Genomic DNA, 56,376 nt, shown 5'->3' with positions numbered 1-56,376 from the left:
CGGGCGCATATTCCGCCAGAAAGGTGGTGGCACCAGAGCTTTCGCCCCCGGCGGCGAAGCCCTGCACCAGACGGGTGATCACCAGCAGCACAGTGGCGGTAATACCAATCTGATGATAAGTGGGCAGTAACCCCATCACAAAGGTGGCGCCCGAGGTGAGCAAAATCACCGTGGCGAGGATTTTTTGTCTGCCGACGCGATCGCCCAGCGAACCGAAATAGAGCCCGCCCAGCGGACGCATAATGAATCCCGCGCCGAATACCGCAAAAGAAGAAAGCAGCGCCACGGCGGGATCGCCGGCCTGGAAAAACTGCAAACCGATGATCGCCGCGAGCGTCCCGTACAGCCCAAAATCGAACCACTCGACAAAATGGCCCACGCCGGTGGCAAGTAAGACTTTGCGTAATTTTCGTGCCGCCACGCTGGTTTCCCCGGCTGGTGCACGGTCAAGCGACTGCTGAACAGGCTGAGTCATACTCTCTCCTAATCACAGTGTTTCTATAATAGATATACTATCTATACGCTGTGCCGGAGTTTCGCCCACTACAGCCGTTTTAAAATGTGATGCATAACGAACAAAAACGGTGAAAAACCCGTCAGGATCACATTTATTACCGTACTGAATATATAAAGCCCCGCCAGTGCGGGGCCTGTCGTTGCCGGATCAGCGGCGTTTTTTTGGTAACATACGCAGCAGCGTATTATCTTTCCAGAGGTAGTGATGCATCAGCGCCGCCGCGGCGTGCAGGCCAATGACGTAATAGCCGAGAGTCGCCAGGGTGACGTGATAGTCCTTGAGCATATCCACCAGATCGAAATCCGCTTCGGCGGCGTGTGGCATCACCATGCCGAAAGCGATCCAGTTGTTGCCGCGGAACCACATCATCAACAGGCCGATGACCGGCAGCGCGATAAACAGCAGGTAGATCACCAGATGTCCCAGATGCGCCATGCCGGTCAGCATCGCTCTGGGCTTTGGCACAATAGCCGGTGACGGCGTTTTCAGGCGCAGCAGCAAACGCGTCACCATCAGCACCAGAATCGAGATGCCACAGGAAACATGGACGATATTAAAGTAAGGTCGGTAACTGCGCGGCGCGAAGCCGCGAAATTCCATGGCGCAATACGCAGTGACGACCAATAAAAAAACCAGCCAGTGAATGGCAATCTGCCATCCTGAATAGGTGCTGCGCATAAGACTTTCCTGAAATAAAACAGTAAGAAGGCAAACATACCGGGCTTTTTGCAAAAATTCATTAATTTTTCGGTTCTGAATCTGACGTGTAAACCATAAAGGAGACTGGCTTGAAAACCCTCAGTAATGCGTACCTGTTACAACTTATGGAAGAGGCGTCAAGCCGCGCCACGACCTTTTCCGTCTGGCCGCAGGGTGAAGCCCCCGGCGCACAGCAAAGCCCGGTGGCGTTTCGCACCGAAGAGCAGCATACCGGGCCGTCGGCTTTTGACCGTTCCGTTACCGGCGTGCGTGCGCCGACCATTACCGTCTATGCCCCGGATAACCCTAACGGCATCGGTATTCTGGTGACGCCGGGCGGCTCCTATCGCCGCGTGGTGCTGGATAAGGAAGGCAGCGCGCTGGCCCCGTTCTTTAATGCGCGCGGATACACGCTGTTTGTGATGACCTATCGTCTGCCGGGGGACGGCCACGCAGAAGGCGCGAATGCGCCGCTGGCAGACGTGCAACGGGCGATGCGCCTGCTGCGCGCCCGTGCGGCAGAGTGGCATCTGGATGCGGATAAACTCGGCGTGATGGGCTTTTCAGCGGGCGGACATGCCGCCGCCAGCCTTGGCACCCGCTATGACGAAGCGGTGTACGCGCCGGTGGATGACGTCGATGCGTTAAACGCCCGCCCGGCCTTTATGGCGCTGGTCTATCCGGTGATCACCATGCATGCGGATATCGATCATCCCGGCTCGCGTTTTGAGCTGATCGGCGATGCGCCGACGGAGGCGCAAATTACGCACTACTCCCCGGAAGATCGCGTCGGTGTGAATACGCCGCCGACGTTTTTGCTGCATGCGGTGGACGATCCGGCGGTAAAAGTGGAAAACAGCGTGGTGATGTTCAGCGCCCTGCGGCGGCTGGGGATCCCGGTGGAGATGCATCTGTTTGAACAGGGCCAGCACGGCTTTGGCATACGCGATGCGCAGGGACTGCCGGTTGCCGTGTGGCCGGAATTAATGATGGCGTGGATCGCGTCGAAATTCCCCTCATCTGCCGGATGAGGGGCAGCGATCAGCTCTGCAGATACACCATCTGGGTTTGCAGATATTCATTCAGACCGTGGCGTCCGTCGGCGCCGCCAATGCCCGATTTACGCCAGCCCGCGTGGAAACCCTGCATCGCCTCGAAGTTTTCGCGGTTGATGTAGGTTTCGCCAAACTTCAGGCCGCGCACCGCTTTCATTGCCACGTTCAGGTTGGCGGTATAGATCGAAGACGTCAGCCCGTATTCGCTGTCATTGGCCATCGCCAGCGCCTCGTCGAGGGTATCAAAGGACACCACCGGCAACACCGGGCCGAAGGTCTCTTCGTGCATAATGCTCATTTCCTGACGCACGTCCACCAACAGCGTCGGCGGGTAAAAATAGCCGTTGCCCTCCACCGCTTTGCCGCCGAGCACGACGGTGGCGCCCTGCTCAACCGCGCGCGCGACTTTTTCTTCTACGCGGGTCAGCGCCGCGGCGTTGATTAATGGCCCCATTGCGATATCGTTACGCTGCGCCGGATCGCCAAACTGCACCGCTTTCATCGCCTCGCCCAGTCGGCTGACAAAGCGGTCGTAAATGCCTTTTTGCACATAGACGCGCTCGGCGCAGTTACATACCTGCCCGGCGTTGATGATGCGTGAATCGACAATGGCTTTCACCGCCAGCTCCAGATCCGCATCGTCCATCACTATCGCCGGGGCCTTGCCGCCCAGCTCCAGGCACACTTTGGTGATGTTTTTCGCCGCTGCCGCCATGATCTTCTCGCCCGCGCCGACGCTGCCGGTCATGCTGACCATCGCCACTTTCGGGTTGCCCGCCAGCTCCTGTCCCACAGTTTCTCCGCGCCCGAGCACCAGGTTAAAGACGCCGCGCGGCAGACCGATCTCATCGACGATTTTTGCAAAGGCGATGGCGTTGTTTGGCGTGAATTCGCTGGGTTTAATCACAATGGTGTTGCCGGTGATCAGCGCCGGGGCCAGTTTGCGGGCGATAAGGAAGAACGGGAAGTTCCACGGCAGAATACCGGTGGTGACGCCCAGCGCGCGTTTAAAGACGAAAATGTTCTCGCCCGGACGGTCGCTTTGCAGGATCTCCCCTTCGTAGCGCCGCGCCCACTCCGCCATGTAATCAATGTAATCCGCGGTAAAGGCCACTTCGACGTCCGCCAGCTGCTGAATTTTGCCGCCTTCTGCGACGATAAGCTGACTGATTTCGCTGGCGCGCTCGCGGATCCCGGCGGAAATTTTGCGTAACCAGCCCGCACGTTCAATAGCTGGCAGCGCTTCCCAGGCGGGCTGCGCGCGTTCTGCGGCATCAATCGCCTTGCGGGCGTCCTCCGCCGTACCGTCCGGGATGCGCGATAACAGCGCTTCTGTGGACGGGTTGACCACGTCAATCCACGCGTCCCCCTGCCAGGTGACAAACTGTCCATCGATATACATAGGGTGTTGTACGGGTGCTGTCATGACCTGCTCCTGTAATAACATTGTTTTTAACAAGTAAATTCGTTGTTAAAAATCTACAAGTGCAGCGGGCTATTCCCATCTTAATAGGCTGATTTTGTGAGATAACTCATAAAAGCACGGCGGATATGCAACAAATGTATTACATCAACGAGGAGACGAATGCCCGTTTGCGCTGTGAATATCGCAAACGGGCAGCACGTTATCGTAATGCCCGATCGCGCAGGGCGGCGTTCAGGGTGTCATCCGTCTGTAAGGTACGCCAGGCGGTTTCGACGCTGGCGGGAAAATCGACGTGGGCAATAAAGTTGCGCCCCCGCGGGCCGTACCCCTGCTCGTCATCCCGCAGACGCGGAACCTCGCCGAGGATCAGCGACAGATAACGATCTGCCGCCCACAGGCCGTCTTCGCGCGGCGTAAAGCTCAGCCCGCGCTGTCCGTTACGCAACTGCGGCGTCACGCCCGGCCAGCTCAGGAAACGAATGTCCGGCGACTGCTCTGCGCTGACGCGGGCGAAGGTCGCCATGGTGCGCCGCTGCATGGTCGGATCCTGCACCACCAGCACCCTGCGCGCCGTCGGTAGCTTTGCGCGCAGCAATTCGCAGGACAGTCGCGCGTTTTCACCGCAGTTTGTGGACTTATCTTCCGCAAGAATACGTTCAGCGGGAATGCGCCAGAACTGCCGGGCAATATCGCCAATGATGGCCGCCTCTGAACGTCCGGTGGTGCGGATGACGTTATAACGCGGATGGCGGGCGATAGCGGCGTACAAAAACGGCGTGGAATGACCAATACCGCCGCTGATCAACAAGGGCGCTCTGGCGCGGGCGGCGAGCTGGCAGGCCGCGTCTATGGTCGGGATCACGGCGTTCCCTGCCAGAATAATAGCGTCGGCCTGCACCGGATGCGGCTTGCCGGCAAAATCATTTTGCGCCAGCCACTGCCCGAGCGTATTGACCGCCGCCAGCGTGGTTTCCGGCAAAGTGGGAAAGCGGGTAATGATCATGCAAATCTCCTTTTACGTACCATCCTGTAGAGTACGATCGCTCACAGATTTAAATAGCGGATCTCTCCTAATCCTTAGGTAACTTACCGAATTTTATCGCAATATTTTCATCAGATGTTTATACCTTTAACGGTTTCAAATTCTGTCATGCTGTTGCCAGTTGTATGTGACAACGTCACGTAAAATATTCACTATAAATATTGAATTACCTTAATTAATTGACTTGAATTATCATTCGCGGGCACTATAAAATCCTTAGCCGCCTAATTATTCATTGTCGTTATCTGGAATCCCAATGCGTTTGCCCAAAAGCGATCCGTACCAGCCAAGAGAGTGGGCACCGCATGAAAAGCCCATGCTTTTAGGGTCGCCATCGACCCCCTTTCACAGCACGCCCAGGCGCATCGCCTATGGCATTGTCGGGCTACTGGTGTGCCTGACCGGCGCGCTTGGCAACGCCATGGTTACCGCCAACCTGCAAAATTTGCAGGGCTCGTTTGCCGCCTGGTCTAACGAAATCGCCTGGCTGCCCACAGTTTATGTGATGACCAACGTCTCCATTAACCTGCTGCTGGTTAAATTCCGTCAGCAGTTCGGCCTGCGCGCTTTTACCGAGGGTTGTCTGGTGCTGTACGTGCTGGTGACCTTTTTTCACCTGTTCGTCAACGATCTCAACTCTGCCCTGATGGTGCGCGCCGCGCACGGTATGGTGGCGGCGGCCTTGAGTTCGTTGGGCATTTATTATCAGATTCAGGCCTGGCCCGCGAAACATCGGTTAAAAGCGCTCACTATCGGCATTACCGGTTCGTCGCTGGCGATCCCCATTGCCCGCCTGTTCTCCACTGAACTTTTGCAAATCGACGAATGGCGCGGCCTTTACCTGTTTGAACTGGGGCTGGCGCTGATATCCCTCGCGGCGGTGATCCTCCTTAAGCTGCCGCCCGGCGATCGCAAAAAGGTGTTTGAGAAAAAAGATTTCATCACCTTTATGCTGTTTGCCCCCGGTATGGCGCTGCTGTGCGCGGTGCTGTCGCTGGGGAGAATTGACTGGTGGTTTGAAGCGCCGTGGATCGGCTGGGCGCTGGCCGGCTCGCTGGTGCTGATCGTCAGCGCCATTGTCTTTGAGCACAACCGCAGCAACCCGCTGCTGAATACCCGCTGGTTATCCAGCGGCAGTATTGTGCGCCTCGGGCTGATTATGGTGCTCATTCGTATTGTGCTGGCGGAACAGAACACCGGCGCGATCGGCTGGCTGCAATATGTCGGGTTGCAAAATGAACAAATGACGCACCTGGCGTGGTCTATTCTTGCCGGGATTGTCTGCGGCATCGTCACCAGTTGCCTGACCATCAAACCGCAACGGCTGGCCTGGCCGATTGTCACCTCGCTGGTGTTGATGATCATCGCTGCTCTGCTCGACAGTCAGTCAAACAGCCTGACACGCCCGGACCAGTTACTGGTCAGCCAGTTTCTGCTCGGCTTTGGCAGCGCCTTTTTCCTCGCCCCTGCCATGCTTGCCGCCATCGGCGGCGTGGTGGCGGAACCGCGCAACCTGGTGAGTTTTTCCGTACTCTTCGGGATCAGCCAGAACCTCGGCGGCCTGCTCGGTTCGGCGATCCTCGGCACCTTTCAGGTGTGGCGGGAAAAATATCACTCCAGTGTGCTCGCCGAACAGCTCACCACGCTTAATCCGCTGGTGAACGATCGGATCCAGCTCTACAGTCAGATGTACCGCAGCCAGATTGGCGACAGCACCCTGCTGAACGTGCAGGCGATCAATCAGTTGCAGACCGCCAGCGCGTTACAGGCGAACATCCTGGCCTATAACGATACCTATCTGCTCACGGCGACCATCGCGGTCTGCACCCTGCTGTGGATCCTGTGGCGATTACTGCGACTGCGCATTACGGCTCATCTGGCCCTGAAGCGGGCCATGCAGCAAAAAGTATAAGAATAGCGGAACAACGAAATGAAACAGAAATTACGACAGGAGTGGTTATGAGTCAGCAGGACGCCGCCAAAGAGCAGGCGAATACGCGCAGCAATTTGCGCGTGGTTTCCATTTTTGCCGCTGCGGCGATTGGTATCGTGGGCGCGCTGGTGATCCTCTACGCCTGGCAACTGCCCCCTTTCACCCGTCACACCCAGTTTACGGATAACGCCTACGTGCGCGGCCAGACCACCTTTATCAGCCCTCAGGTCAACGGCTATATCACGGATGTCAAAGTCCAGGATTTCGCCATGGTGAAACGTGGCGATCTGCTGATGCAGATCGATGACCGCATCTATACCCAGCGCGTACACCAGGCGCAGGCGCAACTGGCGATGAAAATCGCCGCGCTGAACAATAATCTGCAACAGCGTAAAAGCGCCGAAGCGGTGATCAAACGTAACGAGGCCGCGCTGCAAAACGCCCGCGCCCAAAGCCTGAAAAGCCAGGCGGATCTGAAGCGCGTGAAAGAACTGGCATCCGACGGTTCGCTGTCGGTGCGTGAGCGTGATGCCGCCCTTGCCAGCGCCGCGCAGGGCAGCGCCGATATCGATCAGGCCCGCGCCACCCTTGAGATGTCGCGTCAGGATCTGCAAACGGTGATCGTCAATCGCGCCTCGCTGGAAGCGGATGTGGAAAACGCCCGCGCCGCGCTTGAGCTGGCACAAATCGACCTGCAAAACACACGCATTGTCGCACCGCGCGACGGACAGCTGGGACAAATCGCAGTGCGTCTGGGGGCCTACGTCACTGCCGGGACGCACCTCACCTCGCTGGTGCCGCCGCAACACTGGATTATCGCCAACGTGAAAGAGACGCAGTTGGCGACGATCCGTCTCGGCCAGCCGGTGCATATCACCGTTGACGCCCTTAACGACGAGGCCTTCAGCGGGCGGGTGCAGAGCATTTCCCCGGCTACCGGCGTTGAATTCAGCGCCGTCACCCCGGATAACGCCACTGGCAACTTTGTGAAGATCGCCCAGCGTATTCCGGTGCGCATCGAGATCGACGGTAAACCTGAACAGTTACAGCGCCTGCGTCCGGGGATGTCGGTGCAGGTGAATATTGATACCCGGGAGGCAGAATAATGACCTTCCGTCCTGTCTGGCTGGCGCTGACCTTAGCGCTGGCGGGCTGTCAGTCTGTTGACGTCGCTCCTGCCCGTCCTTCATTAACCATTCCCGCGGAATGGCGCACCGCCGTGGGACCGCAAAGTCCGGTGGAAGGCGTCTGGTGGCGTAATTTCCATGACAGTCAAATGAACCGTTATGTGGAACAGGCGCTGCGCCAGAACAACGATATTCTGATCGCCCGCGAGCGGATCAATGAATATCAGGCGCGCATTTATGCCGCAGAAGGCGATCTGTTCCCGACGCTGGATGCTAACCTTGGCGGCACGCGGGCGCGCTCCCAGTCTGCCGCCACCGGGCAGCCGGTGCACAGTACGCTGTATAAAGGCGGACTGACGGCGAATTACGACGTGGATCTGTGGGGGGCGAACCGCAGCGCCACGCAAGCGGCGCGGGCGTCGCTGGCGGCGCAGAAAGCCGCGGCGGCGGCGGCCGATCTGACCGTCGCGTCGCAGGTGGCCTCCGGCTATATCACGCTGCTGTCGCTGGATGAACAGCTGCGCGTGACGCAGTCGACGCTGGCGGCGCGGGAAGAAGCTTATAACCTCGCTAAACGGCAGTTTGAAACGGGCTACAGCTCGCGGCTGGAGCTGATGCAGTCGGATTCAGAACGACGCGCCACCCGTGCGCAGATCCCGCAGTTGCAGCACCAGATCAGTGAGCAGGAAAACGCCCTCAGCCTGCTGGCTGGCGGCAATCCCGGCCCGGTGCCGCGCGGAGCCTTTGACCGGTTAACGCCGTTGCCGGTGCCTGCGCAGTTGCCCTCCACGCTGTTAAATCGTCGCCCGGATATTGTGCAGGCGCAGCAGGCGCTGATCGCCGCGGATGCTTCGCTGGCGGCGTCACAGGCCCGGCTGTTGCCGTCGATCAGTCTGACGGCGGGCGGCACCTGGCAGGCGGATACCCTGCCGGGATTGCTGGATAATCCGCTGCGCTTGTGGAGCGTCGGCGGCAGTATTCTTGCGCCGCTGCTTAACCGTCAGGCGCTGAATGCGCAGGTGGATGTGTCGATGTCCCAGCGCAATCAGGCGCTGTACAGCTATGAAAATACGGTGCGCAATGCGTTCAAAGAGGTGAACGACAGCCTGGATGCTATTGCGCGCTTGCAGGAACAGTTAGACGAGTTGCAGGAGCAGGCGACGGTGGCGGAAGAGGCGCTGCGGATCGCCCATAACCGTTACCGTAATGGCTATGCTTCCTATCTGGATGAGCTGGATGCGCAACGCACGCTGTACTCGGCGCAGACCAGCGTGGTGCAGGTGAAGAATAATTTGCTGCTGGCGCAGGTGGATTTGTACCGGGCGCTTGGCGGCGGGTGGACCGGAGTGCAGTGAGGGTTTTGCCCTGGGTAGCGTGAACTGCCCGGTGGCGCTGCGCTTACCGGGCCTACAATGATATGAATGCGGCTTTTGTAGGCCGGGCAAGACGCAGACGCCGCCCGGCGAGGCATTACGGCTGGATCTGCTCCATCGCCTGCAAAATACGCTTATCGGAAATCGGGTACGGCGTGCCGAGCTGCTGGGCGAAATAACTGACGCGCAGTTCTTCGATCATCCAGCGGATCTCTTTCACATCGTCATCCTCACGGCGGGCGGGCGGCAGCTTGTTCAGCCACTGCTGCCAGGCCTGCTGTACGCTCTCCACTTTCAGCATCTGCGCGCGATCCCGGTGCGGATCGACCGCCAGCTTCTCCAGCCGTTTTTCAATGGCATTCAGATAACGCAGCGTGTCCCCCAGACGTTTAAAACCGTTGCTGGTGACAAAACCGCGATACACCAGATTGTTCATCTGCGCTTTGATGTCCGACAGCCCCAGCGCCATGGTCATATCCACCCGCCCTTTCAGGCGCTTGTTGATATTGAACACGGCGGTCAGGATCTGTTCCACCTGCTTCGCAATCTCCACCACGGTGTCGTTAAGTTCAGCGCGCACTTTTTCGTGCAGCTGCGCATAACCCTCTTCCGTCCACACCGGGCCGCCCGCCTCATGGATCAGCTTATCGACGCCGCAGGAAATACAGTCATCAATCAGATCCAGCACTTTGCCGTACGGGTTAAAGTACAGGCCCAGCTTGGCTTTGTTGGGCAGCTTCTCATGCAGATATTTGATCGGCGACGGAATATTGAGCAGTAACAGACGGCGCAGACCGCGCCACATCTGCTGTTGCTGCTCCAGCGGATTATCGAACAGTTTGATCGCCACGCTGTCGCGCTCATCCACCAGCGCAGGCCACGCCTTCACTTTGTAGTTGCCGCGTTTTTGCTCGTAGCTTTCCGGCAGCTGACCAAAACTCCAGATATGCAGCCCGCTCTGCTCGATACCGTCGTCGGCCACCGCCGACAGGGTTTCCTGTACTTTGCCCTTCAGCGCCTCTTTCAGCGCCGTCAGGTTGCGGCCTTCCTGGAGTTTCTTATTTTTATCATCCACCACGCGGAAGCTGATCTTCAGGTGATCCGGCACCTGATCCCACTGCCAGGCGTCGCGATCAACGGTCACGCCGGTCATGCGGCGCAGCTCGCGCTCCAGCGCATCCAGCAGCGGCAGCTCCAGCGGCGTCACACGCCCCAAAAAGGCTTCGGCATAGTTCGGCGCAGGCACAAAGTTGCGGCGTACCGGCTTCGGCAGGGATTTGATCAGCGCGATAATCAGCTCGCGGCGCAGTCCCGGGATCTGCCACTCAAAACCGCTGTCTTCCACCTGGTTTAACAGCGGCAGCGGAATGTGCACCGTCACGCCATCGGCATCAGCGCCTGGCTCAAACTGATAGCTCAGGCGCAGTTTCAGGTTGCCCTGATGCCAGAAGTTTGGATAGTCGAGCTTACTGACTTTTTCCGCGCCCTCTTTGATCAGCATGTTCTTTTCAAAGTTCAGCAGATCCGGCGTTTCGCGGCTGGCTTTCTTCCACCAGCTGTCAAAATGGCGTGCGGAGATCACCTCATGGCTGATGCGCTGATCGTAAAACTCAAACAGGGTTTCATCATCCACCAGAATGTCGCGGCGGCGCGATTTATGCTCCAGCTCTTCGATTTCCGCGCGCAGCTTCAGATTGTCGCGGAAAAACGCGTGGCGCGTCTGCCAGTCGCCTTCCACCAGCGCATGACGGATAAACAGCTCGCGGCTCAACGCCGGGTCAATCTGGCTGTAGTTCACCTTGCGCGCGCTGACGATGGGCAGCCCATAAAGCGTGACTTTTTCCGTCGCCATTACCGCGCCCTGCGCCCGCTCCCAGTGCGGTTCGCTGTAGGAGCGTTTGATCAGATGCTGCGCCACCGGTTCGACCCATTCCGGATCGATACGCGCGGCGATGCGTCCCCACAGGCGGCTGGTTTCCACCAGTTCCGCCACCATCGTCCACTTCGGCGGCTTTTTGAATAAACCGGAACCGGGGAAGATGGCGAAACGGGCGTTACGTGCGCCGGTAAATTCCTGCTTATCGGCGTCTTTCATGCCGATATGCGATAACAACCCGGTCAGCATGGCGATATGAATTTCGCGGTATTCCGCCGGTTCGCTGTTCACCGGAATGCCCAGCTCTTTCACCACCTGGCGCAGCTGGGTGTAAATATCCTGCCATTCCCGTACCCGCAGATAGTTAAGGAACTCGGTGCGGCACAGGCGGCGGAAACTGTTCGAGGACAGCGCTTTTTGCTGCTCGCCGAGGTAGTTCCACAGATTCACAAAGGCGAGGAAATCGGACTCTTTGTCGTGGAAACGGCGGTGTTTTTCATCCGACGCCTGCTGCCTGTCCATCGGACGTTCGCGCGGATCCTGAATCGACAGGGCCGAGGTGATGATCATCGCTTCCCGCACGCAGCCGAGCTTTTGCGCTTCCAGCACCATGCGCGCCAGACGCGGATCCACCGGCAGCTGCGAAAGCTGGCGGCCCTGCGGCGTCAGCTTATACGCCGTTTGCTGCTCATCGGTGGTGATCGCCCCCAGCTCTTCCAGCAGGCGCACACCGTCCTGAATGTTGCGTTTGTCCGGCGCTTCCACAAACGGGAACGCAGCGATGTCCCCCAGCCCCAGCGCGGTCATTTGCAGGATGACTGACGCGAGGTTGGTACGCAAAATTTCGGGATCGGTAAATTCCGGGCGCGACAGGAAATCATCTTCCGAATAAAGACGAATACAAATACCTTCCGAAACGCGTCCGCAGCGGCCTTTACGCTGGTTCGCCGACGCCTGCGAGATCGGTTCAATCGGCAGGCGCTGTACTTTGGTACGGAAGCTGTAGCGGCTGATACGCGCCGTGCCGGGATCGATGACATACTTGATGCCCGGCACGGTAAGCGAGGTTTCTGCCACGTTGGTCGCCAGCACGATGCGTCGCCCGCTGTGAGACTGGAACACGCGGTTTTGTTCGCTGTTCGACAGTCGTGCATACAGCGGCAGCACTTCAGTGTGCGGCAGATTGAGCTTGTTGAGCGCATCGGCGGTGTCGCGGATCTCCCGCTCACCGCTCATAAAAATCAGGATGTCGCCGGCGCTTTCACGGCCCAGCTCGTCCACGGCGTCGAAAATTGCCTGAAGCTGATCGCGCTCGGTATCGTCCGCCTCTTCCACAATCGGGCGATAGCGCACTTCCACCGGAAAGGTGCGGCCCGAGACTTCAATGATCGGCGCATTATCAAAGTGGCGGGAAAAACGTTCTGGATCGATAGTCGCCGAGGTGATGATGACTTTCAGATCCGGGCGTTTTGGCAGCAGCTCTTTGAAATAGCCAAGCAGAAAATCGATGTTCAGGCTGCGCTCGTGCGCTTCATCGATGATGATGGTGTCGTACTGCATCAACAGGCGGTCCTGCTGGATCTCCGCCAGCAGGATACCGTCGGTCATCAGCTTGACCATGGTGTTGTCGCTGACGTGATCGCTGAAACGCACTTTATAACCAATGCAGCCGCCCGGCTCGCTTTTCAGTTCCTCGGCGATACGGCTGGCCACGGTCCGCGCCGCCAGTCGGCGTGGCTGCGTGTGGCCGATAAGTCCGGTCACGCCGCGCCCCAGCTCCATGCAGATTTTCGGCAGCTGGGTGGTTTTACCGGAGCCGGTCTCCCCGGCGACAATCACCACCTGGTGATCGCGGATGGCTTCCAGAATGTCCTGCTTCTTCTGGCTGACCGGCAGATTATCCGGATAGGTGATGTCAGGGCGCGCGGCCATGCGCTGGCGCACTTTGCCGGCAGCCTGTTCAATTTCCTGCGCCATGGTCTGGTAAATGGCCTGTTGCGCCTCTGGATTTTTAACCTTTCTCGCCCCGTGCAGACGGCGCGCGAAGCGTTGTCTGTCGCGCAGCATTAAGGTTTCAAGCTGCTGGTTAAGGGCGGAGAAAGTAAAATTTTGTTGTTCTGTCATAAGGTTATCGGGCAGCACACTGCCGGTAAAATGTCTCTGTTTCGTTTACTGTAGATTATCACATCGCCGCTTTCTTTGGCTTATTCAAAAAATTCGAACATTGGTATCGATATATTGCGCTATTCATGGCGGCGGATAATGAATAGAGTGACGGTAATTATTGAGGCTATACCTCAACATACATGCATAAAAGGAATCACCCATGAGTAAAGTATTAGTGCTTAAATCCAGTATTCTGGCAGGGTACTCTCAGTCTGGTCAGCTTTCCGACTATTTTGTTGAACAGTGGAGCGAAAAGCACCCTGCTGATGAAATTACCGTACGCGATCTGGCGGCTAACCCGGTTCCGGTTCTCGATGGCGAGCTGGTTGGCGCGCTGCGTCCGTCCGATGCCCCGCTGACGCCGCGTCAGCAGGAAGCCCTGAAGCTGTCCGATGAACTTATTGCTGAACTGCAGGCCCATGACGTTATCGTCATCAACGCCCCGATGTACAACTTTAACATCCCGACGCAGCTGAAAAACTACTTTGACCTGATTGCCCGTGCTGGCGTGACCTTCCGTTACACCGAGAAAGGGCCGGAAGGTCTGGTGACCGGTAAACGTGCGGTGGTGGTGTCCAGCCGTGGCGGCATCCATAAAGATACCCCGACTGACCTGATCGCCCCGTATCTGAAAGTGTTCCTGGGCTTTATCGGTATCACCGATGTGAACTTCGTGTTTGCAGAAGGCATTGCTTACGGTCCGGAAGTGGCGACCAAAGCGCAGTCCGACGCGAAAGCGGCCATCGACAGCGTTGTGACAGCGTAACGTTTTTGCTGATTTGTGCCCAGCGGTGCTTCGCTTGCGCGGGCCTACACTTTACGAAGCCAGGTTTTTGTAGGCCCGGTAAGCGCCAGCGCCACCGGGCAAAAACGCCTTACTCGCCGATACTTTCCAGCGTAGCCAGCACCTCTTCTGATAATTCCAGTTCTGCCGCCGCCATATTTTCACGCAGATGCGTGACCGACGACGTTCCGGGAATCAACAGGATATTCGGCGAACGGCGCAGCAGCCAGGCCAGCGCCACCTGCATTGGTGTGGCATTCAGGCTCGCCGCCACCTCTGACAGCGTGGATGACTGCAACGGCGTAAAGCCGCCCAGCGGGAAGAACGGTACGTAGGCGATACCGTCGCGGGCCAGCGCGTCGATCAGCGCGTCATCTTCACGATGGGCAATGTTGTAGAGATTCTGCACACAGACCACGTCCACCATTGCACGCGCTTCGGCGACCTGGGTCGGGGTCACATTGCTCAGACCAATATGTTTCACCAGCCCCTGCTTTTGCAGATCCGCCAGCACCTGCACATGTTCCGCCAGCGAACCTTCCGCCGGGCCGTGTCCGTCGCCGAGCATCGAACGCAGGTTAACCACGTCCAGCGCTTCAACGCCCAGATTACGCAGGTTATCGTGTACCGCCTGTTTCAGCTCATCCGCAGAAAACGCCGGTAGCCAGGCTGCCGTTTCATCGCGGCGTGCGCCGATTTTGGTGACGATCACCAGATCGTCCGGATAAGGATGCAGCGCCTCGCGGATAATACGGTTTGTAATGTGCGGGCCATAAAAATCGCTGGTATCAATATGATTCACGCCAAGCGCAATGGCTTCGCGCAGTACCGCCAGCGCCGCGTCATGATCTTTCGGCGGGCCGTAGACGCCGGGGCCGGCAAGCTGCATCGCGCCGTAGCCCAGACGGTTGACGGTCATTCCGCCGAAGGTAAAGGTGTTTGCTGTGGTGTGCGTCATCATGATCCTTCCTGCATGGGTTATAGTAAATCGCTGCGCGTCTTCAGCAACGTTTCGACGTCTTTATCCGCTTTAATATGAATATCGTGGTCAATCTTGACGTTCATATTGATGGTGATCGGCGTGGACGGGGCCGCCACTTCGATTCGCGGCGTGCATCCGCTAAGCATCAGGGGCGCACACAGGGCGATTAACGGGAGTTTCATTGTCTTACCTCACATTCCTTGCCAGCCGCGCAGCGGTTATCCGGCACTGCCGCATGTTGCTCAAGCCATGACTGCAAATTATCGCCGTAACGTAAACTGCGCCACAGCATGAAGACATTTTCTTCGTGGTGATAGTTCAGGTTCACCGCATTGCTTTTTCCATCCACGTAGCTGATGCCTTTCAGGGCGGCGCGCAGTGTCATCTTGCCATGATTATCCAGATCGATATGCGTCCAGGATTGCGAAATTTCCATATAGCGTAGCCAGCTGATGGCCGCCCCGGCCGCCATATTATCCTTCACCAGCGCGTCGGCGGTGTCTTTATCAAGGCGCAGCGTCAGCGCGCCCGGATTGCTTAACCAGCCATCTTTCACGATCCATTGATCGTTATTCAGCCACAGCGGCAGCGCGCCGTTGAGCGCGCCGGACATGGCGAACTGTTTGGTATTCACAGCGCTGATAATTTCGCTGGCGGAAATATGCTCCAGCCGCAGCAGCGCGGCGTCGTGCTGCGGCATACGCAGCTGGCGGAGGGTGATTTTCCCGCCGAGCATATCCACGCTGACGTCACTCAGACGCAGCGGGTTATCTTCGCTCCACGGGTACGCGCCCTGCAAATCCGCAGTGAATTTTTTCGCCGTCACCTGGTTGATGATTTCGCCAATGCGCAGCCGGACCGGCCCGCGCGTCCCCAGTTGCCAGGTCCCCTCGCTGAAACGGAACGGCAGCACAAAATCGACGCCTTTTAGTTCGTTATCCGGCATCCAGGCGCTGCCGCCTTTCAGCACACCGTGCCCCCCGGCTTCGAACCCCTGATCCGCAGCGGCAGAAAAGGCGATCTGCGCGTACATTTCGCCATCGCGCAGGGCCATTTTCCAGTCCGGCGGTACCAGCGGCTGAAAGACTTTCAACGCTTGGCGCGGCCACCACGCCTGCCCGCGCAGCCGTTCGCCGTCCCAGCGCCCGTTAACCCGTACCGGGCCAATCTCCTGCGCGTGGAGATCGCCTTTAAACTGAAAGACCGTCGGCTCGCGTCCGCTGACGCTGAATTTCAGCGTTGAGGGCGGTAACACGCTGCCGCCGCTGAAGGTGGTCTGCGCGGCGTCGAGGGACAGCGCGCCGCTGAACTGCGGATGCTGTTCATCACGCTGCCAGCGTATGGGCGCGTCCAGTACCAGTCGGGGTTTATCCATATGCATGGTGCCGTACTGCAACTGGTCGAAGCCGGTGGACAGATCGGTCAGCAGGATCAGGCTATCGCGCCACTCCCCTTTCCCGGCGACATCCCAGCGCGCCTGCATCGGCGTGAAGCGGCCATCACCCCAGTAACGCCACTGCCAGAGACCATGATCCGGCAGGAAGTCGTCAGCTTTACCGTCGAGATGCAGGGTAAAATCGCCCATCTGATTTTCATGGGCACGCAGGATGGCCTGTAAGCGTCCATCGATGCCGCGCCCGGTGACTTTTACCCCCGCCAGCGGCCAGCGCACTTCGTCAATATTCAGGGAATCAATAATGGTGCCGCGGGAGCGCAACAGCGCGCCGGGGCTGAACGCCAGCAGCGGATCGGTGAGGCTGCCGCTCAGATGGGCCGGTAACACGGCGTACAAAATCAAATCGTTCTGCTTGGCTTCGCCGGTCAGTTGCAGGGGGAGATCGCTGTTTTCCAGGCTCAGCCGCCCCGGCCCGATATTCAGTACGGCGTTGCCTTTGCCCGCATCGCCCTGGGTCAGCACGTTCATCCGGCCGCTAACTTCTGCGCCTTCCAGCCCCGCCTGCCAGTTTTTGATGCGTATGCCGACGCGCCCGCTTAACGGCATACCCTGATAAGGCCAGTTCCAGCGCCCGTCGCTGATGGTGAGCTGCTGCTGCGTCACTTGCCAGGGAAGATCAAGCAGCGGATCGGCGGCATCCCGCGCCATGACGATCAGCTGACCTTCGTTATCGCGCCACTCGATTTCCGCATCCACAGGATCGGCGCTTTGCGGCAGGTGCAGCGTGGCGGCGGCATGACCGTTAACCGGCAGACCGTCCGGCACCAGCGGCAGGGTGAACTCCCCTGCCAGGCTCAGCGGCGGCTGGTTTTCCGCGAGTTTGACCGCGAATTTTTCCACCGTCAGCGCCTGTCCGGAAAGCTGCGCCTGCACGGTGACGCGCTCGCCCTCATAACTTAGCTGCTGGCGCGCTGGCGTCAGCGCAAGGGCGATTTTCCCTTCCCACTGCTGCCAGGGGGTGACCGTCAGTTTATCGATATTAACCCAGGTATAAGGCAGCATGGACTGCCACTGCGCCAGGGTGCGCGGCGCGGCGGGCGATGCCGTCGTCTGCGGGAGTTTTTTCAGACAGGCGGCGTTGAGCACCAGCGAGTCGACATTCAGTTGCCAGCGGCTCGGGTGCGTCAGTTCGGCATGCGTGAGTTTCGCCAGCGGGCAGTCGTCCACCAGGTAAAGCAAATCAGGGATTTTCAGACCATGACGCGTCAGACGGGGGCTGTCTTCAAAGGCGATGCGTGTCCCCACCGGCAGCCAGATCCCGGCCAGCCCCGGCACCCACTGCGCCAGCGTCATTAGCAGCGTAAGCGGCAAAAGTATGAACAGTAAGAGCAGCGCGAGCGCGACTTTATATTTACCCTTCATGGGCAGTTAATATCCTGATTTGGCATCAATTTTCTGTCTGTCCGTGGCGTTATTGTGGCATGCTTACATATATTGGTGAAGTGAATGCCTCTGATAAGAGTAGATGTTCTAGAATTAATCATTATGCTGGATTGATATTACAATCACTGGAGAAAGTCTTATGAAACTCGCTGTATATAGCACAAAGCAGTACGATAAAAAGTATTTGCAGCATGTTAACGAGAATTATAACTATGAACTTGAATTTTTCGACTTTCTGCTGACTGATAAAACCGCAAAAACGGCCCATGGTTGCGATGGCGTCTGTATTTTTGTTAACGACGATGGCAGCCGTCCGGTACTGGAAGAACTGAAAAAGCAGGGCGTGAAGTTTATTGCGCTGCGCTGTGCGGGCTTTAACAACGTCGACCTTGACGCCGCCAAAGCGTTAGGGCTGAAAGTGGTGCGCGTCCCGGCCTATTCCCCGGAAGCGGTGGCGGAACATGCCGTGGGTATGATGATGGCCCTGAACCGTCGTATTCACCGCGCCTATCAGCGTACCCGTGATGCTAACTTCTCGCTGGAGGGCCTGACCGGCTTCACCATGTACGGTAAAACCGCAGGCGTGATCGGCACCGGTAAGATTGGCGTGGCGGCGCTGCGTATTCTGAAAGGTTTCGGTATGCGCCTGCTGGCGTTTGATCCTTATCCGAGCGCCGCGGCGCTGGAGCTGGGCGTGGAGTATGTGGATCTGCCCACGCTGTTTGCCCAGTCGGACGTGATCTCCCTGCATTGCCCGCTCACCGAGGATAACTACCACCTGCTGAACCGTTCGTCGTTTGAGCAGATGAAAGACGGCGTGATGATCATCAACACCAGCCGTGGCGGCCTGGTGGACTCGCAGGCGGCTATCGAAGCGCTGAAAACGCAGAAAATCGGCGCGCTGGGTATGGACGTGTATGAGAACGAACGCGATCTGTTCTTTGAAGATAAGTCTAACGATGTGATCCAGGATGACGTTTTCCGTCGCCTGTCCGCCTGTCATAACGTGCTGTTCACCGGCCATCAGGCGTTCCTTACCGCCGAAGCCCTGATCAGCATTTCGGAAACCACGCTGGAGAACCTGCGCCAGCTGGAAAAAGGCGAAAACTGCCCGAACGCCCTGGTGTAAACGCCTCTCGCTCCCCTCTCTTTCGGGGAGCGCTTTCAGATTTTCCTGCAAGACACCTCTTATACGCCTGTTAAAATCAGCGCTCAATCACGGAGAATATCCAGGGAGTTTTATGAAATATTTTATTGCGTTAACCGCAGCCACGTTGCTGCTGGCTGGCTGTGCCCGTGATGGCAAAGTCTCTGTCACGCCGGATGAGCTGATGCACCACCGTTTTGTGCTGCAAACGGTTAACGGCACTGCCATCAATCCTGGCAGTAATCCGCCGGAAATCAGTTTTGGCGAGAAAATGCACCTTTCCGGTGTGATGTGTAACCGTTTCACCGGTCAGGGGAAAGTGTCCGACGGCGCGCTGTCGGCGAAAAATCTGGCGATGACGCGCATGATGTGTGCCGATCCGCAGCGTAATCAGCTGGATCAGACTTTCAGTGCCATGATGAATGAAGGGGCACAGGCAGACCTCACCGGTAACCAGCTGACGCTGGCCACCGCAGAGCAGACGTTAATCTTTAAACTGGCCGACCTGGGGCAGTAATCAGTACGCGCCGCACGTGCCTGACGCGAGCGATTGTTCGCTACAACGTTTACCGTTGGGCAGTGCGCACATGCCGGTGGCCGAGCCATCAAGCTGACGTGCGACGGACAGCGATCCGCCAATCATCGCGCAGCTGGCTTCACCGGAACTGGTCATGGCGGCTTTCAGACCTGGCGCGACGTGCGCCGCCGTGGCCTGCTGAACTGGCTCGCTGCTGCAAGCCGATAACAATAATGCCGCGCACCCTACCCACAATCCTGCTCGCATGTTCTCTCCCCCGTCGATTTAGCAAAACCTATGCATAATAGGCAGCCCGGCGGCTGACGTCGAGAGCCAGACTGCGCTTTTTCTGTCCGGCCATGAGAATTTCCCCATTTTGCGGTAGGGCTCCCAATTGGTCAGGACGTAAAAAAACCCGCCGCAGCGGGTTCTTTTCTTAATCAATGATGCAGCATTTCATCGACGACCTGCTCGTTAGTCAGCTGATACGGATAATAGGTCGGCCAGTTATCCATCTCTTTCAGCAGAGCGTCCTGCGAGGTATTGCCGGTGAAAATGTGGTAATGCGCGGATTTGCGCGGGCCGATGGTGTGATCGCTGAACTGCACGAACTTCGGCGCTTTACTGTTGGCATCCTTACATTCGAACAGGTAGCGCACGCCCTTCTTGCCCGAGGTATAGGTGAGGATTTTGTAGCCCGCGTAATCGTACTTACAGGCGTTAACCACGTCGCCGGTGTGGAATTCCATCACGCCGTTTTCAATGCCGATAGTGTCCACTTTAGTGGCGTAGCCTTTGCGGTAATAGGCTTTGTACTCGGCAGCAGTTTTGCTCTTGTCCTGTTCCGCTTTCTTCTTGAATACCGGATCCAGCTCGCCACTTTCCAGCAACGGATAAACGGATTGCCATACGCCGTCCCAGTCGCTCAGGCTACGATCTTTTACGTCGCTGTCCTGGAATACGCCGTTCGCTGCTTTTTCTTCCATTTCGGTCAGCGGTTTTCCGTGAGAATGATGACCATGCACCAGCGCCTGCCCGCTCAGTAAAAGCGCCCCGAGCGCCATTGCCACTGTTCCATATTGCTTTATCAAAACGCTACCCTCATTAAGATTTAGAAACATGGATGTTATGATATAACATTTATATTTTCAAGCCCGACCATTAAACATCAATTCATTGACCGGGGTTATGAGGAGTACACAAAAGCGAAAATGGCTTCAGAGGGGATTTGCTAAAATAGAAGCATAATTACAGGGCACGCCGGTGTTATGCGTGTCCCTTTTATTGCGCAATGTAAGGGTGTCCTATGATCACAACTGACGGTAATGGCGCAGTCGCCTCAGTGGCGTTCCGCACCAGCGAAGTTATCGCCATCTACCCTATTACCCCCAGCTCCACCATGGCCGAGCAGGCTGACGCCTGGGCGGGCAACGGGCTGAAAAACGTCTGGGGCGATGTCCCGCGTGTGGTGGAGATGCAGTCGGAAGCCGGGGCGATTGCCGCCGTGCACGGCGCGCTGCAAACCGGGGCGCTTTCCACCTCTTTCACCTCGTCGCAGGGCCTGCTGCTGATGATCCCCACGCTGTATAAGCTGGCCGGGCAGTTAACGCCGTTTGTGCTGCACGTGGCGGCGCGCACCGTGGCGACCCATGCGCTGTCGATCTTTGGCGATCACTCTGACGTCATGGCTGTGCGCCAGACCGGCTGCGCCATGCTGTGCGCCAGCAGCATGCAGGAAGCGCAGGATTTCGCGCTGATTTCCCATATTGCGACGCTGAAAAGCCGGGTGCCATTTATTCATTTCTTTGATGGTTTCCGCACCTCCCACGAAATCAACAAAATCGCCCCGATCGCCGACGAGACCATCCGCGCCCTGCTGCCGCAGGAGGAGATCGCCGCCCACCGTGCCCGGGCATTAAACCCGGAGCATCCGGTGATCCGTGGCACCTCGGCGAATCCTGATACTTATTTCCAGTCACGCGAAGCGACTAACCCCTGGTATAACGCCGTTTACGATCACGTTGAGCAGGCAATGGATGATTTCGTCGCCGCTACCGGTCGCGCCTATAAGCCGTTTGAATATTACGGCCACCCGCAGGCGGAGCGCGTCATTATTCTGATGGGCTCGGCGATCGGTACCTGTGAAGAGGTGGTGGATGAATTACTCACCCGCGGCGAAAAAGTCGGCGTGCTGAAAGTGCGGCTGTTCCGCCCGTTCTCGGCGCGGCATTTGCTGGCGGCGTTGCCGGAAAGCGCGCGCACTATTGCCGTGCTGGATCGCACCAAAGAGCCGGGTGCCCATGCGGAACCGCTCTATCTCGACGTGATGACCGCGCTGGCGGAAGCCTTCAGTAACGGCGAACGCGACGCCCTGCCGCGTGTGATTGGCGGGCGCTACGGCCTCTCCTCCAAAGAATTTGGCCCGGAGTGCGTACTGGCGGTATTTAATGAATTGCAGTCGGCGAAGCCGAAACCGCGCTTTACCGTCGGCATTTACGATGACGTCACCAACCTGTCGTTACTGCTGCCGGAGAATACCCTGCCGTCAAAAACCAAACTGGAGGCGCTGTTCTACGGCCTCGGCAGCGACGGCAGCGTGTCGGCCACCAAAAACAATATTAAGATCATCGGTAACTCGACGCCGTGGTACGCCCAGGGCTATTTCGTGTACGACTCCAAAAAAGCCGGTGGCCTGACGGTGTCGCACCTGCGCGTCAGCGAGCAGCCCATTAACTCCGCCTACCTGATTTCGCAGGCGGACTTTGTTGGCTGTCACCAGTTGCAGTTTATCGACAAGTACCAGATGGCGGAGCGCCTGAAGCCGGGCGGTATTTTCCTGCTCAACACGCCTTACGCGCCGGATGAGGTGTGGGCGCGACTGCCGCAGGATGTGCAGGCGGTGCTGAACCAGAAAAAAGCGCGGCTGTGGGTGGTCAATGCGGCGAAAATCGCCCGCGAATGCGGCCTCGGCGCGCGTATCAATACCGTGATGCAGATGGCGTTCTTCCATCTGACCAACATTCTGCCGGGCGACAACGCGCTGGCGGCGTTACAGGGTGCCATCGCCAAAAGCTACAGCAGCAAAGGCACGGAGCTGGTGGAGCGTAACTGGCAGGCGCTGGCGCTGGCCCGTGAATCATTGTCGGAGGTGCCGCTGCAGGCGGTGAATGCCGCCAGCCCGCACCGGCCGCCGGTGGTGTCGGATGCCGCGCCGGATTTCGTGAAAACCGTGACCGCCGCCATGCTCGCCGGTCTGGGGGATGCGCTGCCCGTCTCTGCCCTGCCGCCGGACGGCACCTGGCCGGTGGGCACCACGCGCTGGGAAAAACGCAATATCGCCGAAGAAATCCCCATCTGGAAACCGGAGATCTGCACCCAGTGTAACCACTGCGTCGCTGCCTGCCCGCACTCTGCCATTCGCGCCAAAGTCGTGCAGCCGGAGGTGATGGAAAACGCCCCTGCCAGCCTGCAATCGCTGGACGTCAAATCCCGCGATATGCGCGGCCAGAAATATGTGTTGCAGGTCGCGCCGGAAGACTGCACCGGCTGTAATCTGTGCGTTGAAGTGTGCCCGGCTAAAGATCGCCAGAACCCGGAGATCAAGGCCATCAATATGATGTCGCGCCTGGAGCATGTGGAAGAAGAAAAAGTGCATTACGATTTCTTCCTCGATCTGCCGGAAATCGACCGCACGTCCCTTGAGCGTATTGATATTCGTACCTCGCAGCTGATCTCGCCGCTGTTTGAATATTCCGGCGCCTGCTCCGGCTGCGGCGAAACGCCCTATATCAAACTGCTGACGCAGCTGTATGGCGACCGGATGCTGATCGCCAATGCCACCGGCTGTTCGTCCATTTATGGCGGGAACCTGCCGTCCACGCCCTACACCACCGACCGGCATGGCCGTGGTCCGGCATGGGCCAACTCACTGTTTGAAGATAACGCCGAGTTCGGGCTGGGCTTCCGTCTGACGGTGGATCAGCATCGCCAGCGCGTGATGCGTCTGCTGGACACCTTTGCGGATCGTATTCCTGCCGACCTTAACGATGCGCTGCACGCCCCCGCCACGCCGGAAGTTCGCCGTGAACAGGTCGCCGCCCTGCGTCAGCAGTTGGCCGGTACCGACGGCGCGGAGGAGCTGCTGACCGACGCCGACGCGCTGGTGGAGAAATCCATCTGGCTTATCGGCGGTGACGGCTGGGCCTATGACATCGGCTTTGGCGGACTGGATCACGTGCTGAGCCTGACGGAAAACGTCAATATTCTGGTGCTGGATACGCAGTGCTATTCCAATACCGGCGGCCAGGCGTCGAAAGCCACACCGCTGGGCGCGGTCACCAAGTTTGGCGAACACGGTAAACGTAAAGCGCGTAAAGATCTGGGCGTCAGCATGATGATGTACGGGCATGTTTATGTCGCGCAGATCTCGCTGGGGGCGCAGCTTAACCAGACGGTGAAAGCCATTCAGGAGGCGGAGGCCTATCCGGGGCCGTCGCTGATCATCGCCTACAGCCCGTGCGAAGAGCACGGTTACGATCTGGCGTTAAGCCACGATCAGATGCGCCAGCTCACCTCAACCGGCTTCTGGCCGCTGTACCGCTTCGATCCGCGTCGCGCCGACGAAGGTAAAGTGCCGCTGGCGCTGGACTCCCGTCCGCCGTCTGAGGCGCTGGCGGATACGCTGATGAAAGAGCAGCGTTTCCGTCGCCTGAACGCCCAGCAGCCGGAAGTGGCGGAACAGTTATGGCAGGACGCCGCCGCCGATCTGCAAAAGCGCTATGACTTCCTGGCGCAGCTGGCCGGTAAAGCGGAAAAACACCCGGCGGAATAAGCCGCCATCCGGGCCGAATGCTGGCCCGGTACTTTCTAAAGCCCGATGCCCATCGGGCTTTTAAGCCCCCTGAAAGGCCGTTATTTCGTCACCCGATACGCTATAAAAATGATAATCTTGATGAATGCCGAGCTGTTAAGGACACCACCGTGCGCCATCATCCCGTAAAATCATCGCGAATTGCCTCCATCGGGTACGAAGAAAGCACCCGCACGCTGGAAGTGCGGTTTCATAATAAAAACGTTTACCAGTATCGCGGCGTCCCCTCGCGTATTTTCAGCGTTTTTCTGACGGTCGTCTCGAAAGGCCGCTTTTATGATGGCGTGGTGAAAGGAAAATATCCGGAGCACCGCATCGCCTGATCTTTTATCCCACCGGCACCATCAAAAAATCAGAAAACCGCGTGGTGTAGCGCGGCGACAGCATTTCACGTTTCATCTGCCACTCCTGACGGATCCCCTGCCCGGCGAAATAGAGCGTCCCCCGTCCTTTTTTGCGGTTCAGTTCATCAAGCGTCGCCATCAGCGCCTCGCTGCCGGGGCGCGGGGCATGGTCATCAAACAGATTAAGCTGGGCGACGCCCTGACTGAAGAAATCCCCCAGCATGACGCCTGCTTTCTGATAGTGGAATCCCTCTTTCCAGATGAGTTTCAGACAGCGCGTGGCGGCGTCAATAATGTCCCGGCTGTCCTGAGTGGGCGTCAGCAGGCTGATGGAAGCGCTTTTGCCATAGTAAGGCTCGTTTAACGCAAAGGGCGAGGTCTTCACGAAGGCCGAAATAAACCGGCAGTACTGGCGTTCCGCCCGCAGTTTTTCCGCCGCGCGAAAGGCATGGCTGCAAATGGCCTGACGCATGTGCTCATAGTCCGTCACCCGCTCGCCGAAGCTGCGGCTACAGATGATCTCCTGTTTGGTCGGGGTCAACTCCTCGAACGCCAGGCAGGATTCGCCGCGCAGCTCGCGCACGGTTCTTTCCAGCACCACGCTGAAATGTTTACGGATAAAGTTAATGTCGGCATCGGCCAGTTGAATGGCTTTGCTGATCCCCATCGCCTCCAGCCTTCTGGCGATGCGCCGCCCGATGCCCCACACCTCGCCCACATCCAGCCGCGCCATCAGCTTGCGCTGCCGCTCCAGGTTCGACAGATCCACCACGCCGTTAAACTGCGGCCAGCGTTTGGCGGCATAGTTAGCCAGCTTCGCCAGCGTCTTGGTTTGCGCGATGCCAACGCCAACCGTCAGGCGGGTATCCCGCGCAATGGTCTGGCGGATCTCCTGGCCGAACGCCGTCAAATCGCGGCAATTGCGCACGCCGGTTAAATCGCAAAAGGCTTCGTCGATGGAGTACATTTCCACACGCGGACAGAGATATTCCAGCGTGTCCATCACCCTTTTGCTCATGTCGGCGTAAAGCTCATAGTTACTGCTGAAACAGGTGATGTTATGGGCGCGAAACAGATCCCGCTGTTTGAAAAAAGGCGCGCCCATTACCACGCCGTATTTTTTCGCCTCGGCGCTGCGGGCAATCACGCAGCCGTCATTATTGCTGAGCACCACTACCGGCTTACCCCACAAATCAGGCCGGAATATGGTTTCGCAACTGGCATAAAATGAATTGACATCCACCAGAGCAAACATAATCAGCGCGTCGCTTTTACAATAAAAGTGACCACGCCGAATACTTCCAGCGCATCTTCGCTCAGGATGGGAATAGGTCGATAGGCGCGATTGAGCGGATTGAGTTGCAGGACGGGACGTAGCTGGAGTTGTTTGACGGTAAATTCGCCGTCGACGGCGGCAATAATAATATCGCCATGATCGGCTTTTAGCGAGGCATCCACTACCAGCAGATCGCCGTCGCTAATTCCCCCTTCAATCATTGAATCGCCCGCAGCGCGGACAAAATAGGTGGCTGAGGGATGCTGAATTAACCATTCATTCATATCGAGCGTTTTTTCAACATAATCCTGCGCGGGAGAAGGAAAACCGCACTGGACAAGATCGCCGAACAAAGGGAGCGCGTAAACCACGCGCAGTTCAGCAGGGTGATAGCACTTCATGGTGAGTCACCTTATTTGTTTTTACTGTGTATTTATACAGTAGATTTATATATTGCGCTGATCAAGTCCCTGCCCGAGCCGAAAAGTCTCATAGAATTGGCTTTATAAGATAAATTTCATTATTAATTAATCAGTTAGATATATGTGTAAATTTTTCACGATGACGTGTGACTGCGTAGTTCTTGAACGAGACGGCGCATGCCGTTATTAAGTTATGAGGCTATTAGCGCTCTATAAAACCTGAAATGGCCCAAAAAGCCATAAAGAAATGGGTGCGGTGAGGCGTGCCTGGCAACCAGACACGCGGGGATTGCTCCCCGCGTTCAGGCTACTTCTTCGGTTCGTAAGCGAGGACGGCCTTAAACTCCATACCACGCTCTTTAATGCTTAACTCACAGAGTGAATCGCGCACCATCAGCGTGAATCCCAGCGCTGTGAAACACAGCACGATGATTGCCACCAGGGCGTACTTTGTCAGCATGTCTTGCCTCCGTGCGAAGAAGAGACTAACATCTGAATTGTTCAGGTTCATACGTTGGCCTCAGGTTGATTAACATCGCCTGGGGCTTTCGTCTTTCCGGACCTTGCAAATGCTCAAAGCCAGAAAGCCTCAAGCACCCGCCGCGATTTTACACGCGCTAAACAATTTTTACGCCCGGCCTGCGGAAAAGCCTGCTCTTTTAGGAAAACGCCAGGGGCTGAGCCGGGGCGGCGGTAAATTATTCTTTGACAAGCATGGGTTGCCAATTCAACGTAGCTATAAAACGTGCTGGCATTCGCCGTCGCAATCCGTACCATACACGGCACACTTTCGCATTTTGAATGGGCTTTGCCCCACCGGTGCCCCATTTAAGATTTGAGTAAATACTAAATGCAACAAAATCAAGAAATTAACAAAAAAGAACAGTATAACCTGAACAAACTCCAGAAGCGTCTGCGCCGCAATGTGGGTGAAGCCATTGCGGACTTCAACATGATTGAAGAAGGCGATCGCATTATGGTGTGTCTGTCAGGCGGTAAAGACAGCTACACCATGCTGGAGATCCTGCGCAATCTGCAGCAGAGCGCGCCGGTCAATTTCTCGCTGGTGGCGGTTAACCTCGATCAGAAACAGCCTGGTTTCCCGGGTCATATTCTTCCTGAATATCTCGAACAGCTCGGCGTCGAATATAAAATCGTTGAGGAAAATACCTACGGCATCGTAAAAGAGAAGATCCCGGAAGGTAAAACCACCTGTTCACTCTGTTCGCGTCTGCGTCGTGGCATTCTTTACCGTACCGCCACCGAGCTGGGCGCCACGAAAATCGCCCTCGGCCATCATCGCGATGACATTCTGCAAACGCTGTTTTTGAATATGTTCTACGGCGGCAAAATGAAAGGCATGCCGCCGAAGCTGATGAGCGACGACGGCAAGCATATTGTGATCCGTCCGCTGGCCTACTGCCGCGAGAAAGACATCGAGCGTTTTGCCGAAGCGAAAGGCTACCCGATTATTCCGTGCAACCTGTGCGGTTCGCAGCCGAACCTGCAACGTCAGGTGATTGGCGACATGCTGCGCGACTGGGATAAACGCTATCCGGGCCGTCTGGAAACCATGTTCAGCGCCATGCAGAACGTGGTGCCATCGCACCTGAACGACGTTAACCTGTTTGATTTTAAAGGTATTACGCAGGGGGCTGAAGTGGTGGATGGCGGCGATCTGGCCTTCGATCGTGAATCCATTCCGCTGCAACCGGTAGGCTGGCAGCCGGAAGACGAAGACGCTCAACTCGATGAGCTGCGCCTTAACGTTGTTGAAGTGAAATGATGTTGCGCCTCTCTGGTCATATGGCCAGAGAGGCATTAAGGCTTATTTCAGTAAACGTACGCGGCAGGTCTTGCCCTTAATTTTCCCGCTCTGGAACTGCTTCCACGCCTGACGCGCTACACCCTGACGCACCGCCACATAAACATGCGCCGGATGAATGGTAATCTTACCGATATCTGCGCCATCCATGCCCATATCCCCGGTCATTGCCCCCAGCACATCCCCGGCGCGCATTTTGGTTTTTTTACCGCCATCAATGCACAGCGTCGCCATTTCGGCTTCCAGCGGCACAACTTTCACGTTTGCTGGCGGGTTCAGCCAGTTCAGCTTCAGTTGCAGCATTTCAGACAGGATATTGGCGCGCTGGGCTTCTTCCGGCGCGCAGAGGCTGATCGCCAGACCGCTGTTACCGGCTCGCGCCGTACGACCAATACGGTGCACGTGCACTTCCGGATCCCACGCCAGCTCGTAGTTCACCACCAGTTCAAGGGATTTGATGTCCAGCCCGCGCGCCGCCACGTCGGTGGCGACCAGCACGCGCGCGCTGCCGTTGGCAAAGCGCACCAGCGTCTGATCGCGGTCGCGCTGCTCCAGATCGCCATGCAGCGCCAGCGCGTCCTGCCCTGCTTCGTTCAGCGCATCGCACACTTCCTGACAATCTTTTTTGGTGTTGCAGAATACCACGCAGGACGCCGGGCGGTGCTCGCTCAGCAGCTTTTGCAACAGGCTGATTTTGCCGTTGCGGGAAACTTCAAAAAATTGCTGCTCAACGGCAGGCAGATCGTCGACGGTATCAATTTCGATAGTTTCCGGATCGCGCTGCACGCGTCCGCTGATGGCGGCGATAGCCTCCGGCCAGGTGGCGGAAAACAGCAGCGTCTGGCGCGAGGCGGGCGCAAAGCGGATCACCGCGTCAATGGCGTCGCTGAATCCCATATCCAGCATGCGATCCGCTTCATCCATCACCAGCGTTTGCAGGTGATCGAGCGCCACGGTGTTCTTTTGCAGGTGATCCAGTAAACGCCCCGGCGTGGCGACGATAATATGCGGCGCATGTTGCAGCGAATCGCGCTGCGCGCCGAATGGCTGGCCGCCGCACAACGTCAGGATCTTAATGTTCGGCATAAAACGCGCCAGGCGGCGCAGTTCGCTGGCAACCTGATCCGCCAGTTCACGGGTCGGGCATAAAATCAGCGACTGCGTCTGAAACTGGCTGGCGTCAATGTGCTGCAACAGCCCTAAGCCAAAAGCCGCCGTTTTCCCGCTCCCGGTTTTTGCCTGCACGCGGACATCTTTCCCGGCAAGGATCGCGGGCAACGCCGCTGCCTGGACAGGTGTCATGGTCAGATAGCCCAGTTCGTTCAGGTTTTCGATCTGGGCGGCGGGTAGAGCATTCAGGGTAGAAAAAGCGGTCACAGTATATTCTCGCGATAAAAGGCCAGGTTCAGCAGGCGCGTATCCTCTCAGATCTGCCCGCTCAACGCGACAATTTAATCGGCACCTCGTCCGGCGGCGGATCGGGTAAAGGCTGTGGATGGGGAATGGGATCGGGCACCGGAACCGGGTCAACGGGGATCGGGTCGGTGGGCAGCGTATCAACAGGACTAAACAGATTGAGACGGGACATAGTTACCTCCGAGTGAATGAAGCACACCTTAAGGGTAGAAGCTCACGGAAAAGAGGCAAAAAAAAGCCGACTCTTTAAAGCCGGCGTCGTACGAATCAATTGTGCTATGCAGTAATTCAAAAAAAGGAAGTAAGACAATATGGAGCGCAACGCCCATCGCTTGACGTTGCATTCACCTGCGGGAGAGATAGTGCCCTGAATGAACCGGCGTTTTATTGATTTCGCTCAACTAAGGTGGCCTTTTCATGTTTGCATTTTGTTAAAAACGTTAAAATTTACAACCATTTACTGCGATGTAACCACCAGGTAACTCCGCCGATCAATACCACCAACATCAGGCAGAAGATCGCAAAGCCGAGATGCCAGCCGCCGCCGGGAATGCCACCGAGGTTAACGCCAAACAGCCCGGTCAGGAAGGTACTGGGTAAAAATACCATTGCCATCAACGACATGGTGTAGCTGCGTCGTGACAATGACTCCTGCATCACTTGGGTGATCTCATCGGTCATCACGCCGGTACGGGCGATACAGGCGTCGATTTCATCCAGCCCGCGTCCCAGCCGGTCAGAGATATCCTGCATGCGGCGGCGCTGATCGTCATTCATCCACGGAAAACGCTCGCTGGCGAGACGGGCATACACATCCCGCTGCGGGGCCATATAGCGACGCATTACGATCAGCTGTTTGCGCAGCAGGGCCAAAAACCCCCGCGGGGGAATTTGCTGATCGAGCAGGTTATCTTCCAGATCGATGATTTTGTCGTGCAGCACTTCGATAAATTCGCTGGCATGATCGGTCAGGGCATCGCAGACATCCACCAGCCAGCCGCCGACGTCCGTCGGCCCGGTGCCTTCCTGGAGATCGTGCACCACGTCATCCAGCGCCAGCACTTTACGCTGCCGTGTCGAGACAATCAGCCGCTCATCCATATATAAACGCATCGCCACCAGCTGATCCGGGCGCTCATCGGTGCTGCCATTAATACAGCGCAGCGTGATCAGCGTCCCCTCGCCTAAGCGGCTGACGCGCGGCCGCAGGCTGTCGCCCGCCAGCGCATCGCGCACGTTGTTGGGCAACAGCGGCGTAGTCGCAAGCCAGGCCGCGCTCTCCTGATTGGTATAGTTGAGGTGCAGCCAGCAAGGATGCTTGTCGTCAATAACGTCTTCATCGCTCAGCGTCGTCACGCCGCCTTTGCCATCCAGCAGCCACGCATAGACTGCATCCGGGACGTTAACGTCCGATCCCTTAATTGCCTCCACGGCCCCTCCGCATTCAGCACTGTAATGAAAACAGTCTAGCTGTCTGCCGGGCTTAAGCAATCAGAAAAGGTGCCAGTGCGCTGAATTTTATGGAGAAATGCCGCGCCTGCCTGCGCCACTGGCTGCGGCGCGTTTTCCAGCCGGAAACTGCGCGTTCTGCCCTGGAGTTCAAGCACCTGGCTTTTCAGCACATCCGCCGAGCCGGACAGCTCATCCACCATAGTGACATTGCTTTGGGTGAGTTTTTCCAGCTCTGACAGCGCCTGGCTGATTTGTGCGATACCTTTTTCCTGTTGCAGCGTTGAAACCGAAATCTCATCCATAAGCTGGCTCACCTGCCCGGCCCCGGCGACGATCTCCTGCATGTTTTTCCCTGCTTCTTCGACCACCTGCGCGCCCTGGCTGACGTTTTGCGTCGTCACCGCGATCAGCGATTTGATGCTTTTGGCGGCTTCGGCGCTGCGGTGCGCAAGGGTTCTGACCTCACCCGCCACCACCGAAAAACCTTTACCATGATCTCCCGCACGGGCGGCTTCCACCGCGGCGTTCAGCGCCAGAATATTGGTCTGGAATGCGATGCCGTCGATCATGGCGATAATGTCAGTCATCTGCTGCGCACAGTCGGTAATGGACTGCATATTGTTCGAGACTTGATCCATTAGCTCACCGCCCCGGCGCGCGCTGCCGGTGGCTTCGCTGGCGTACTGCGTGGCGCGCTGGGTGTTTTCCGCGTTATTTCTGGTGCTGGCCGCCATTTGCTCCATGCTGGAGGCGGTCTGGATCAGCGCGGCGGACTGCTCTTCGCTTTTTACCGCCAGCTCCGCGCTGCGGGAGTGCAGCTGCCCGGAAAGATCCATGGCCGCCTGCGAGGAGGCGCGGATTTCACGCACCAGCGTGGCGATGTTACTGGAAAGATGATTGATGCCAGGGATCAACCGCCCCGCACAGTTGTTACCGAAAATCGGGATGGTGATAGATAAGTTACCGGCGATGACTTCATCGATGCTTTTTTTAACGGTATTGATCGGCGAGACTAAATAAAACGTCATATATGCCCATAATAAACCGAGCGTTATCAGCGATAAAATAGCCAGCAGAGTAATTAAGGTGACGTCTTTTGAGACGGCCATCACTATTATTTCCATGACAACAAATGTACTCAGCAGGAATAACATGATGAAGGTTCGAACACTAATATGTTTAAGCATAAACAGGCCTGCTAATACGTCAGGGAGGGATTCAGTAGTTTTATAGCATCTGGAATACCCTTTTTCACTCTCATTTTTAAGGCGCATCATGTTCGCCGTTAATAGCGGAAAGTTTTACCCAGGAGATAGTTTTTCACTGCTTAAAATATTTTTATAAGTGGATAACACTACATCTGTAGCATAAACGTTTTTGACGCCGCAGCGCGATTGTCTCAGGGATAAGCATGGCGGTATATTTAGCGTCCTTTCACGCTCTGCCCCTGAAATTTAATGTAGCCGTACTTAAATACGAAGAAATAATGTGCAACGCAAAAGCTAATGCGCCTTTTTAATAATTCGGTGATAAAGGCTAACGTCAGCCAAAAATTCCGGCGCAGATAATCTGTTTTCTGACCGCTTTGTTACAGCGCCTCCTCCCGCCGGGACAGGGTAAAATCGCTTAATAAACAAACAGCTTTTTAGCGCCTGGTTTGCTAACATAGCGCCCCTTTTACCTGCTATCGACGACCAACCGGCATGTCCAAAAAAAGAATCGGGCTTCGTTCGCTATTGATCATCCTCTCTGTGGGCAGCGTCACGCTGACCTCCCTGCTTCTGCTCAGCACGCTGTGGCTCATACAGAAAGAAAATATTGAGGACAGCCTGCTGCGCAGCAATATCGCCTATGCGCGCAAACTGGCGGACACCACCGACGGCTACTTTTCCACAGCGCAGCGCGAACTGGCCTACAGCGCACAGCAAATCAAAACGCTGCGCGATGAGGATAATCTGCATCGCGAAGCGGAACGGTTACGCCTGCAATCCGGATTTTTTAACTCGGTGGTGATCGTCACCTCCCAGGCGGTGGTGGCTGCCGCCTCGCCTGAAAGTCTGGGGCTGGTCGGGCAAAAGCTCACCTCTGACGCCACCAGGCGCGCCATCGCCCTTAAACAACCCTTTATTTCCAGCCCTTTTATGTCAGCTGCCGGAAATTATGTGGTGTTTATCTCCCAGCCGCTTTATGCCGCTGACGGACATTATCTCGGCTTTGTCGGCGGCTCTATCTATCTGAAAAAGCCGAGTATGCTGAGCAATATTATCAGCCAGCATTTTTATGAAGATGATTCTCAGGTGAGTATTGTCAGTAACGATGGCAAAGTTATTTATAACCACGATCCGTCCCTCGTCGGTGGCCATATCGCGGTTAATCCTGATCTTAAAGATAAATTAATCCACGAACAGAGCGGTAAATATTTACTGACTCATCAGGGACAGGAATATCTGCTCGGCTATGCCAGCCTGAAGGCGACCGGCTGGAATGTTTTTATTTACGGTACCTCAGATAATGTGCAGCGTATTCTGGCGCTGACGGCGGAAAACGCCACCTGGATCCTGCTGACGCTGATCAGTCTGATGATCACGCTGGTGGCCTGGCTCTCCTCGCGTATCTCCGCGCCGCTGGAAAAACTGGCGGAACTGACGCGCTCAGAGGACAGCACCCGCACGCTGAAAGCGCTGCCGGGGATCCAGGCCTGGTATGCGGAGGCGGCGAATCTGCGGGAAGCGGTGTATCACCACGTGCTGATGATGGTCAACCGGGTCAGCGCGCTGAACGACGAGGCGATGACCGACCCGCTCACTGGCCTGTATAACCGTCGGGGTTTCAGAGAGATGACCCGCCGCTACCGGCACAGCGATCACCACTGCCTGCTGGCGCTGGATATCGATCACTTTAAGGTGATCAACGACGAGCACGGCCATGACGCCGGGGATGCGGTGCTGATAAGCCTGGCGGTATTGCTGAAAGCCGTCTGCCGCGAGAGCGACATTATTAATCGCTTCGGCGGTGAGGAGTTTGTGATCTTCCTGCCGGACACCTCGTTGAGCGAGGCCATCGCGCTGGCGGAGCGTATCCGTAAAACGGTGGAAAACACCGATTTCCCGTACACGCACAAGATGCGGCTTTGCGGCGGCGTGGTCAGTTTGCAGGATGAAGGTAACGATATGGAAGCGGCGCTGCGGCGGGCGGATGTGGCGCTTTATAATGCCAAAGCCAGCGGCCGCAACCGCGTGATGTTCAGCAAAGGCGATGAGATTTACCCTCACCAGGCGGGATAACGGGCTGGCAAGCCAGCCCGCGTCTGTCAGTGCTGCAAAATATACATCGTGCGGGTGTAAGCCACGTCTTCCGGATTGTTAATCGGATAGCCTTTCAGCCAGGGTTTGATCAGTCGTCCGTTACTGTACTGGTAGATAGGCGCAATCGGCGCTTTTTCGGCAATGATTTTTTCCGCTTCGTTATAATCGGCATTACGCGCTTCCGCAGTGGTTTCCTGCGCGGCCTGATTCAGTACTTTATCGTAAGCCGGATCGTTAAAGCGCGAAATATTGCCGCTATGGCTGGAAGCCAGCAGCGACAGGAAAGTTGACGGCTCGTTGTAATCCCCCACCCATGACGCGCGGATCACATCAAAATTGCCGGTGTTGCGGCTGTCGATGTAGGTTTTCCACTCCTGGTTTTGCAGCTTCACATCCACGCCCAGATTTTTCTTCCACATCGACGCCACCGCAATGGCGATTTTCTGGTGCGTTTCCGAGGTGTTATACAGCAAGGTCAGATCCAGCGGGCGCTGCGGGCCGTAACCTGCCGCCTGCAACAGGGTTTTCGCCTGCGCGTTCCGCTCTTCCTGGCTCATGGAAGCAAAAGGCGATGGCGAAGCTTTAAACCCGGCCGTCACGTCCGGCGTGAAATGCCACGCGGGTTTCTCGCCGGTGCCCAGCACTTTGTCCGCCATCAGCTGGCGGTCGATGGTCAGGCTTAACGCCAGACGCACACGCGGATCGGCGGTCGGGCCTTTCTGGGTGTTAAAGGCGTAATAATAGGTGCCCAGCTGCGGCGGCGTGTAGACCTGGCCCGGAATGTCTTTCATCAGCTTCTGATAGAGGTTTTTCGGGAAGGATTCGGTGATATCAATATCGTCCGCCAGATAGCGTTTGGTGGCGGCGCTCTCCTGGTTGATCGGCACAAAAGTGACCTGCTGGATCACCGTACGGGCATTGTCCCAGTAATTGACGTTCGGCACCGCCACCAGTTTTTCGTTCACCACGCGATCTTTTAATACATAAGCGCCGTTACCGATGAGCTTGCCGGGCTTCGTCCACTCCGCGCCCTGCTCCACATTCGCTTTCTGTACCGGATAAAACGCGAAGCTGGCGGTCAGATTGGCAAACCAGGGCAGCGGTTTATCAAGCTGAACGCGCAGCGTGTGGGGGTCAACGGCAGTGACGCCGAGCTTGTCCGGCGTGGCTTTGCCGTCAATGATGTTTTGCGCATTGCTGACGCCCGCCAGCGCCGCAAACCAGGCGAATGGCGAAGTGGTTTTCGGATCGACCAGCCGCTGCCAGCTGTAGACAAAATCCTGCGCGGTCACCGGCGTGCCGTCCGACCATTTTGCATCGTCGCGCAGAGTAAAGGTCCAGACGCGGTTATCGTTGCTCTGCCATTTGGTGGCGACGCCGGGCACCAGCTCGCCCTTCTCATTCTGATTCACCAGCCCTTCGAACAGATCGCGGATCACCTGGATTTCCGGCAGGCCAACGGCTTTAGCCGGATCCAGTGATGCAGGCTCGTCTTTAATGTGGCGCACCAGCACCTGCTTTTTCGCCAGCACTGCGCCCGCTGGCACCTCGGCGGCAACAGAAAGCGACGAAAAGCTGCACATCAACAGCGCACAACAGGTTAGCGAAACGGAATGTTTCATGAGATCCCCTCAAAAGTAGGTGCCGGCCGGCGAAAGATGAGGTAATTATTTGTTTTAACAACTGGGAAAGCAAACATATCCCTTCAGAAAATAACGATTTGAAAAGGATCGTGTTTTGCTTAACACTTTTAACCATCACCCGACAGAGTAAGGATGTCTATGTCCGTTTCCCTTCCGCGCGCCGAACGAGGGGCTTTTCCCCCGCTGACGGAACATTATGGCATCTCCGGGCTTGGGGCGCCGCTGATCTGGTTTCCCGCGCCGCAGGCCTCGTCGGACAGCGGGCTGATCATTGCCGGTACCCATGGCGATGAAAATGCCGCCGTGGTTACGCTGTCATGCGCGCTGCGGACGTTAAGCCCGCAGTTTCGTCACCATCATGTGGTGCTGGCGGTGAACCCGGACGGCTGCCAGCTCGGTTTACGCGCCAATGCGAACGGCGTCGATCTGAACCGCAACTTTCCGGCGGCCAACTGGCGGGCCGGGGACACGGTGTATCGCTGGAACAGCGCCGCCGAGGCGCGGGATGTGGTATTACAGACCGGCACGACGCCCGGCTCCGAACCGGAAACGCAGGCGCTGTGCCAGTTGATCCACCGTATTCATCCGGCATGGGTGGTGACCTTTCACGATCCGCTGGCCTGTATTGAAGATCCCGCGCAAAGCGAGCTGGGGGCGTGGCTGGCGCAGGCGTTCGCCCTGCCGCACGTCACCAGCGTCGGCTATGAAACGCCCGGCTCTTTTGGCAGCTGGTGCGCCGACATTGGCCTGAACTGCATCACCGCCGAGTTTCCGCCCATCTCAAACGATGAGGCGAGCGAAATCTATTTGCAGGCGATGATGGATCTGCTGCGCTGGACGCCTCAGAGGTGAAGCTGACCGGTGGAGAAGCGCAGCCCCGGCTCCACGTCCACCGCCAGCCAGGTCGGGCCATCCAGATCGGCGAAACGCACTTTTCCCGCCAGCGGCAGCGCCGCGCTGATGGCCCGCGAGGTGCAGAGCATACAGCCGAGCATCAATCCCAGCCCCTGCGCTGAAGCGGCGTCCGCCAGCGCCAGCGCCTCGGTCAGGCCGCCGGTTTTATCCAGCTTGATGTTGATCATCTCATAGCGGCCCTGCAAATTTTGCAGGCTGCTGCGCGTGTGGCAGCTTTCATCGGCGCAGATGGGCAGCGGATGGATAAAATTCGCCAGCATGGCGTCATCGCTGGCGGGCAGCGGCTGCTCCAGCATCGCCACGCCCAGATCCGCCAGCAGCTGGCAGCGTGCCGCCAGCCCTTCGCTGTGCCAGGACTCATTGGCATCGACAATCAGGGTGGCGTCGGGCACCGCCGAACGTACCGCCACCAGCCGTTCGCTGATAAAAGTATCATCGAGCTTCACCTTCAGCAGACGCGCGCCCTTCTCCCACAGCGCCGCCGCGCTGGCCGCCATCTGCTGCGGCGTGCCGATCACCACCGTTTGCGCGGTGGTCACCGTGCCCGTCAGCGGCACGTGCAGGAGATCCATCAGATTCTGTCCTGCGCGACGCGCCTCCAGATCCCACAGGGCGCTGTCCACGGCATTACGCGCCGCGCCAGGCGGCAGGAGCGATTGCAGATCCTGACGCGTCAGCCCGCCTTCCAGCTGCGGCACCACGGTCATGATTTGCGCGATCACCGAGGCATCGCTTTCACCATAGCGCGGATAGGGCGTACATTCGCCCACTGCCCGCACACCATTCTCTTCCAGTTCAACCACCACCACCCGCGCTTCATTGCGGCTGCCACGCGAGATCACAAAGGGCGTATGCAGCGGCCAGTTCTCTTCATAAACCTTGACGGTTCTCATTCCGTTACTCCTCAGGCGCGATGTGGACAGTATAGTGATGAAAATAGGTTTGCCGAGTTCCTGAATAATCCCGTAAACTAGCCGCGACGTTAACTATATGTAAACAGGAAGCTATTTATGTCACAACTCGTTCATTTTCAGGGCAATCCGGTCGCTGTTGCCGGCACCATTCCCCAGGCTGGCAGCAAAGCGCCGGCATTCACGCTGGTGGCAAAAGATTTAACGGATGTCACGCTGGGCCAGTTCGCGGGCAAACGCAAAGTACTGAATGTCTTCCCGAGCATTGATACCGGCGTCTGCGCCGCGTCCGTGCGCAAATTCAACCAGCTCGCCACCGAGATGAAAGACACCGTTGTGCTGTGCATCTCTGCGGATCTGCCGTTCGCCCATTCCCGTTTTTGCGGCGCGGAAGGCCTGAGCAACGTCATCACCCTTTCCACCCTGCGTAATGCAGAGTTCCTGGAAAACTACGGTATCGGCATCACCGAAGGCGCACTGAAAGGCCTGGCGGCCCGTGCAGTTGTGGTGATCGACGAGAACGACACCGTGCTGTTCAGCGAACTGGTGAACGAAATCACCAACGAACCGAATTACGACGCCGCGCTGGCTGCGCTGAAAGCGTAATTTCAGGTTAGTTCGCCCGGCGGCGCAGGCTTGCCGGGCTTATCCATTGCACCCGGCACTCATTTCCCGCTTACTCCTCGCCCTTCTTCTGGCTTAAGCCGTATTCCCGCAGCTTATTGGCAATCGCCGTATGGGATACGCCAAGGCGTTTCGCCAGTTTGCGCGTGCTAGGATAGCTCCGGTAGAGCTGCGTCAGCACCGAACGCTCAAAGCGGCTGGTGATGTCATCCAGCGAGCCTTCCATCGCCTCTTCGCCCACCGCCAGGCTACCGGCGTCATAATCGGGCAGTAAAATATCCTGCGAGCGTAACTCATAACCTTCCAGCTGCGTCAGCGCGCGATAGATGGCGTTCTTAAGCTGACGCACGTTGCCCGGCCAGCCATAGCGCATCAGCACCGTATTCAGCTCGGCGGACAGTTTCGGGCGCGGCACGCCCTGCTCATCGGCAAAACGCGCCACGAAAAGTTCGGTCAGCGGCATGATATCCTGCGGACGATCGCGCAGCGGCGGCAGATTGAGCGTCAGCACGTTCAGACGATAATAGAGATCTTCCCGGAACAACCCTTTCTGCACCAGTTCCACGAGGTTTTTCTGCGTGGCGCAAATTACCCGCACATCCACATGCACCTCATGATCTTCCCCGACGCGGCGGAACGTGCCGTCATTAAGGAAGCGCAGCAGTTTGACCTGCATGCGCGGCGACATTTCGCCGATCTCATCCAGCAGCACCGAGCCGCCGTTTGCCTGCTCGAAAAAGCCTTTTTTGCCTTCCGGCGCGTGACCAAAGAGTTCGCTTTCCACCGCATCCTCCGGAATGGAGGCGCAGTTTAATGCCAGATAAGGCTTAGCAGCGCGAGGGCTGGCAAGATGACAGGCGTGCGCCAGCAAATCTTTGCCGGTACCGGTATCGCCGACGATCAGCAGCGGCGCGGTAAGCATCGCCAGTTTGCGGGCCTGATCCACCACCTGACGCATTTTCGGGCTGACGGCGACGATCTGGCTGAAGGCGCTGACGTCCTGGGTGGTCATATTTTGCAGCTGGCGGCCCATGCGGATGGTCGAACGCAGCATCACCACCGCGCCGGTCAGCACCGGCGTCCCCGCTTCGCCTTCCAGATGCACCGGAGTGATTTCCATCAGGAAATTTTGCCCGTTGATCACCACATGTTCGTTATGGGACGCCTGCGGATTACCCTCCAGCCAGCGCTGGAAATTAAAACCAGGGATAAGCTGCATCGCGGTATGGTTGCGCAGCTTTGCCTGCTCAAGCGCGAACAGCTGGCAACTGGCCGGGTTCGCCAGCTCCACTTTGCATTTCATATCGACCGAGAGCACTGGCTCCGGCAGCGCTTCCAGTAAGGCGCTGAGCGCCAGATGTTCACGCTCCGACGGCATCCACAGTACGGTGCGCACGTCGGTGACGCCCGCGATACGGCGGATCTCCGCCATCAGGCTGCTGAAGGTGGTGAACTCCAGTTCAGCAAAATTAAGGTAGATGCGACCGATAGGGTCGATTTCGATACCGCGCAGATCTATGCCGCGTAATACCAGCAGATCGAGCAGCTCGCGGGCCAGACCAAGGCGGTCTTCACAAAACACTTCCAGACGCATGAGGGCTTCACCCTGAATAGTTAACGTATGATGAAATGATAAGCCACTTATTGGCTGGCAGGAAGCTGTCTGTCAACAAATATTGACAGCCTGACGGAAAAACAGGCACTCAGGCGTAAAGTTATAGGTTCAGGGCATGTTCTGCGTCAGCTCACGGGCCAGCGCGAGGAAGGCCGCCAGCCCCGCCGAGGGATGACGCCGTCCAGGATAATAGAGACACAATCCGGGGAACGGCGGCGTCCACTCCTCCAGCAGGCGCACCAGCCGTCCGGCGCGCAGGTCATCAATAATGTCCTGTTCCAGAAAGAAGCCGATGCCGACATCCTGCAATACCGCCGCCCGCACCAGCGAGGCCTCGTCCAGCGTCAGCGGCCCGCGCACCTCCGGCAGTACGACCTCGCCCTGCTTTTCCAGATGCCAGCGGTACAGAGATCCATCGGGTAGACGTACCCGAATACAGGAGTGCGCCAGTAAATCCATGGGTTTGAGGGGACGGGGATGTCGGGCCAGATAGGCGGGGGACGCCACCACCGCAAAGCGCTGCGGTTGCCCCAGCGAGACGGCAATCATATCAGCGGGGATCAAATCGGCGACGCGCACGCCAATATCAAAGCCTTCCGCCACAATGTCGACGAGTTTGCCTTCGGTGACCAGATCCACATGCATCTCCGGAAAGCGGCGCAAAAACTCCAGCACAATGCTGTTGAGCAGCGTACGGGCGGCAAAGGGCGGCGCGTTAATGCGCAACACGCCCGTTGGGGTTTCCCGCCGGGAGCGCACCGCGTCCAGCGCGTCATGCACGCCCTGCAACGACGGCCCCATGCGCTCAATAAAAAGCCGCCCGGCATCGGTCAGCGCCACGCTGCGGGTAGTGCGATTGAACAGCCGCACACCAAGAGTGGCCTCGAATTTTGCCACCATATGACTCAGTGCCGTGGTGGATACGCCCAGTTCAATAGCCGCCGCCCGGAATGTTCCCCGGCGGGCAATAGCCATCACTGCGTCCAGATCTGACAGTGCAATACGCGACATTATCCCGCTCCTTTCATCACGGCATCCCGGTTTGTCCCGATTGTTTAAATTATAAAGCCTTCTTAAAGTGAACGGACACACTACAGGAGAAAAACGTATGCATGATTTTCTGGCACTGACTGACAAACGCGTCCTGATCACCTCTGGCACTAAAGGCGCAGGCGCGGCCACCGTAGCGCTGTTTCGCGAGCTGGGCGCGCAGGTGATGACCTGCGCCCGCCATCATCCGGACGATCAGGCGAGCAATCTGTTTGTCGCCGCCGATCTCACCACCGAAGCGGGCTGCGCGCAGCTGGCAGAGGCAGTACAGCAACGGCTGGGGGGCGTGGACGTCATCGTGCATATGCTGGGCGGCTCCTCATCGCCAGCCGGAGGGTTTGCAGCGCTTGATGACGCGCAATGGCAGCGGGAGCTGGCGCTCAATCTTTTCCCTGCCGTCCGGCTGGATCGTCTGCTGGTGCCGGGCATGGTGAGTCAGGGCAGCGGTGTGATCGTTCATGTTTCGTCTATTCAGCGCACATTGCCATTGCCGGAGGCCACCACAGCCTACGCCGCTGCGAAAGCCGCACTGTCCGTCTACAGCAAAAGTTTGTCCAAAGAGATATCGCCGAAAGGCGTGCGGGTAGTGAGCGTGTCGCCGGGGTGGATTGAAACCGAAGCTGCCGTGCGTCTGGCAGAACGGCTGGCGGTGCAGGCAGGAACTGATTATGACGGCGGTAAAAAAATCATTATGGATGCGCTGGGGGGTATTCCGCTGGGACGTCCGACGCGGCCGGGGGAAGTCGCGAGCCTGATTGCGTTCCTGGCCTCCGATCGCGCTGCCGCCATTAACGGCACCGAGTACGTTATTGACGGCGGCACCATCCCGACGGCGTAAATCAGGCCGCTGGTTTCCCCTTTTGCAGCGTCTCTTTCATCTGGCTGATGAGCTGGCGGCGGAAATCGCCAAGGCGCGGTTTGTCATCGTCGATCCATGGCAGCGGGCGACACAGTTCCATCGCCTTGATGCCGAGGCGCGCGGTGAGCAAACCCGCGCCTATGCCCTGCGCCGCACGGGCGGAAAGCCGTGCCGCCAGATCCTGCGACACCCAGTCCATGCCCACTTCACGCACCAGTTCACTGGCACCGGCAAAGGCAATGTTTAACAGCACCAGACGGAACAGGCGCAGACGGCTGTAATAGCCCAGCTCAATGCCGTACAGCCGGGCGATGCGGTTGATCAACCGGATATTACGCCAGGCGATAAACGCCATGTCCACTAGTGCCAGCGGGCTGACGGCGATCATCAGGGTGGATTCCGCCGCCGAGCGGCTGATCTCCCGCCGCGCCTGGGCATCAAGCACCGGCTGCACCAGATGGGCATACAGGGTGACGATCTCGCGATCGCTCTGGGTTTCATGAATGGCGGCGTACCAGCGCTGGAGCGCCGGATGGGATTTATCAATGCCCACCTGCTGCGCCAGTTTTTCGCAGAAAGCCCGGCCCCTGCCCGCGCCGTGGCTGTGCAGCAGATCGCGCGCTTCATCCCGCTCCTGCGCCCGCTCGCGCAGCCGCCACAGCCGACGCCATTCAGTGGCCACCGATCCGACGCCAGCGCCGATAATCAGCGCCCCTGCGGCACAGCCGCCGAGCGCCACCCAGTCCTGCGTCTGCCAGGCATGCATTGTCCACTGTACGCCCTGGCCGACCACGCTTGCGCCGAACAGCGCCAGACCGGCCATTACCATTTTACGCCACAGGCTGCGGCGCGGACGCAGCGCCGCGTCGATCACCGCTTCCGGTTTGTCATCCACGAGTAGCGTGTCATCGGTGACGGCTGGGGCGAAATTATCGGCTTCCGGCCCGGCAAACGTCTGCGCGGTTTTGAACGTCTCAGCCTGCTCTGATTCCAGCGGACCGGCAAAGTCGATGCGCGGTTTTAAAGGTTCATTCATCGCAGTTTATCTCCTATTAAAAACTCCAGCGCCGCATCCAGACGGATATGCGGCAGCGGTTTGTCCACATCCATGACCTGCGGGCGAAACGCCTCAAACTGAAAGCCCTGCTTTTCCCAGAACGCCTGTCCCGGCAGCCGCGCCGGGACTTCGCCGGGATAGACCGTCAGCGGCGCGCCATCGCTTAACCGGTTGCCGCGCAGGGCGGGAATTTTCTCGCCCCTGACGTCAATCAGCCCGCTTTGCGTCGCCTGTACGGCGGCAAGCCCCATGCAGTCCATGCTGATGCCTTCAAAGGCGGCGTTTTGCCAGGCGTCCTGGATCAGCTGCTGCAACAGCGACACCATATTGGCGTGCTGGTCGAGGGTCACATGGTCGGCTTTAGTAGCGGCGAACAGGAGTTTGTCGATCACCGGCGAGAACAGACGGCGGAACAGCGTGCGCTGTCCGTAGTGAAAACTCTGCATTAGCTGCGTGAGCGCAAGGCGCATATCGTTAAACGCCTGCGGCCCGCTATTCAGCGGTTGCAGACAGTCGACCAGCACGATTTGCCGGTCAAAGCGCAGAAAGTAGTTTTTATAAAAGCCCTTCACTACTTTTTCGCAGTAGTAGTTGAAGCGCTCGCGCAGCATACCGGCGTTGGTGCTTTTATCCGCCTGCGCCAGTTTCGCTTCGCCGCTGACGTCCACGTCCGGCCACGGAAAGAATTGCAGCGCGGGGGCACCCGCCATATCGCCGGGCAGCACAAAACGTCCCGGCTGAATAAAATGTAGCCCCTGCTGTTTGCACTGGTGCAGATAGTCGGTCCAGGCGGCGGCGATTTCCGCCAGGCGGTTTTCATCGGCGGGCGCCAGCGGATCGAGACCGTCGCACAGTTGCCGCCAGCGGGCAGACCACTCTTTTCTGTGACCCTGTAACAAACCGGTCATTTGTCGCGACCAGGTCAGGTAATCCTGCGCCAGCATCGGCAGATCCAGCAGCCATTCACCCGGATAATCGACGATTTCCAGATACAGCGTGGAAGTGTCTTTAAAATGGCGCAGCAGGGAGTCATTAGAACGATAGCGCAGCGCGAGGCGCATCTCACTGACGCCGCGCGTCGGCGTCGGCCAGTCCGGCGGCGTGCCGTAAAGCTGGGCGATGCCTTCATCATAGGTAAAACGCTGAATGCCAAAATCCCGCTGCGGCACCCGTTTCACGCCAAGCAGCCGTTCTTCACGCACAACGCTGAGCAGCGGCAGACGCGCGCCGTTGTGAACATTTAACAGCTGATTGACCATGGCGGTAATAAAAGCGGTTTTCCCGCTGCGGCTAAGACCGGTAACCGCCAGCCGCAAATGGCGATCCACGCCGCGATTTACCAGAGCACTGAATTCGTTTTTTATTCTGTTCATAAGCATCCAGGTTGCATGAGGGATCCAGAACGTACAGATCAGAAGGTTTCACTACATGAGAGGCAGTATGCCATTAAAAACGGGGATAATGAGAGGTCGGGATGAAAGGCTTCACCCCGACAAAAGCCGTTAACGAACGGGTTTAACAGGTTTGTTGTTAAAACGGGCGGAAACTTTGCGCGCCATGCGTGACAGCAAAGGTTCCAGCACCAGCGCCAACAACATTTTTGCCGGACGACGGGCAACGGATTTCACCGCCCACCCCGCCACACCGGCCGGACCGTAACGCAGCGCTGTCAACAACACCAGTTTTCCGGCGATTTTCAGACCGGGTTTCATTTTTTGTCCTGCCTGTTGCCAATTACGCGCCATCAGAAACCTCATTCGTTAAACAGTTAATTATAGCTGGCGAAAACGGCTGCGCAGGGAGAAGGTGTCAGAGGTGACATAGCGCTCCATGTCGCGCAGACGCTTCTCGCCTGCGGCCAGCTCGGCATCCACCGCATCCAGCAATTCGCCGCTGGTGGGCACCGCCTCGCCGTCGGCCAGATTATCCGGCATCGGGTCAAGCATGAATGTCATGATGATGTAGGCCACCACCACAAAGAAAAACAGCCCGAAAAACATCGCCAGCACGGTGATCAGGCGAACCAGTTTGACCGGCACGTCGAAGTAGTGCGCCACGCCGGCGCAGACCCCTTTCACCATGCCCTGCTGCGGCATACGCCAGAGCTTTTTATTCAGATCTAATCCAGCCATCAGCGATCCCTCCAGTTCGGATGTTCAGCATCCAGGATAGATTCCAGCGCCTGGATACGTTCGCGCATACGTTGTGCGTCGGCATTCAACTGCGCCAGGCGTTGCTGTTCGCTTTGCGACAGCGCGTTGCGGGACGACCGGTTGTTGTAATGCAGCCACAGCCAGATGGGCAGCACGAACAAAATAAACAGCGTCAGGGGAATAGCCAGAAACAGCGCGCTCATGTGTACTCCTTACAGGTGAGGTGAAGGCGCGCTCAGGCGCCTTATCGTTATTATTGAAGATCCTGTTTCATTTTCGCTTTCAGCTGCGCCAGCTGCTCGCTGATGGCGTCGTCGGCTTTCAGTTCCGCAAACTCCTGATCCAGCGATTTCTGCTTACCGAAAGCATGGCTTTCCGCCTCGGCTTCCATATGGTCGATACGACGCTCGAAAGATTCAAAACGCGCCATCGCTTCGTCGATTTTGCCGCTGTCGAGCTGACGGCGCACATCACGGGACGAGCTGGCCGCCTGGTGGCGCAGCGTCAGTGCCTGCTGGCGGGCGCGGGTTTCGCTGAGTTTGTTCTCAAGCTCGCCGATCTCTTTCTTCATGCGCACCAGCGTATCATCCACCAGCGTCACTTCATGTTCGAGGGTGGCGATCACGTCAGTTAATTTCTGTTTTTCGATCAGCGCCGCACGGGCCAGATCGTCTTTTTCTTTACGCAGCGCCAGTTCCGCTTTTTCCTGCCACTCTGCCTGCTGGGCGGTGGCCTGTTCAATACGGCGTGACAGCTGTTTCTTTTCAGCCAGCGCACGGGCTGAGGTGGAGCGAACTTCGACCAGCGTGTCTTCCATTTCCTGGATCATCAGACGCACTAATTTTTGCGGGTCTTCAGCCTTCTCAAGCAGTGAGTTGATGTTGGCGTTCACGATGTCGGCGAAACGAGAAAAAATACCCATAATTCAGTCCTCATATTTTCTGTTATCGGGCCAGGCCCTGCTGATTGAGTAATACAATTCCCGTGCCAGCTTTTTATACCATTGATAATAAAGAAAATGATTAATTTTACCGCAGCGGTGAAATGGGTTAGAGTGGTGAAATACACCAACCAGTGGCGAATTTCATCATGGCGGAATACAAAGATAATCTTCTTGGCGAAGCAAACAGCTTTATCGATGTGCTGGAGCAGGTTTCCCGTCTGGCGCCGCTGAATAAACCGGTGTTGATCATCGGTGAGCGCGGCACCGGCAAGGAGCTGATAGCCAACCGCCTGCACTTTCTCTCTTCCCGCTGGGACGGGCCCTTTATTTCGCTTAACTGCGCCGCGCTGAATGAAAATCTGCTGGATACCGAGCTGTTCGGCCATGAAGCCGGGGCTTTTACCGGCGCGCAGAAACGCCATCCGGGACGCTTTGAACGCGCCGACGGCGGCACGCTGTTTCTCGATGAGCTGGCGACCGCGCCAATGCTGGTGCAGGAAAAACTGCTGCGCGTGATCGAATACGGCGAGCTGGAGCGCGTCGGCGGCAGCCGTCCGTTACAGGTGAACGTGCGGCTGGTGTGTGCCACTAACGCCGATTTACCGCAGATGGTGGAGAATGAAACCTTCCGCGCCGACCTGCTCGACCGGCTGGCCTTTGATGTGGTGCAACTGCCGCCGCTGCGCGAACGGCAAAGCGACATCATGCTGATGGCCGATCACTTTGCCATTCAGATGTGCCGCGAACTAGGGCTGCCGCTGTTTCCGGGCTTTACCGAACGCGCCCGCGATACGCTGCTGGGCTACCGCTGGCCGGGGAACATTCGTGAACTGAAAAACGTTGTCGAGCGCTCGGTGTACCGCCACGGCAGCAGCGATACGCCCCTTGACGAGATAATTATCGATCCCTTTCACCGCGCCCCGCCGCCGGTCAGGTCAACGACGGATAGCGAAGCGCTGCCCGCCCTGCCGCTGGATCTGCGGCAGTTTCAGCAATCCCAGGAAAAAGCGCTGCTGGAAAGCAGCCTGCAGCAGGCAAAGTTTAACCAGAAACGCGCGGCGGAACTGCTGGGACTGACTTACCATCAGCTGCGCGCGCTGCTGAAAAAGCACGCGCTGTAAGGGCTATTTTTTATTCATCATCGCTTTCAGATCGGCGAAAGGATTATATTTCGCCTCGCCGACATCTTTCTGCGCATCTTCCCCGGCGATCACCGTCGAGCCGTACTGATCCGCCTCGGTGTATTTCGAGTGCTCATGATCGTGGCAGTACAGGCACAATAGCTCCCAGTTGCTGCCGTCCGGCGGGTTGTTGGTATGATCGTGATCGATATGGTGCACCGTTAACTCACGCAGGTTTGAGTAGACAAATTCGCGGGAGCACCGGCCGCACACCCACGGATAGATCTTTAACGCACGTTCCCGGTAATCCACTTCCAGGCGGGCATAGTTCTTCGGAATAATAGCCATCGCGGCAATCCTTTTGGTCACAGAGATAGACCACCATAATATCAGGCGGGGGCGTGTTTGCGGCAAATATCCCGCACAAACTCCCGCAACCAGCGATGACCGGCATCGGCTTCCATACGGGGATGCCACATCTGGGAAATGGTGATCGGGCGGGTTTCTACCGGCAGCGCAAAGGTATGCAGCCTTGCCGCCTGCTGGTGGATCAGAAAAGAGGCCGGCACCAGCGCCACCAGATCGGACGCCTGGGCCACCGCCACCGCCGCCGGAAAGCCGGGCACGACGGCTGCGATATGGCGTTCCAGGCCAAGCGCCGCCAGCGCTTCATCCACCGGCCCGCCCGCCTTGCCGCGCCGTGACGCCACCACGTGGCCGTGGGCGATATACTCTTCCACGCTGACTTCCGGCATCGCGGCCAGCGGATGCCCGTGTCTGATCACGCCGACAAAACGATCGCGGAACAGCGCCTGAATGCGGATCTCCGGCCCCATATCACCGAGCACGCCGATTTCCAGATCAATCTGCCCTTCCCGCAGCGGCGCGGCATTTTTCGCAAGCTTAGGCGCAAAACACAATCGCACCTGCGGGGCCTGTTGTGCGGCGGCGACAATCAGTTTTGGCCCGAACGCCTCCACAAAGCCGTCGTTAGCCCGCAGGGTAAAGGTGCGGCGGTAAGTGGTTAAATCGAGCTTCTCCGCCGCCGGACGCAGCACGGCCAGCGCATCAAACACCGTCTGCCGGGTGCGCTCGCGCACCGCACCGGCATAAGGCGTCAGCACCATATGACGCCCTGCGCGTACCAGCAGCGGATCGCCGGTAACCGACCGCAGACGGCTGAGGGTGCGGCTCATCGCCGATTCACTGAGGCCAAGCCGCCGGGCCGCCCCCGCCACGCTGGCTTCCGCCAGCAGCGCATCAAGGGCGATCAGTAAGTTCAGATCCGGTTGGTTCATGTCAGCCTTTCCTTATTTCCCCGCTCATCAATCGCACTATAACAGGCGTCCGGTGCAGGTTATAACTGCAATTGCTGCGTCTTCCGCCGGGTGTGGTACGCCGGTAGGCTGTCAGCAAATGACAATGCGCTTAACAAGGTGAATACGATGGAACTCTTTTCTGACAAAGCGGGCGACGAAGGCTTACCCGGACGCCCGCGTGCGCTGGCCATGGCGGCAGTAATGACCACCACCACCATGGCGGTGTTTGACGGATCAATGGTAAATATCGCCCTGCCGCAGATCGCCGCCGCGCTGCAGGTTTCTGCCCCGGCGGCGGTGTGGGTGGCGAATGGTTATTTGCTGGCGGCGGCAATGACGCTGGCGATTTTCGCCGCGCTGGCGAGCCGCTTTGGTTTTCGTCTGCTGTTTGCCTGTGGGCTTGGCCTGTTTACGGTAGCTTCGCTGGGATGCACCCTGTCCTCCTCCCTGACGGCTCTGACCGGCTGGCGTATTGTGCAGGGGATCGGCGGGGCCGCGACCCTGAGCATTGCGCCTGCAATCCTGCGCTCCATCTTTCCCGACCGGCTGCTCGGCCGCATTCTTGGGCTGCATGCGCTGCTGATCGCCGCCAGCACCGCGCTGGCCCCGCTGCTGGGCGGCACGCTGCTGGCGACGCTGAGCTGGCGCTGGCTGTTTGCCGTCAATCTGCCACTCGGCGTGATGGCCCTGGCGTTAACCCTGCGAACGATCCCTGGCAAAAAAACGCCGCAGCGCGAACCCTTTGACGCCGCCGGCGCACTGCTGTCGGCGATAATGCTCGGCGCGCTGATCATGACCGCCAGCACCTTTGCCCGGCCGGAGAAAGACGACGGTATGCTGATAACCGCCCTGGCATACGGACTGCTCGCCATTGTCGCAGGCGTGCTGTTCGTCTGGCGGCAACAGCGTGCGCCAAAACCGCTGCTGCCGCTGGCGATGTTCTCATCAATGCGTTTTTCTCTGGCGGCGCTCACCTCGCTGGCATCCTTCGTCAGCCAGGGGATGACCTTCGTCGCGCTGCCGTTTTTATTCCAGAGCCTCTACGGTTACAGCGCCTTTGAATCGGCGCTGCTGTTTACTCCCTGGCCGCTGGGCATCATTCTGGCCGCGCCGCACGCCGGACGTTTTGCGGATCGCCATTCCCCCGCGCTTATCTCCACCGTCGGCCTGTGTGTGTTTGCCGCAGGTCTGGTCCTGCTGGCGCTGTTGCCGGATCACGCTCCGATGTGGGACATCGGCGTGCGCAGTTTTGTGTGTGGCCTGGGGTTTGGCTGTTTTCAGAGCCCGAACAACCGGGAAATGCTGGCGAACGTCTCGCGGGAGAACGGCGGCTATGCCTCCGGCGTGCTGGCGATCGTGCGTACCTTCGGACAATGTCTGGGCGCGGCGCTGGTCGGCGTGTTGCTGTCGCTGTCCGGTGATGCGCTGGCGGTACACCTCAGTTTGTGGGTGGCGGCGATGGCGACGGCGGTGGCGCTGCTGTTCAGCGTTAGTCGCCTGAGAAAGTGACGCGTTTGATGACTTTTCCGCCAGTTATCCGCAGACATTTTTACGCGGCGGCGTTAAGTGCGATACACTTTGCAGATCAGTCTTAAAACCAAAGAAATTATGCGCCTAATTTTATCGTCTCTGCTGATGAGTGCCGGTCTGTTAAGCGGACTGGCGCAGGCCGAGCCTGTGCCGCCCGCCGCCCGCGATATTCGTGACAGCGGCTTTGTGTACTGCGTGAACGGTCAGGTGAACACCTTTAACCCGCAAAAAGCCAGCAGCGGCCTGATTGTCGACACCCTCGCCGCCCAGCTTTACGATCGTCTGCTGGATGTCGATCCCTATACCTACCGGCTGGTGCCGGAGCTGGCGGAAAGCTGGGAAGTGCTGGACAACGGCGCGACTTACCGTTTTCGCCTGCGCAACGACGTGTCCTTCCAGACCACCGCGTGGTTTAAACCGACCCGTAAGCTGAATGCGGACGATGTGACCTTTACCTTCCAGCGTATTTTCGACCGCAAACATCCGTGGCATAACATTAACGGCAGCAGCTTCCCCTATTTCGACAGCCTGCAATTCGCCGATACCGTGGAGAGCGTGCGCAAAATCGACAACCGCACCGTTGAGTTTCGTCTGCGCCAGCCGGATGCATCTTTCCTCTGGCATCTGGCGACCCACTACGCGTCGGTGATGTCGGCAGAGTACGCCGCGGATCTGGCGAAGAACGACCATCAGGAGCTACTGGATCGCCAGCCGGTCGGCACCGGCCCGTTCCAGCTCGGCGATTATCGCGCCGGGCAGTATATTCGGTTACAACGTCACGAAAGATTCTGGCGCGGCACGCCGCTGATGCCGCAGGTGGTCGTCGATCTCGGCTCCGGCGGCACCGGGCGGTTATCCAAACTGCTGACCGGCGAATGCGATGTGCTGGCCTGGCCCGCCGCCAGCCAGCTTACCAGCCTGCGCGACGATCCGCGTCTGCGCCTGACGCTGCGACCCGGCATGAACATCGCTTATCTGGCGTTTAATACCGACAAGCCGCCGCTGAATAATCCGCAGGTGCGCCACGCACTGGCGCTGGCGATTAATAATCAGCGGCTGATGCAGTCCATTTACTATGGCACCGCAGAAACCGCCGCGTCGATTTTGCCCCGCGCCTCCTGGGCCTATGATAACGAAGCGAAAATTACCGAATACAATCCCGATGAAGCGCGCGCACGGCTTAAAGCGCTGGGACTGGAAAACATGACCCTTGAGCTGTGGGTGCCGACCAGCTCCCAGGCCTGGAACCCCAGCCCGTTGAAAACGGCAGAGCTGATCCAGGCGGATATGGCGCAGGTGGGCGTGACGGTGAAAATCGTGCCGGTAGAGGGCCGTTTCCAGGAGGCGCGTCTGATGGACATGAATCATGATCTCACCCTTTCCGGCTGGTCAACGGACAGTAACGATCCGGACAGTTTCTTCCGTCCGCTGTTGAGCTGCGCGGCGATCGAATCGCAGACCAACTTCGCCCACTGGTGCAACCGCGATTTCGACAGCGTGCTGCAAAAAGCCCTGCGCTCGCAGCAGCTGGCGTCGCGCATTGAGGCTTACGACGAGGCGCAAACCATTCTCGCCCGTGAACTGCCGGTGCTGCCGCTGGCCTCCTCACTGCGCTTACAGGCGTATCGGTACGATATGAAAGGCCTGGTGTTGAGTCCCTTTGGTAACGCCTCTTTTGCGGGCGTGTCGCGTGAAAAAGAGCACTCCGAGGATAAACAGCCATGATCATTTTTACGCTGCGGCGCATACTTCTGCTGATGGTCACGCTGTTTTTGCTGACCTTTGTCGCCTTCAGCCTGAGCTATTTTACGCCCCATGCGCCGCTGTCAGGGGCGTCGCTCTGGAACGCCTGGGCGTTCTGGTTTAACGGCGTGCTGCACTGGGACTTCGGCGTCTCCAGCATTAACGGCCAGCTGATTTCCGAACAGTTAAAAGATGTGTTTCCGGCCACCATGGAGCTGTGCATTCTGGCGTTCACCTTTGCGCTGGTGCTCGGTATTCCCGTCGGTATGCTGGCGGGAATTTCGCGCAATAAATGGCAGGATAAATTTATCAGCGCGCTGGCGCTGCTCGGCTTTTCCATTCCGGTATTCTGGCTGGCGCTGCTGCTGACGCTGTTTTTCTCGCTCACCCTGGGCTGGCTGCCGGTGTCCGGACGCTTTGATCTGCTCTATGAAGTGAAAACCGTGACCGGCTTTGCCATTATCGACGCCTGGCTGTCGGATTCGCCCTGGCGCGATGAGATGATCATGAGCGCCCTGCGCCATATGGTGCTGCCGGTGCTGACGCTGGCGGTGGCCCCGACCACAGAAGTGATCCGCCTGATGCGCATCAGCACCATTGATGTGTTTGAGCAGAATTATATTAAAGCCGCGGCCACGCGCGGCGTGTCGCGGCTGACAATTTTGCGCCGCCATGTGCTGCACAACGCCCTGCCGCCGGTGATCCCGCGTCTCGGTTTGCAGTTCTCCACCATGCTGACGCTGGCGATGATCACCGAAATGGTGTTCAGCTGGCCGGGGCTGGGACGCTGGATGATCAACGCTATCCGCCAGCAGGATTACGCGGCGATTTCCGCAGGCGTAATGGTGATTGGCGCACTGGTGATCATCGTGAACGTGATTTCTGACATTGTGGGCGCGCTGGCGAACCCCTTGAAACATAAGGAATGGTATGCCCTCCGATAACGTCTACAGCGAAAAGCGCGCCCCCGGCGCGCTGCGCAACGTCTGGCGCAAGTTTTACAGCGATACCGCGGCGATGGTCGGTTTGTACGGCTGCGCGGGGCTGATGCTGCTGTGCCTGTTTGGCGCCTGGTTTGCGCCTTATGGCATCGATCAGCAGTTCCTGGGCTATCAGCTGCTGCCGCCGTCCTGGTCACGCTACGGCGAAGTGTCGTTTTTCCTTGGCACTGACGATCTGGGGCGCGATGTATTGAGCCGTCTGCTCAGCGGCGCGGCCCCGACGGTGGGCGGCGCGTTTCTGGTGACCCTCGCGGCAACCCTGTGCGGGCTGGTGCTGGGCGTGGTCGCCGGGGCGACGCACGGACTGCGCTCGGCGGTACTGAATCATATTCTGGATACGCTGCTGTCGATCCCTTCGCTGCTGCTGGCAATCATTGTGGTGGCCTTTTCCGGCCCGCATCTCAGCCACGCGATGTTCGCCGTCTGGCTGGCGCTGCTGCCGCGCATGGTGCGCTCGGTCTACAGTCTGGTGCATGATGAGCTGGAAAAAGAGTATGTGGTTGCCGCCCGTCTGGATGGCGCGACGACAATGAACATTTTGTGGTTCGCCGTGCTGCCGAATATGACCGCCGGGCTGGTGACGGAAATTACCCGCGCCCTGTCGATGGCCATTCTGGATATCGCCGCGCTGGGCTTTCTCGATCTGGGGGCGCAACTGCCCTCCCCGGAATGGGGCGCGATGCTTGGCGATGCGCTGGAGCTGATTTATGTCGCGCCCTGGACAGTGATGCTGCCGGGCGTGGCGATCATGCTGAGCGTACTGCTGGTTAACCTGCTGGGCGACGGGATCCGTCGTGCGGTCAATGCGGGGGTGGAATAATGCCGTTACTCGATATTCGTAATCTGACCATTGAGGTCAAAATTGGCGAGCAGTGGGTTCGCGCCGTTGACCGGGTGAGCATTACGCTGGCCGAAGGGGAGATCCGCGGGCTGGTGGGCGAATCCGGCTCCGGCAAAAGCCTGGTCGCGAAGGCGATTTGCGGCGTCAACAAAGATAACTGGCGCGTCACCGCCGACCGTATGCGTTTTGACGACATCGATCTGATGCGCCTCTCCGTGCGCGAGCGGCGTAAACTGCTCGGCCATAACGTGTCGATGATCTTCCAGGAGCCGCAGTCCTGTCTCGATCCTTCCGAGCGCGTCGGCAAACAGCTAATGCAGAATATCTCCGGCTGGACCTATAAAGGCCGCTGGTGGCAGCGTTTCGGCTGGCGCAAACGCCGCGCCATCGAGCTGCTGCACCGGGTAGGGATCAAAGATCATAAAGACGCGATGCGCAGCTTCCCCTACGAGCTGACCGAAGGCGAGTGCCAGAAAGTGATGATCGCCATTGCGCTGGCCAACCAGCCGCGTCTGCTGATCGCCGATGAGCCGACCAACGCCATGGAGCCAACCACCCAGGCGCAGATTTTCCGCCTGCTGTCCCGGCTTAATCAGAACAATAACACCACCATTTTGTTGATCAGCCATGACCTGCAAATGCTGAGCCAGTGGGCCGATCGCATTAACGTGATGTACTGCGGCCAGACGGTGGAAACCGCGCCGAGCGAGGATTTGATCAGCACGCCGCATCATCCTTATACCCAGGCGCTGATCCGCGCCATTCCGGATTTTGGCAGCCCGATGCCGCACAAAAGCCGTCTAAACACCCTGCCGGGAGCCATTCCGTTGCTTGAACAGTTACCGATAGGCTGCCGTCTGGGGCCGCGCTGCCCCTATGCGCAGCGCAAATGTATCGACACGCCGCGCCTCGCGGGGCCTAAAAACCATCTTTTCGCCTGTCATTTTCCCCTGAATATGGAGCGCGAATAAGATGCCGGAAACGCTGCTTGAAGTGCATAACCTGAGCAAAACCTTCCGCTACCGCACCGGCTGGTTCCGCCGTCAGACGCTGGAGGCGGTAAAACCGCTCAGCTTTACCCTGCGCGAGAAACAGACGCTGGCGATTATTGGCGAGAACGGCTCCGGCAAATCCACGCTGGCGAAAATGCTGGTGGGCATGACCGAGCCGACCACCGGCGAGCTGCGCATTAACGATCATCCCCTGCACTATGGCGATTACTCGTTCCGCAGCCAGCGCATCCGTATGATTTTTCAGGATCCCTCTACCTCGCTGAACCCGCGTTCGCGCGTTTCGCAGATCCTCGATTTTCCGCTGCGGCTGAACACCGATCTCACGCCGGAAGCGCGCCGCAAGCGCATCGCCGAAACGCTGCGCATGGTCGGGCTGCTGCCGGATCACGTCAGCTACTATCCGCACATGCTGGCCCCCGGCCAGAAACAGCGTCTGGGGCTGGCGCGCGCGCTGATCCTGCGTCCGCAGGTCATTATTGCCGATGAGGCGCTGGCCTCGCTGGACATGTCGATGCGCTCGCAGCTGATTAACCTGATGCTGGAGTTGCAGGAAAAACACGGGATTTCATATATTTACGTGACCCAGCATATCGGCATGATGAAGCATATCAGCGACCAGGTGCTGGTAATGCACCAGGGCGAAGTGGTGGAGCGCGGCAGCACCGCCGACGTGCTGGCATCGCCGCTGCATGAGCTGACCCGGCGCTTGATTGCCGGGCATTTTGGCGAAGCCTTAACCGCTGACGCCTGGCGTAAAGATGTCTGACCTGTGGCGCAGCAGCGTACCGCGGGAAAAATAACGTGACAGATCCCATTGTCAGTGGGATATAATTTACCGTTAGTGTTGAATAATTGTGACTTAATAATCGTAACCTGATGATTATTAAGTCATAAAATGAGCAGAAACTATAAGGATTCAAAACTATGGGTTTTCTTACCGGTAAACGCATTCTGATTACTGGCGTTGCCAGTAAACTCTCCATTGCCTGGGGTATCGCACAGGCAATGCATCGCGAAGGCGCAGAGCTGGCCTTTACCTACCAGAACGACAAGCTGAAAAGCCGTGTCGAAGGGTTCGCCGCTGACCTGGGCTCCAGCCTGGTGCTGCCGTGCGACGTAGCGGAAGATGAGAGCATCGAAGCGCTGTTTACCGAACTGGCTAAAAGCTGGCCGAAATTCGACGGTTTCGTACACTCCATCGGTTTCGCACCGGGCGATCAGCTGGATGGCGACTACGTGAACGCCGTAACCCGTGATGGTTTTAAAATCGCGCACGACATCAGCTCCTACAGCTTTGTGGCCATGGCAAAAGCCTGCCGCGCGATGCTGAACCCGAACTCCGCCCTGCTGACCCTCTCCTACCTGGGCGCAGAGCGCGCTATCCCGAACTACAACGTGATGGGTCTGGCGAAAGCGTCTCTGGAAGCGAACGTGCGTTACATGGCGAACGCTATGGGCCCGGAAGGCGTGCGCGTAAACGCCATCTCTGCCGGTCCGATCCGCACCCTGGCGGCGTCTGGTATTAAAGACTTCCGTAAAATGCTGGCCCATTGCGAAGCGGTCACTCCGATCCGTCGCACTGTAACCATCGAAGATGTGGGCAACAGCGCAGCCTTCCTGTGCTCTGACCTCTCCGGCGGTATTT

Annotated in this window: 51 protein-coding genes and 1 pseudogene (2 of these 52 cut by a window edge); 23 read left to right on the top strand and 29 right to left on the bottom strand. The window is 57.9% G+C overall.

The window, feature by feature from the left end:
• Both ACQUTD_RS13750 and cybB read right to left on the bottom strand, forming a co-directional pair.
• Positions 1-475, bottom strand: the 5' portion of a protein-coding gene (locus ACQUTD_RS13750) for an MFS transporter (protein ID WP_072568558.1). It extends 851 nt beyond the left edge of the window; 475 of the gene's 1,326 nt are visible here — the first part of the coding sequence; its start codon is at positions 473-475; the stop codon falls past the left edge of the window.
• Positions 476-664: 189 nt separating this feature from the next.
• Complete coding sequence (cybB, locus tag ACQUTD_RS13745; protein WP_473275911.1) at positions 665-1,195, bottom strand: cytochrome b561; 531 nt, start codon at positions 1,193-1,195, stop codon at positions 665-667.
• A gap of 146 nt (positions 1,196-1,341) precedes the next feature.
• Here cybB and ACQUTD_RS13740 point away from each other — a divergent pair, with 146 nt between their 5' ends.
• Positions 1,342-2,247 carry a prolyl oligopeptidase family serine peptidase gene (locus tag ACQUTD_RS13740; RefSeq protein WP_473276130.1) on the top strand — a complete coding sequence of 302 codons (906 nt, stop codon included), beginning with the start codon at positions 1,342-1,344 and terminating at the stop codon, positions 2,245-2,247.
• Between the two features lie 10 nt (positions 2,248-2,257).
• Here the strand turns inward: ACQUTD_RS13740 and aldA are convergent, their stop codons facing one another.
• Positions 2,258-3,697 carry an aldehyde dehydrogenase gene (gene aldA / locus ACQUTD_RS13735; protein ID WP_473275914.1) on the bottom strand — a complete coding sequence of 480 codons (1,440 nt, stop codon included), beginning with the start codon at positions 3,695-3,697 and terminating at the stop codon, positions 2,258-2,260.
• A gap of 199 nt (positions 3,698-3,896) precedes the next feature.
• Positions 3,897-4,700: a YdcF family protein gene (locus tag ACQUTD_RS13730; RefSeq protein WP_072568562.1), complete on the bottom strand. Its 804-nt coding sequence runs from the start codon at positions 4,698-4,700 to the stop codon at positions 3,897-3,899.
• A 295-nt stretch (positions 4,701-4,995) separates the two neighbouring features.
• Here ACQUTD_RS13730 and ACQUTD_RS13725 point away from each other — a divergent pair, with 295 nt between their 5' ends.
• From ACQUTD_RS13725 to ACQUTD_RS13715, 3 genes are read left to right on the top strand one after another with little or no spacing between them, the layout of a single operon-like run.
• Positions 4,996-6,651, top strand: a complete 1,656-nt coding sequence (locus ACQUTD_RS13725; RefSeq protein WP_473275917.1) for an MFS transporter — start codon at positions 4,996-4,998, stop codon at positions 6,649-6,651.
• 47 nt (positions 6,652-6,698) lie between these two features.
• Positions 6,699-7,778 (top strand): HlyD family secretion protein, encoded by a 1,080-nt coding sequence (locus tag ACQUTD_RS13720; RefSeq protein ID WP_473275918.1) that lies wholly within the window; start codon positions 6,699-6,701, stop codon positions 7,776-7,778.
• A complete protein-coding gene (locus ACQUTD_RS13715) occupies positions 7,778-9,154 on the top strand; it encodes an efflux transporter outer membrane subunit (protein ID WP_473275921.1) in 1,377 nt (458 codons plus the stop codon). The genes ACQUTD_RS13720 and ACQUTD_RS13715 overlap by 1 nt, the downstream gene beginning before the upstream one ends.
• Before the next feature lie 115 nt (positions 9,155-9,269).
• Here ACQUTD_RS13715 and hrpA read toward each other — a convergent pair whose 3' ends face one another.
• The gene (gene hrpA / locus ACQUTD_RS13710; protein ID WP_473275923.1) at positions 9,270-13,172 is read right to left on the bottom strand and encodes an ATP-dependent RNA helicase HrpA; all 3,903 of its coding nucleotides are present in this window, start codon (positions 13,170-13,172) and stop codon (positions 9,270-9,272) included.
• A 202-nt stretch (positions 13,173-13,374) separates the two neighbouring features.
• Here hrpA and azoR point away from each other — a divergent pair, with 202 nt between their 5' ends.
• Positions 13,375-13,980: an FMN-dependent NADH-azoreductase gene (gene azoR / locus ACQUTD_RS13705; RefSeq protein WP_072568567.1), complete on the top strand. Its 606-nt coding sequence runs from the start codon at positions 13,375-13,377 to the stop codon at positions 13,978-13,980.
• A 109-nt stretch (positions 13,981-14,089) separates the two neighbouring features.
• Here the strand turns inward: azoR and ACQUTD_RS13700 are convergent, their stop codons facing one another.
• The 3 genes from ACQUTD_RS13700 to ACQUTD_RS13690 are packed head-to-tail and all read right to left on the bottom strand — an operon-like array spanning position 14,090 to position 17,798.
• Positions 14,090-14,956 carry an oxidoreductase gene (locus tag ACQUTD_RS13700; protein ID WP_473276133.1) on the bottom strand — a complete coding sequence of 289 codons (867 nt, stop codon included), beginning with the start codon at positions 14,954-14,956 and terminating at the stop codon, positions 14,090-14,092.
• A 20-nt stretch (positions 14,957-14,976) separates the two neighbouring features.
• A complete protein-coding gene (locus ACQUTD_RS13695) occupies positions 14,977-15,162 on the bottom strand; it encodes a YnbE family lipoprotein (protein WP_473275925.1) in 186 nt (61 codons plus the stop codon).
• Entirely contained in the window at positions 15,159-17,798 is a 2,640-nt protein-coding gene (locus ACQUTD_RS13690; protein WP_473275927.1) for a YdbH family protein, read from the bottom strand. Before ACQUTD_RS13690 ends, ACQUTD_RS13695 begins: the two co-directional genes overlap by 4 nt.
• Positions 17,799-17,958: 160 nt before the next feature.
• On the opposite strand from ACQUTD_RS13690, the gene ACQUTD_RS13685 reads away from it, so the two are divergent.
• On the top strand, positions 17,959-18,948 hold the full coding sequence (locus ACQUTD_RS13685; protein ID WP_318375491.1) for a 2-hydroxyacid dehydrogenase: 990 nt from the start codon (positions 17,959-17,961) through the stop codon (positions 18,946-18,948).
• A gap of 112 nt (positions 18,949-19,060) precedes the next feature.
• Complete coding sequence (gene hslJ / locus ACQUTD_RS13680) at positions 19,061-19,483, top strand: heat shock protein HslJ (RefSeq protein WP_072568572.1); 423 nt, start codon at positions 19,061-19,063, stop codon at positions 19,481-19,483.
• Here the strand turns inward: hslJ and ACQUTD_RS13675 are convergent, their stop codons facing one another.
• Positions 19,484-19,750, bottom strand: coding sequence for a putative hemolysin (locus ACQUTD_RS13675; protein ID WP_072568573.1), 267 nt, complete (start codon positions 19,748-19,750; stop codon positions 19,484-19,486).
• 173 nt (positions 19,751-19,923) lie between these two features.
• Positions 19,924-20,547 carry a metal-binding protein ZinT gene (gene zinT / locus ACQUTD_RS13670; protein WP_473276135.1) on the bottom strand — a complete coding sequence of 208 codons (624 nt, stop codon included), beginning with the start codon at positions 20,545-20,547 and terminating at the stop codon, positions 19,924-19,926.
• Between the two features lie 242 nt (positions 20,548-20,789).
• On the opposite strand from zinT, the gene nifJ reads away from it, so the two are divergent.
• Positions 20,790-24,314, top strand: a complete 3,525-nt coding sequence (nifJ, locus tag ACQUTD_RS13665) for a pyruvate:ferredoxin (flavodoxin) oxidoreductase (protein ID WP_473275928.1) — start codon at positions 20,790-20,792, stop codon at positions 24,312-24,314.
• A gap of 149 nt (positions 24,315-24,463) precedes the next feature.
• The gene (locus tag ACQUTD_RS13660) at positions 24,464-24,676 is read left to right on the top strand and encodes a KTSC domain-containing protein (protein WP_072568576.1); all 213 of its coding nucleotides are present in this window, start codon (positions 24,464-24,466) and stop codon (positions 24,674-24,676) included.
• Between the two features lie 4 nt (positions 24,677-24,680).
• On the opposite strand, the gene ACQUTD_RS13655 is transcribed toward ACQUTD_RS13660, so the two are convergent.
• The 3 genes from ACQUTD_RS13655 to ACQUTD_RS13645 all read right to left on the bottom strand — a co-directional run bounded on the left by ACQUTD_RS13655 (position 24,681) and on the right by ACQUTD_RS13645 (position 26,855).
• Positions 24,681-25,952, bottom strand: coding sequence for a Y-family DNA polymerase (locus tag ACQUTD_RS13655; RefSeq protein ID WP_318375495.1), 1,272 nt, complete (start codon positions 25,950-25,952; stop codon positions 24,681-24,683).
• Between the two features lie 2 nt (positions 25,953-25,954).
• Positions 25,955-26,374, bottom strand: a complete 420-nt coding sequence (locus ACQUTD_RS13650; RefSeq protein WP_072568578.1) for a translesion error-prone DNA polymerase V autoproteolytic subunit — start codon at positions 26,372-26,374, stop codon at positions 25,955-25,957.
• A gap of 328 nt (positions 26,375-26,702) precedes the next feature.
• Complete coding sequence (locus ACQUTD_RS13645; protein WP_473275931.1) at positions 26,703-26,855, bottom strand: Hok/Gef family protein; 153 nt, start codon at positions 26,853-26,855, stop codon at positions 26,703-26,705.
• Positions 26,856-27,094: 239 nt separating this feature from the next.
• Here ACQUTD_RS13645 and ACQUTD_RS13640 point away from each other — a divergent pair.
• Positions 27,095-27,190 (top strand): annotated as a pseudogene (locus ACQUTD_RS13640) (site-specific integrase); the annotation flags it as partial.
• Between the two features lie 55 nt (positions 27,191-27,245).
• Positions 27,246-28,181 carry a tRNA 2-thiocytidine(32) synthetase TtcA gene (gene ttcA / locus ACQUTD_RS13635; RefSeq protein ID WP_473275933.1) on the top strand — a complete coding sequence of 312 codons (936 nt, stop codon included), beginning with the start codon at positions 27,246-27,248 and terminating at the stop codon, positions 28,179-28,181.
• A 42-nt stretch (positions 28,182-28,223) separates the two neighbouring features.
• Here the strand turns inward: ttcA and dbpA are convergent, their stop codons facing one another.
• The 4 genes from dbpA to ACQUTD_RS13615 all read right to left on the bottom strand — a co-directional run bounded on the left by dbpA (position 28,224) and on the right by ACQUTD_RS13615 (position 32,197).
• Positions 28,224-29,597 carry an ATP-dependent RNA helicase DbpA gene (gene dbpA / locus ACQUTD_RS13630; RefSeq protein WP_473275936.1) on the bottom strand — a complete coding sequence of 458 codons (1,374 nt, stop codon included), beginning with the start codon at positions 29,595-29,597 and terminating at the stop codon, positions 28,224-28,226.
• Between the two features lie 61 nt (positions 29,598-29,658).
• Positions 29,659-29,808, bottom strand: a complete 150-nt coding sequence (gene ynaL / locus ACQUTD_RS13625; RefSeq protein ID WP_318374986.1) for a proline-rich small protein YnaL — start codon at positions 29,806-29,808, stop codon at positions 29,659-29,661.
• Between the two features lie 275 nt (positions 29,809-30,083).
• Positions 30,084-31,067, bottom strand: coding sequence for a zinc transporter ZntB (gene zntB / locus ACQUTD_RS13620; protein ID WP_072568580.1), 984 nt, complete (start codon positions 31,065-31,067; stop codon positions 30,084-30,086).
• Between the two features lie 35 nt (positions 31,068-31,102).
• Entirely contained in the window at positions 31,103-32,197 is a 1,095-nt protein-coding gene (locus ACQUTD_RS13615) for a methyl-accepting chemotaxis protein (protein WP_412176319.1), read from the bottom strand.
• Positions 32,198-32,791: 594 nt separating this feature from the next.
• On the opposite strand from ACQUTD_RS13615, the gene ACQUTD_RS13610 reads away from it, so the two are divergent.
• A complete protein-coding gene (locus ACQUTD_RS13610) occupies positions 32,792-34,372 on the top strand; it encodes a sensor domain-containing diguanylate cyclase (RefSeq protein ID WP_072568582.1) in 1,581 nt (526 codons plus the stop codon).
• Positions 34,373-34,398: 26 nt separating this feature from the next.
• On the opposite strand, the gene ACQUTD_RS13605 is transcribed toward ACQUTD_RS13610, so the two are convergent.
• Positions 34,399-36,015 (bottom strand): peptide ABC transporter substrate-binding protein, encoded by a 1,617-nt coding sequence (locus tag ACQUTD_RS13605; protein ID WP_072568583.1) that lies wholly within the window; start codon positions 36,013-36,015, stop codon positions 34,399-34,401.
• 159 nt (positions 36,016-36,174) lie between these two features.
• Between ACQUTD_RS13605 and mpaA the strand changes: the two genes are divergently transcribed.
• Positions 36,175-36,888: a murein tripeptide amidase MpaA gene (gene mpaA, locus ACQUTD_RS13600; RefSeq protein WP_072568584.1), complete on the top strand. Its 714-nt coding sequence runs from the start codon at positions 36,175-36,177 to the stop codon at positions 36,886-36,888.
• Here the strand turns inward: mpaA and ycjG are convergent.
• Positions 36,879-37,844 (bottom strand): L-Ala-D/L-Glu epimerase, encoded by a 966-nt coding sequence (gene ycjG, locus ACQUTD_RS13595; RefSeq protein ID WP_318375503.1) that lies wholly within the window; start codon positions 37,842-37,844, stop codon positions 36,879-36,881. The genes mpaA and ycjG overlap by 10 nt on opposite strands.
• 117 nt (positions 37,845-37,961) lie before the next feature.
• On the opposite strand from ycjG, the gene tpx reads away from it, so the two are divergent.
• A complete protein-coding gene (gene tpx / locus ACQUTD_RS13590; RefSeq protein WP_072568586.1) occupies positions 37,962-38,468 on the top strand; it encodes a thiol peroxidase in 507 nt (168 codons plus the stop codon).
• Positions 38,469-38,538: 70 nt separating this feature from the next.
• Here the strand turns inward: tpx and tyrR are convergent, their stop codons facing one another.
• On the bottom strand, positions 38,539-40,080 hold the full coding sequence (tyrR, locus tag ACQUTD_RS13585; protein WP_072568587.1) for a transcriptional regulator TyrR: 1,542 nt from the start codon (positions 40,078-40,080) through the stop codon (positions 38,539-38,541).
• Between the two features lie 129 nt (positions 40,081-40,209).
• Positions 40,210-41,112, bottom strand: coding sequence for a LysR substrate-binding domain-containing protein (locus tag ACQUTD_RS13580; protein WP_473275941.1), 903 nt, complete (start codon positions 41,110-41,112; stop codon positions 40,210-40,212).
• 97 nt (positions 41,113-41,209) lie between these two features.
• On the opposite strand from ACQUTD_RS13580, the gene ACQUTD_RS13575 reads away from it, so the two are divergent.
• Entirely contained in the window at positions 41,210-41,989 is a 780-nt protein-coding gene (locus ACQUTD_RS13575) for an oxidoreductase (protein WP_473275944.1), read from the top strand.
• 1 nt (position 41,990) lies between these two features.
• Here the strand turns inward: ACQUTD_RS13575 and ACQUTD_RS13570 are convergent, their stop codons facing one another.
• The 6 genes from ACQUTD_RS13570 to pspA form a co-directional block, all read right to left on the bottom strand.
• The gene (locus ACQUTD_RS13570) at positions 41,991-43,046 is read right to left on the bottom strand and encodes a TIGR01620 family protein (protein WP_473275946.1); all 1,056 of its coding nucleotides are present in this window, start codon (positions 43,044-43,046) and stop codon (positions 41,991-41,993) included.
• Positions 43,043-44,440 carry a YcjX family protein gene (locus ACQUTD_RS13565; protein ID WP_473275948.1) on the bottom strand — a complete coding sequence of 466 codons (1,398 nt, stop codon included), beginning with the start codon at positions 44,438-44,440 and terminating at the stop codon, positions 43,043-43,045. The genes ACQUTD_RS13570 and ACQUTD_RS13565 overlap by 4 nt, the downstream gene beginning before the upstream one ends.
• 129 nt (positions 44,441-44,569) lie before the next feature.
• On the bottom strand, positions 44,570-44,812 hold the full coding sequence (gene pspD, locus ACQUTD_RS13560; protein ID WP_072568592.1) for a phage shock protein PspD: 243 nt from the start codon (positions 44,810-44,812) through the stop codon (positions 44,570-44,572).
• A 27-nt stretch (positions 44,813-44,839) separates the two neighbouring features.
• The gene (gene pspC / locus ACQUTD_RS13555) at positions 44,840-45,199 is read right to left on the bottom strand and encodes an envelope stress response membrane protein PspC (protein WP_072568593.1); all 360 of its coding nucleotides are present in this window, start codon (positions 45,197-45,199) and stop codon (positions 44,840-44,842) included.
• A complete protein-coding gene (gene pspB, locus ACQUTD_RS13550; protein WP_072568594.1) occupies positions 45,199-45,423 on the bottom strand; it encodes an envelope stress response membrane protein PspB in 225 nt (74 codons plus the stop codon). The genes pspC and pspB overlap by 1 nt, the downstream gene beginning before the upstream one ends.
• 50 nt (positions 45,424-45,473) lie before the next feature.
• Positions 45,474-46,142: a phage shock protein PspA gene (pspA, locus tag ACQUTD_RS13545; protein ID WP_318375509.1), complete on the bottom strand. Its 669-nt coding sequence runs from the start codon at positions 46,140-46,142 to the stop codon at positions 45,474-45,476.
• A gap of 152 nt (positions 46,143-46,294) precedes the next feature.
• Here pspA and pspF point away from each other — a divergent pair, with 152 nt between their 5' ends.
• Positions 46,295-47,284: a phage shock protein operon transcriptional activator gene (gene pspF / locus ACQUTD_RS13540; RefSeq protein ID WP_473275954.1), complete on the top strand. Its 990-nt coding sequence runs from the start codon at positions 46,295-46,297 to the stop codon at positions 47,282-47,284.
• 3 nt (positions 47,285-47,287) lie between these two features.
• Here the strand turns inward: pspF and yajD are convergent, their stop codons facing one another.
• Positions 47,288-47,632, bottom strand: a complete 345-nt coding sequence (gene yajD, locus ACQUTD_RS13535) for an HNH nuclease YajD (RefSeq protein WP_072568597.1) — start codon at positions 47,630-47,632, stop codon at positions 47,288-47,290.
• Positions 47,633-47,673: 41 nt separating this feature from the next.
• A complete protein-coding gene (locus ACQUTD_RS13530) occupies positions 47,674-48,582 on the bottom strand; it encodes a LysR substrate-binding domain-containing protein (protein WP_473275960.1) in 909 nt (302 codons plus the stop codon).
• A gap of 147 nt (positions 48,583-48,729) precedes the next feature.
• Between ACQUTD_RS13530 and ACQUTD_RS13525 the strand changes: the two genes are divergently transcribed.
• The 7 genes from ACQUTD_RS13525 to fabI all read left to right on the top strand — a co-directional run.
• Positions 48,730-50,112, top strand: coding sequence for an MFS transporter (locus ACQUTD_RS13525; protein ID WP_473275964.1), 1,383 nt, complete (start codon positions 48,730-48,732; stop codon positions 50,110-50,112).
• 99 nt (positions 50,113-50,211) lie between these two features.
• The gene (sapA, locus tag ACQUTD_RS13520) at positions 50,212-51,858 is read left to right on the top strand and encodes an ABC transporter substrate-binding protein SapA (protein WP_473275966.1); all 1,647 of its coding nucleotides are present in this window, start codon (positions 50,212-50,214) and stop codon (positions 51,856-51,858) included.
• Entirely contained in the window at positions 51,855-52,820 is a 966-nt protein-coding gene (sapB, locus tag ACQUTD_RS13515; protein WP_321987545.1) for a putrescine export ABC transporter permease SapB, read from the top strand. The genes sapA and sapB overlap by 4 nt, the downstream gene beginning before the upstream one ends.
• Entirely contained in the window at positions 52,807-53,697 is an 891-nt protein-coding gene (gene sapC / locus ACQUTD_RS13510; RefSeq protein WP_072568601.1) for a putrescine export ABC transporter permease SapC, read from the top strand. Before sapB ends, sapC begins: the two co-directional genes overlap by 14 nt.
• Positions 53,697-54,689: a putrescine export ABC transporter ATP-binding protein SapD gene (gene sapD, locus ACQUTD_RS13505; RefSeq protein WP_072568602.1), complete on the top strand. Its 993-nt coding sequence runs from the start codon at positions 53,697-53,699 to the stop codon at positions 54,687-54,689. The genes sapC and sapD overlap by 1 nt, the downstream gene beginning before the upstream one ends.
• A gap of 1 nt (position 54,690) precedes the next feature.
• Positions 54,691-55,497, top strand: coding sequence for a putrescine export ABC transporter ATP-binding protein SapF (gene sapF / locus ACQUTD_RS13500; RefSeq protein WP_321987546.1), 807 nt, complete (start codon positions 54,691-54,693; stop codon positions 55,495-55,497).
• A gap of 158 nt (positions 55,498-55,655) precedes the next feature.
• On the top strand, positions 55,656-56,376 hold the 5' portion of the coding sequence (fabI, locus tag ACQUTD_RS13495) for an enoyl-ACP reductase FabI (RefSeq protein WP_072568604.1). 68 nt of this gene lie beyond the right edge of the window; the window shows 721 of its 789 coding nt (coding positions 1-721); it begins with the start codon at positions 55,656-55,658; its stop codon lies beyond the right edge, outside the window.

The organism is Enterobacter sp. K510 (assembly GCF_055804875.1).
Note: the sequence above shows the minus strand (reverse complement) of the source record. Positions and strands in the feature narration are given on the sequence as shown.

What these genes read in the sequence shown, in the direction of transcription:
- ACQUTD_RS13580 (WP_473275941.1), bottom strand. Translation starts at nt 41,112, where the DNA reads ATGTCGCGTATTGCACTGTCAGATCTGGACGCAGTGATGGCTATTGCC.
- sapD (WP_072568602.1), top strand. Translation starts at nt 53,697, where the DNA reads ATGCCGTTACTCGATATTCGTAATCTGACCATTGAGGTCAAAATTGGC.
- ACQUTD_RS13675 (WP_072568573.1), bottom strand. Translation starts at nt 19,750, where the DNA reads ATGCGAGCAGGATTGTGGGTAGGGTGCGCGGCATTATTGTTATCGGCT.
- sapF (WP_321987546.1), top strand. Translation starts at nt 54,691, where the DNA reads ATGCCGGAAACGCTGCTTGAAGTGCATAACCTGAGCAAAACCTTCCGC.
- nifJ (WP_473275928.1), top strand. Translation starts at nt 20,790, where the DNA reads ATGATCACAACTGACGGTAATGGCGCAGTCGCCTCAGTGGCGTTCCGC.
- ynaL (WP_318374986.1), bottom strand. Translation starts at nt 29,808, where the DNA reads ATGTCCCGTCTCAATCTGTTTAGTCCTGTTGATACGCTGCCCACCGAC.
- ycjG (WP_318375503.1), bottom strand. Translation starts at nt 37,844, where the DNA reads ATGAGAACCGTCAAGGTTTATGAAGAGAACTGGCCGCTGCATACGCCC.
- cybB (WP_473275911.1), bottom strand. Translation starts at nt 1,195, where the DNA reads ATGCGCAGCACCTATTCAGGATGGCAGATTGCCATTCACTGGCTGGTT.
- ACQUTD_RS13690 (WP_473275927.1), bottom strand. Translation starts at nt 17,798, where the DNA reads ATGAAGGGTAAATATAAAGTCGCGCTCGCGCTGCTCTTACTGTTCATA.
- mpaA (WP_072568584.1), top strand. Translation starts at nt 36,175, where the DNA reads ATGTCCGTTTCCCTTCCGCGCGCCGAACGAGGGGCTTTTCCCCCGCTG.
- ACQUTD_RS13530 (WP_473275960.1), bottom strand. Translation starts at nt 48,582, where the DNA reads ATGAACCAACCGGATCTGAACTTACTGATCGCCCTTGATGCGCTGCTG.
- hrpA (WP_473275923.1), bottom strand. Translation starts at nt 13,172, where the DNA reads ATGACAGAACAACAAAATTTTACTTTCTCCGCCCTTAACCAGCAGCTT.
- hslJ (WP_072568572.1), top strand. Translation starts at nt 19,061, where the DNA reads ATGAAATATTTTATTGCGTTAACCGCAGCCACGTTGCTGCTGGCTGGC.
- ACQUTD_RS13650 (WP_072568578.1), bottom strand. Translation starts at nt 26,374, where the DNA reads ATGAAGTGCTATCACCCTGCTGAACTGCGCGTGGTTTACGCGCTCCCT.
- ACQUTD_RS13570 (WP_473275946.1), bottom strand. Translation starts at nt 43,046, where the DNA reads ATGAATGAACCTTTAAAACCGCGCATCGACTTTGCCGGTCCGCTGGAA.
- ACQUTD_RS13740 (WP_473276130.1), top strand. Translation starts at nt 1,342, where the DNA reads ATGGAAGAGGCGTCAAGCCGCGCCACGACCTTTTCCGTCTGGCCGCAG.
- tyrR (WP_072568587.1), bottom strand. Translation starts at nt 40,080, where the DNA reads ATGCGTCTGGAAGTGTTTTGTGAAGACCGCCTTGGTCTGGCCCGCGAG.
- ACQUTD_RS13685 (WP_318375491.1), top strand. Translation starts at nt 17,959, where the DNA reads ATGAAACTCGCTGTATATAGCACAAAGCAGTACGATAAAAAGTATTTG.
- ACQUTD_RS13615 (WP_412176319.1), bottom strand. Translation starts at nt 32,197, where the DNA reads ATGGCCGTCTCAAAAGACGTCACCTTAATTACTCTGCTGGCTATTTTA.
- ACQUTD_RS13715 (WP_473275921.1), top strand. Translation starts at nt 7,778, where the DNA reads ATGACCTTCCGTCCTGTCTGGCTGGCGCTGACCTTAGCGCTGGCGGGC.
- ACQUTD_RS13575 (WP_473275944.1), top strand. Translation starts at nt 41,210, where the DNA reads ATGCATGATTTTCTGGCACTGACTGACAAACGCGTCCTGATCACCTCT.
- yajD (WP_072568597.1), bottom strand. Translation starts at nt 47,632, where the DNA reads ATGGCTATTATTCCGAAGAACTATGCCCGCCTGGAAGTGGATTACCGG.
- azoR (WP_072568567.1), top strand. Translation starts at nt 13,375, where the DNA reads ATGAGTAAAGTATTAGTGCTTAAATCCAGTATTCTGGCAGGGTACTCT.
- pspA (WP_318375509.1), bottom strand. Translation starts at nt 46,142, where the DNA reads ATGGGTATTTTTTCTCGTTTCGCCGACATCGTGAACGCCAACATCAAC.
- sapB (WP_321987545.1), top strand. Translation starts at nt 51,855, where the DNA reads ATGATCATTTTTACGCTGCGGCGCATACTTCTGCTGATGGTCACGCTG.
- ACQUTD_RS13655 (WP_318375495.1), bottom strand. Translation starts at nt 25,952, where the DNA reads ATGTTTGCTCTGGTGGATGTCAATTCATTTTATGCCAGTTGCGAAACC.
- ACQUTD_RS13525 (WP_473275964.1), top strand. Translation starts at nt 48,730, where the DNA reads ATGGAACTCTTTTCTGACAAAGCGGGCGACGAAGGCTTACCCGGACGC.
- zinT (WP_473276135.1), bottom strand. Translation starts at nt 20,547, where the DNA reads ATGGCGCTCGGGGCGCTTTTACTGAGCGGGCAGGCGCTGGTGCATGGT.
- pspC (WP_072568593.1), bottom strand. Translation starts at nt 45,199, where the DNA reads ATGGCTGGATTAGATCTGAATAAAAAGCTCTGGCGTATGCCGCAGCAG.
- ACQUTD_RS13565 (WP_473275948.1), bottom strand. Translation starts at nt 44,440, where the DNA reads ATGAACAGAATAAAAAACGAATTCAGTGCTCTGGTAAATCGCGGCGTG.
- ACQUTD_RS13645 (WP_473275931.1), bottom strand. Translation starts at nt 26,855, where the DNA reads ATGCTGACAAAGTACGCCCTGGTGGCAATCATCGTGCTGTGTTTCACA.
- sapA (WP_473275966.1), top strand. Translation starts at nt 50,212, where the DNA reads ATGCGCCTAATTTTATCGTCTCTGCTGATGAGTGCCGGTCTGTTAAGC.
- ACQUTD_RS13695 (WP_473275925.1), bottom strand. Translation starts at nt 15,162, where the DNA reads ATGAAACTCCCGTTAATCGCCCTGTGTGCGCCCCTGATGCTTAGCGGA.
- ACQUTD_RS13725 (WP_473275917.1), top strand. Translation starts at nt 4,996, where the DNA reads ATGCGTTTGCCCAAAAGCGATCCGTACCAGCCAAGAGAGTGGGCACCG.
- ACQUTD_RS13730 (WP_072568562.1), bottom strand. Translation starts at nt 4,700, where the DNA reads ATGATCATTACCCGCTTTCCCACTTTGCCGGAAACCACGCTGGCGGCG.
- ACQUTD_RS13605 (WP_072568583.1), bottom strand. Translation starts at nt 36,015, where the DNA reads ATGAAACATTCCGTTTCGCTAACCTGTTGTGCGCTGTTGATGTGCAGC.
- aldA (WP_473275914.1), bottom strand. Translation starts at nt 3,697, where the DNA reads ATGACAGCACCCGTACAACACCCTATGTATATCGATGGACAGTTTGTC.
- ttcA (WP_473275933.1), top strand. Translation starts at nt 27,246, where the DNA reads ATGCAACAAAATCAAGAAATTAACAAAAAAGAACAGTATAACCTGAAC.
- ACQUTD_RS13720 (WP_473275918.1), top strand. Translation starts at nt 6,699, where the DNA reads ATGAGTCAGCAGGACGCCGCCAAAGAGCAGGCGAATACGCGCAGCAAT.
- pspD (WP_072568592.1), bottom strand. Translation starts at nt 44,812, where the DNA reads ATGGCGCGTAATTGGCAACAGGCAGGACAAAAAATGAAACCCGGTCTG.
- ACQUTD_RS13700 (WP_473276133.1), bottom strand. Translation starts at nt 14,956, where the DNA reads ATGACGCACACCACAGCAAACACCTTTACCTTCGGCGGAATGACCGTC.
- ACQUTD_RS13610 (WP_072568582.1), top strand. Translation starts at nt 32,792, where the DNA reads ATGTCCAAAAAAAGAATCGGGCTTCGTTCGCTATTGATCATCCTCTCT.
- sapC (WP_072568601.1), top strand. Translation starts at nt 52,807, where the DNA reads ATGCCCTCCGATAACGTCTACAGCGAAAAGCGCGCCCCCGGCGCGCTG.
- tpx (WP_072568586.1), top strand. Translation starts at nt 37,962, where the DNA reads ATGTCACAACTCGTTCATTTTCAGGGCAATCCGGTCGCTGTTGCCGGC.
- pspB (WP_072568594.1), bottom strand. Translation starts at nt 45,423, where the DNA reads ATGAGCGCGCTGTTTCTGGCTATTCCCCTGACGCTGTTTATTTTGTTC.